The organism is Blautia sp. HCP3S3_H10_2 (genome assembly GCF_052122375.1).
Lineage (GTDB): Bacteria > Bacillota > Clostridia > Lachnospirales > Lachnospiraceae > Blautia_A.
In genome coordinates this window covers 230,685-272,844 of sequence record NZ_JBQKCL010000006.1, presented here as the reverse complement: position 1 = coordinate 272,844, position 42,160 = coordinate 230,685, and the positions used below count along the sequence as shown (strand labels likewise).

The 42,160-nt window shown below is 43.3% G+C and carries 36 protein-coding genes (1 of these 36 running past the window's edge); 25 read left to right on the top strand and 11 right to left on the bottom strand.

Features of this window, described 5'->3' with window-relative positions; translation table 11 throughout:
• The first annotated feature begins 450 nt into the window (after window positions 1–450).
• From ACTQWB_RS09040 to ACTQWB_RS09020, 5 genes are all read left to right on the top strand, one after another.
• On the top strand, window positions 451–1,995 hold the full coding sequence (locus ACTQWB_RS09040) for an ATP-binding cassette domain-containing protein (protein ID WP_346793722.1): 1,545 nt from the start codon (window positions 451–453) through the stop codon (window positions 1,993–1,995).
• A 132-nt stretch (window positions 1,996–2,127) separates the two neighbouring features.
• Window positions 2,128–2,376 (top strand): hypothetical protein, encoded by a 249-nt coding sequence (locus ACTQWB_RS09035; RefSeq protein WP_441501351.1) that lies wholly within the window; start codon window positions 2,128–2,130, stop codon window positions 2,374–2,376.
• Between the two features lie 167 nt (window positions 2,377–2,543).
• The gene (locus tag ACTQWB_RS09030; RefSeq protein ID WP_441501352.1) at window positions 2,544–3,257 is read left to right on the top strand and encodes a virulence protein; all 714 of its coding nucleotides are present in this window, start codon (window positions 2,544–2,546) and stop codon (window positions 3,255–3,257) included.
• Window positions 3,257–3,481, top strand: a complete 225-nt coding sequence (locus ACTQWB_RS09025) for a DUF4314 domain-containing protein (RefSeq protein WP_441501353.1) — start codon at window positions 3,257–3,259, stop codon at window positions 3,479–3,481. The genes ACTQWB_RS09030 and ACTQWB_RS09025 overlap by 1 nt, the downstream gene beginning before the upstream one ends.
• Before the next feature lie 225 nt (window positions 3,482–3,706).
• Window positions 3,707–4,420 (top strand): HNH endonuclease, encoded by a 714-nt coding sequence (locus ACTQWB_RS09020; RefSeq protein ID WP_441501354.1) that lies wholly within the window; start codon window positions 3,707–3,709, stop codon window positions 4,418–4,420.
• Between the two features lie 53 nt (window positions 4,421–4,473).
• On the opposite strand, the gene ACTQWB_RS09015 is transcribed toward ACTQWB_RS09020, so the two are convergent.
• From ACTQWB_RS09015 to ACTQWB_RS08985, 7 genes are read right to left on the bottom strand one after another with little or no spacing between them, the layout of a single operon-like run.
• A complete protein-coding gene (locus ACTQWB_RS09015) occupies window positions 4,474–9,705 on the bottom strand; it encodes a DEAD/DEAH box helicase (RefSeq protein ID WP_441501355.1) in 5,232 nt (1,743 codons plus the stop codon).
• Between the two features lie 2 nt (window positions 9,706–9,707).
• Window positions 9,708–10,718, bottom strand: coding sequence for a hypothetical protein (locus ACTQWB_RS09010; protein ID WP_441501356.1), 1,011 nt, complete (start codon window positions 10,716–10,718; stop codon window positions 9,708–9,710).
• A 10-nt stretch (window positions 10,719–10,728) separates the two neighbouring features.
• Entirely contained in the window at window positions 10,729–13,494 is a 2,766-nt protein-coding gene (locus ACTQWB_RS09005) for a hypothetical protein (RefSeq protein WP_441501357.1), read from the bottom strand.
• A gap of 42 nt (window positions 13,495–13,536) precedes the next feature.
• Entirely contained in the window at window positions 13,537–15,129 is a 1,593-nt protein-coding gene (locus tag ACTQWB_RS09000) for a hypothetical protein (RefSeq protein ID WP_441501358.1), read from the bottom strand.
• Window positions 15,130–15,158: 29 nt separating this feature from the next.
• Window positions 15,159–15,899 carry a PmeII family type II restriction endonuclease gene (locus ACTQWB_RS08995; protein WP_441501359.1) on the bottom strand — a complete coding sequence of 247 codons (741 nt, stop codon included), beginning with the start codon at window positions 15,897–15,899 and terminating at the stop codon, window positions 15,159–15,161.
• Window positions 15,886–17,091, bottom strand: coding sequence for a DNA cytosine methyltransferase (locus ACTQWB_RS08990; protein WP_441501360.1), 1,206 nt, complete (start codon window positions 17,089–17,091; stop codon window positions 15,886–15,888). Before ACTQWB_RS08990 ends, ACTQWB_RS08995 begins: the two co-directional genes overlap by 14 nt.
• The gene (locus tag ACTQWB_RS08985) at window positions 17,092–17,301 is read right to left on the bottom strand and encodes a helix-turn-helix domain-containing protein (RefSeq protein ID WP_441514607.1); all 210 of its coding nucleotides are present in this window, start codon (window positions 17,299–17,301) and stop codon (window positions 17,092–17,094) included.
• Between the two features lie 404 nt (window positions 17,302–17,705).
• Between ACTQWB_RS08985 and ACTQWB_RS08980 the strand changes: the two genes are divergently transcribed.
• From ACTQWB_RS08980 to ACTQWB_RS08920, 13 genes are all read left to right on the top strand, one after another.
• Window positions 17,706–18,320: a DUF6664 family protein gene (locus tag ACTQWB_RS08980; RefSeq protein ID WP_441501362.1), complete on the top strand. Its 615-nt coding sequence runs from the start codon at window positions 17,706–17,708 to the stop codon at window positions 18,318–18,320.
• Between the two features lie 161 nt (window positions 18,321–18,481).
• A complete protein-coding gene (locus ACTQWB_RS08975; RefSeq protein WP_441501363.1) occupies window positions 18,482–19,267 on the top strand; it encodes a virulence protein in 786 nt (261 codons plus the stop codon).
• Between the two features lie 950 nt (window positions 19,268–20,217).
• Window positions 20,218–22,122, top strand: a complete 1,905-nt coding sequence (locus ACTQWB_RS08970) for a phage/plasmid primase, P4 family (protein ID WP_441501364.1) — start codon at window positions 20,218–20,220, stop codon at window positions 22,120–22,122.
• A gap of 456 nt (window positions 22,123–22,578) precedes the next feature.
• Complete coding sequence (locus ACTQWB_RS08965) at window positions 22,579–23,136, top strand: P27 family phage terminase small subunit (RefSeq protein WP_441501365.1); 558 nt, start codon at window positions 22,579–22,581, stop codon at window positions 23,134–23,136.
• A gap of 21 nt (window positions 23,137–23,157) precedes the next feature.
• Window positions 23,158–24,177: a phage major capsid protein gene (locus tag ACTQWB_RS08960; RefSeq protein WP_441501366.1), complete on the top strand. Its 1,020-nt coding sequence runs from the start codon at window positions 23,158–23,160 to the stop codon at window positions 24,175–24,177.
• 88 nt (window positions 24,178–24,265) lie between these two features.
• Window positions 24,266–24,484 (top strand): excisionase, encoded by a 219-nt coding sequence (locus ACTQWB_RS08955; protein WP_427806620.1) that lies wholly within the window; start codon window positions 24,266–24,268, stop codon window positions 24,482–24,484.
• 95 nt (window positions 24,485–24,579) lie between these two features.
• A complete protein-coding gene (locus ACTQWB_RS08950) occupies window positions 24,580–24,843 on the top strand; it encodes an excisionase (RefSeq protein ID WP_441501367.1) in 264 nt (87 codons plus the stop codon).
• On the top strand, window positions 24,825–25,070 hold the full coding sequence (locus ACTQWB_RS08945) for a helix-turn-helix domain-containing protein (protein ID WP_441087892.1): 246 nt from the start codon (window positions 24,825–24,827) through the stop codon (window positions 25,068–25,070). The genes ACTQWB_RS08950 and ACTQWB_RS08945 overlap by 19 nt, the downstream gene beginning before the upstream one ends.
• Complete coding sequence (locus ACTQWB_RS08940; protein ID WP_441501368.1) at window positions 25,036–26,316, top strand: tyrosine-type recombinase/integrase; 1,281 nt, start codon at window positions 25,036–25,038, stop codon at window positions 26,314–26,316. Before ACTQWB_RS08945 ends, ACTQWB_RS08940 begins: the two co-directional genes overlap by 35 nt.
• A gap of 113 nt (window positions 26,317–26,429) precedes the next feature.
• Window positions 26,430–26,894: a hypothetical protein gene (locus ACTQWB_RS08935; RefSeq protein ID WP_441501369.1), complete on the top strand. Its 465-nt coding sequence runs from the start codon at window positions 26,430–26,432 to the stop codon at window positions 26,892–26,894.
• Between the two features lie 302 nt (window positions 26,895–27,196).
• Window positions 27,197–27,661: a low molecular weight protein-tyrosine-phosphatase gene (locus tag ACTQWB_RS08930; protein WP_441501370.1), complete on the top strand. Its 465-nt coding sequence runs from the start codon at window positions 27,197–27,199 to the stop codon at window positions 27,659–27,661.
• 242 nt (window positions 27,662–27,903) lie between these two features.
• Window positions 27,904–29,508, top strand: a complete 1,605-nt coding sequence (pckA, locus tag ACTQWB_RS08925; RefSeq protein ID WP_441501371.1) for a phosphoenolpyruvate carboxykinase (ATP) — start codon at window positions 27,904–27,906, stop codon at window positions 29,506–29,508.
• 358 nt (window positions 29,509–29,866) lie between these two features.
• The gene (locus ACTQWB_RS08920; RefSeq protein WP_441501372.1) at window positions 29,867–30,850 is read left to right on the top strand and encodes a DUF5688 family protein; all 984 of its coding nucleotides are present in this window, start codon (window positions 29,867–29,869) and stop codon (window positions 30,848–30,850) included.
• Window positions 30,851–31,003: 153 nt separating this feature from the next.
• Here the strand turns inward: ACTQWB_RS08920 and ACTQWB_RS08915 are convergent, their stop codons facing one another.
• The 3 genes from ACTQWB_RS08915 to ACTQWB_RS08905 form a co-directional block, all read right to left on the bottom strand.
• Entirely contained in the window at window positions 31,004–31,798 is a 795-nt protein-coding gene (locus tag ACTQWB_RS08915; protein ID WP_441501373.1) for an ABC transporter ATP-binding protein, read from the bottom strand.
• Window positions 31,791–32,717 (bottom strand): ABC transporter permease, encoded by a 927-nt coding sequence (locus tag ACTQWB_RS08910; protein ID WP_441501374.1) that lies wholly within the window; start codon window positions 32,715–32,717, stop codon window positions 31,791–31,793. Before ACTQWB_RS08910 ends, ACTQWB_RS08915 begins: the two co-directional genes overlap by 8 nt.
• A gap of 211 nt (window positions 32,718–32,928) precedes the next feature.
• The gene (locus ACTQWB_RS08905) at window positions 32,929–33,906 is read right to left on the bottom strand and encodes an ABC transporter substrate-binding protein (protein ID WP_441501375.1); all 978 of its coding nucleotides are present in this window, start codon (window positions 33,904–33,906) and stop codon (window positions 32,929–32,931) included.
• Window positions 33,907–34,053: 147 nt separating this feature from the next.
• Here ACTQWB_RS08905 and ACTQWB_RS08900 point away from each other — a divergent pair, with 147 nt between their 5' ends.
• Together ACTQWB_RS08900 and ACTQWB_RS08895 are read left to right on the top strand one after the other, a co-directional pair.
• On the top strand, window positions 34,054–34,818 hold the full coding sequence (locus ACTQWB_RS08900) for an N-acetylmuramoyl-L-alanine amidase (RefSeq protein WP_441501376.1): 765 nt from the start codon (window positions 34,054–34,056) through the stop codon (window positions 34,816–34,818).
• A 335-nt stretch (window positions 34,819–35,153) separates the two neighbouring features.
• Complete coding sequence (locus tag ACTQWB_RS08895) at window positions 35,154–35,765, top strand: YdcF family protein (protein ID WP_441501377.1); 612 nt, start codon at window positions 35,154–35,156, stop codon at window positions 35,763–35,765.
• Window positions 35,766–35,842: 77 nt separating this feature from the next.
• On the opposite strand, the gene ACTQWB_RS08890 is transcribed toward ACTQWB_RS08895, so the two are convergent.
• Window positions 35,843–37,135: an HlyC/CorC family transporter gene (locus ACTQWB_RS08890; RefSeq protein ID WP_441501378.1), complete on the bottom strand. Its 1,293-nt coding sequence runs from the start codon at window positions 37,133–37,135 to the stop codon at window positions 35,843–35,845.
• Window positions 37,136–37,512: 377 nt separating this feature from the next.
• On the opposite strand from ACTQWB_RS08890, the gene ACTQWB_RS08885 reads away from it, so the two are divergent.
• The 5 genes from ACTQWB_RS08885 to secD all read left to right on the top strand — a co-directional run.
• Entirely contained in the window at window positions 37,513–39,576 is a 2,064-nt protein-coding gene (locus tag ACTQWB_RS08885) for a hypothetical protein (RefSeq protein WP_441501379.1), read from the top strand.
• 57 nt (window positions 39,577–39,633) lie between these two features.
• On the top strand, window positions 39,634–39,984 hold the full coding sequence (locus tag ACTQWB_RS08880) for a TIGR04086 family membrane protein (protein ID WP_441501380.1): 351 nt from the start codon (window positions 39,634–39,636) through the stop codon (window positions 39,982–39,984).
• Window positions 39,985–40,072: 88 nt separating this feature from the next.
• Window positions 40,073–40,213, top strand: coding sequence for a six-cysteine ranthipeptide SCIFF (gene scfA, locus ACTQWB_RS08875; protein WP_021926839.1), 141 nt, complete (start codon window positions 40,073–40,075; stop codon window positions 40,211–40,213).
• Between the two features lie 99 nt (window positions 40,214–40,312).
• Window positions 40,313–41,680: a thioether cross-link-forming SCIFF peptide maturase gene (gene scfB / locus ACTQWB_RS08870; protein WP_441501381.1), complete on the top strand. Its 1,368-nt coding sequence runs from the start codon at window positions 40,313–40,315 to the stop codon at window positions 41,678–41,680.
• A 72-nt stretch (window positions 41,681–41,752) separates the two neighbouring features.
• On the top strand, window positions 41,753–42,160 hold the 5' portion of the coding sequence (gene secD, locus ACTQWB_RS08865) for a protein translocase subunit SecD (RefSeq protein ID WP_441501382.1). 2,013 nt of this gene lie beyond the right edge of the window; only the first 408 of its 2,421 coding nucleotides appear in the window; it begins with the start codon at window positions 41,753–41,755; its stop codon lies beyond the right edge, outside the window.

Genomic DNA, 42,160 nt, shown 5'->3' with positions numbered 1-42,160 from the left:
TGGTAACTTAACAATAAATACATTTTAAAGAAGAATCAACTGCCTTTTTAATAAAAAAACAGTAAAACTGCGCCACAGCCTTGGCAGGCCATCGCGCAGCGATTTTGTTCACTTTGAATTTGCGCTTCTATAAGGTGGAATGTGTTGACACAAAAAATACAGTATGATAGTATTATCATTAGAAAAAAGGATGGCACATTTCGTGTAAGGTGAGGAAATGATTAATAGATAATTTAATTTAAGTAAGACACATATAGTTATTGAGCCTGTAGAAAATAGGTTTATTTTTGTGTACGCTTAAGTTGGATTATCGCAAGAGGCATTTCCTTTGCTTTTCTTTAGGGAAAGTAATAAAGGTCTATTTAGCGAGTCTATTTTTGCGTATGCAAAAAAGGCTCGTTTTTGTGTGTACAAAAATAATTGACTCGTGTTTCGAAAAGGAGGAACTTTATGTTACAGATAAAGAAATTAAATTTAACACATAAAAAAGACCTGAGAGTAATTCTTGATGATTTCAACCTTGTGCTAAATGATGGAGATAAAGCAGTTATCATTGGAGAAGAAGGGAACGGAAAATCAACATTAATGAAGTGGATATATGATCCATCGCTTATAGAAAACTATATAGAAGCGGATGGGGAAAGAGTAATGGGAAACGAACGTTTTGGTTACCTTCCGCAAGAGATGCCCGATGAAGATAAGAAAAAAACCGTATACGAGTATTTTTCTGAGGAAGAAATATTCTGGGAGAAAACGCCAAAAGAACTGTCTGTTACTGCAGGGAAATTTGGAATAAAAAATGATTTTTTCTACAGTAGTCAGATGATGGGGAGCCTTTCAGGAGGAGAAAAAGTCAAGGTACAACTCATGCGGCTTTTTATTCGCGATGTTTCTGTGCTATTGTTAGACGAACCTTCAAATGATATTGACATTGCGACGCTTACATTACTGGAAAAAACCATAAATGAATGGAAACATATTGTGCTTTTTATTTCACACGATGAAACATTGATAGAGCGTACCGCCAACATGGTAATACATATCGAGCAGATTAAGCGAAAAACAGAAGCGAGATATACCGTGGCCAAGCTTCCCTATAGAAACTATGTGGAGGAACGGCTTCATAAATTTGAACTTCAAGAACAGAGGGCACTATGTGACCGTAGGGAAAAAAAGATTCGAGATGAGAAATATCAAAGAGTGTCTCAGAGTGTGCAAAGCGCATTAGCAAATTGTTCCAGACAAGCGCCGTCGGTGGCAAAGAATTTGAAGGACAAAATGCACACAGTTAAGGCTATGGGGCGAAGATTTGAAAGAGAAGACGAAAATATGACGCAAATGCCGGAGCAGGAAGAAGCAATCTTTTTTAAATTAGGAGATAAAAACGCATACATTCCAACAGGGAAAACGGTCATAGAATATGAACTTTCAAAGCTAATGACTCCAGAAGGCGAAAGAATTTTGGCAGAAGGAATTTATTTGAAAATAAAAGGATCAGAGAAAATCTGTATTATAGGAGCCAACGGGGCAGGAAAAACGACTCTTCTAAAAAAGATAGCGGAAGAACTTATGAATCGGAATGATATTAAAGCAGAATATATGCCCCAAAATTATGAAGATTTGTTGGAGCTATCTGTTACACCGGTTGATTACCTTGATAAAACAGGAGATAAAGAAGAGCGTACAAGAATTAGAACATACCTAGGTTCACTTAAATACACGCCAGATGAAATGGAGCATCCTATTCGGGAGTTGTCTGGTGGACAAAAGGCGAAAGTGCTTCTTTTGAGGATGAGTTTAAGTGGTGCGAATGTTCTTATTCTGGATGAGCCTACAAGAAATTTTTCACCATTATCCGGCCCGGTAATAAGAAAAATGCTCCGAGAATTTCCAGGGGCTGTCATTAGCATTTCTCACGATAGAAAGTACATTGAAGAGGTGTGTGATAAAATATATCAGCTAAATCCTAATGGATTACAGTTAATTAGTGAGTGATAAAAAAGATGAAAGACTGACAACTTCCAGTTTGACGATTTCATATTTGTTGATTATATAGTGTGAATTATCGTTGCTATTTTCTTAATATAGAGCGTATATAGACATACCAAAACGAGGAGGTATTTCAATATGCTTTATGTGAGAATAGCAAACGAGGACGGAACTATTTCATTTCATCCGCTTAGAGAAAACAACATCTATGTTCACTGCGAGACTTGTGGCAGCATGGTCCCAGTCGATGATCCCATCAACTTCATAGCGGACATGGCCGACATGGGAATTATCATGGATGATGCTTTCAATCGATGTGAAAAATGTTCAGAAGAACATTTTGCCTGGGAAGAGGAATACTGCGAAAGCTTGACAAGTGAATTATAATAAGAAGAAAGAGATATTGACCCTGGCGCGTTGATATCTCTTTTTTCGTGAAAGAAAAGACTATGCTGCAACCCTCCATAAAACGAAGAGTAGCCTAATCCAATGCCCGGATGGAGGGGGTGCATTTCTCGTATTCAGGGGGTGCAAAAGGGGGTGCAACCGTTGGATTGTATCAAAATGGTAGCCGCCATGAACAGCGGAAACAGATGGCACAGGTCATTTCGGAAATCATCCAGGAGAAGGTCATTTACAAGAGGGTTCCCACCTGTGCTTATCAGATTGGCTACTTTACCATCAGCAAAGACGGTGTCCTAAGTTGGACGGAGGACACCGATGCAGAAACGGTCAAGGGCGTGGTTGCCGGATTGCAGATGATGGGCTTCACCGCCAAGACGGAACTTCGCATTGCAGAGCAGACCGATTCAGTAGAAAAGGCAACACCGAATGAAGCCCCGGAGGAAGAAAATGTGGATTCCAGTAAGCTGACGGTGGAGATACCGCTGAGACTGGTGGACGAAGCCACACTCGCCAACCTCGACAGAATTATTGAGGGCAAGGGAAATTTGATACGGAAAGCAATCGAAGCAGAAAACCTTACCTACGAGGTCACGGATAGTAAGGTGCTGTTCCCTTGGTTCTCCCTTTCCGGGGATGCAGATGAAGCGTTGGCCTATACGCAGCTAATCAGCAAGCTGGTGGAACAGGCACGGACAGCCAAGCGTGTGACCATGAAAGAGAAGAAGGTGGAGAATGAGAAATACGCATTCCGGTGCTTTCTGCTCCGACTAGGGTTTATCGGTGATGAGTACAAGGCAGCCCGGAGCGTGCTGCTGAAAAATCTGACCGGGAATGGGGCGTGGAAGAAGGTCGGTGACCGCTGATGTGGGGAATCTCAAAGGCAAGGCTTGAATGCCTCCGCAGCCAATATGCTCCGGGGACAAGGGTGGAATTAGAAGAGATGAACGACCGACAAGCACCGCCGCCCGGAACAAAGGGCACGGTTGTGTACGTAGATGATATCGGGACCATCCATGTGCACTGGGATAACGGCAGCTCCCTGGGCGTGGCTTACGGTGAGGATAGATGCCGGGTGATTGAAGAATAGGATGGGGTAACGCTTCGTGACCCCATAAACTGAATAACGAATCGTTAGCAAGAAGGAGCCGATTCCCACAGCAGGGATATCGACTCCTTTGATGTTTCAATATGTTCATTCTAATGTTCAATTTGGTCATTTGGCGGAGAAATGACTAAATTGAGATAGTTGCGAGATTGCTTTCACTTGACACACCTGGTATTATTTATGTAGGTAGAAAGGTGGTGAGACGTTATGCAGAATCCTGTTTTAAAAGAATACTATGTTAGATATCTGACTGATGTGCGTAACCTCTCCCAATCCTCGGTCAAGCATTATATTGATGCTCTGAATAATATCTCCCGTTATCTGGTTTCCAAAAATCTTGTCACAGAGAACATATACGAAATCATGGATTTTGAGCAGTTAGGCACTGTGCGTGACATTCTCTATGCAGATCCAGAGTTTATTGCTCAAGATAAGCGTGGGCATCAGATGTATAGCGCAGGATTAAACAACTACTGTAGATTCGCAAAGGGTGAGGATTTCGCTCTGGCAAAAGAAAAGGTAGTGCTTCTTGATGTGCCGATTGAGATCGCTCCTCAGGCGAAAAGAGAAACCACAGTTTGGCGGCGTTCCGGTATTATCCGAGAGCAGTCACTGGAAATCGCTCAGTTCCGCTGTGAAATCGATAACCGCCATGATAGCTTTATTGCTGCAAGAACGAATCATATGTATATGGAAGGACATCACGCAATTCCGATGCATATGCAGCCGCACTTCTCAAATAGCCTGGATGTCTATGCCAATATCATCTGTCTATGCCCTGTGTGCCATCGGAGGATTCATTATGGTTTGAAAGATGATAAAGTACAGATGATGCAGAAGATTTACACCACTCATGCAGATAGACTGGCACAGAGCGGTATTCAAATCAGCAAATCTGATTTTGTTTCAATAGCCATATAAAAACTGCCCCTGCTCGATTTTGAACTACGAGCAGGGGCTTGTTGCTTGATAAATTACAGTGAAGCACGAATTATTGCATCCACTTTTGGCATTGCATATTTTAGAAGCTGATCAGAAATGCAGATTGCTCTAGATGGCAGTAAACTAATGTGTTCGTTCCACATTGCAGGATAAGCAACAATTTCTTGCCTATTACCATTGTTCTCGATGAAATGTCTAGTACCATCTCCTGTGATTCGGAATTCAGCGCTTAATTCATTGAGGGGCATCAGCAATTCTTCCTGCTTTTCGTATGTAAGAGGAGATGCCAATATAGAATTTTCACACCAATTCAGCAAATCGAGAGCGGCATATCGGTCGAGCAACCCATGTACACGTTGATTCCAGTAATGCATCAAGCATTCGTGGCAGGCAGAATCACAGCCGGAAGGACAGGTGTTTAGTACTTCTCTAGTTTCCTTCATTAATTCAGAAGTGCGTTCAGCTAACGCTGAGCAATAGCCAGCACCGCTTGATAAACTATCAAATAAGAAAACATCTACATAAGCGATGTGTTTATCGGGCGAATAACGAAGACGATATCCGCTCTTTATTTCATTGAATTCGATGTCCAATAAACGCCCACCAGCTAATGTCATTGCTTCTGCTAAGGTTTGACCAGCTCTGCGAATCCAAAGGCCACCTGCCTCAACATTGATTTTCTCTGAATCAAGAGCAATCTCATATACAACCATATCAGTTCGGAACTGGTTGCCTAAATACGTGTTTACAATCTGAGACGGATTGTGAGAACATTCATAGTATTTATGAGGGTGGCGATATGGCTTTCTCAATTTTCCAAGAAGAGACGAGTCATCGCCAGGAACAGCTGCACCACAGTCCTTACATACCATAAAGCCAGTTGACTTAGGACCCTTGTTCAAAATAATCAGAGGGTCGTTTGAACGTTTTGAGTACCTAAGATTGTCAAATCCTTCTTCTTCATGCATTTCTTCTTCTCGTGGAGTTATGGAATAGCAAGGGTCTTCTGCGTATGTCATTTCCGAATCAGCCCCAGCTTCTTTTGTGCTTACTCCTGCGATAGGAGCAAAGCCCCAAGGTTTTAGCAAATGCTGTTGCTCAATGCTATTTTGACCGCAGAAAGGACATCTGCTTTGTGATTCAAGCCCCATCCAATTACAAGCAGGGTCATTGCAGTAATACAATGGCTTGAAATACTCTGCACTTTCGAAAAATGGTCTTGCAGGATGTTCTTGCATATCAGGTCTAAATTTGGAGTGAAAACTGTAAACACCGCCAGATTTATAGGTCGTCTTATTGATTACCACAATTCTGCCAGGAGCATATTCGCTAATTGCTGTTTCTAACGCACGCTCGGGTTTCTGGACAATTGCGGAACCTTTAGAGTTCTCTACATAAAAACCGACAACGTCTTTCGGGAAAGAATATGTAGGGAAAATGCCAGTTTCCAAAAAGGTATCAAGCACGCTTTTCTCATTATTGTCATCATCCCGGTATTCATCTGGGAATTCTTCAACCTGCTTTTTTAAGTCAACGATTTGAGATAGGAAATCAGCTTTGTATTTATCAAAATCAAAGGTGACTTCCGCCGGAATGAGTGCTGACATATCAAAATCCACAGCGGTTTTTTTGACTATAAAAGCAATAAATTTGTCAAAGTGTTTCTCGAAGAATTCACAGACACCCATTTTATCGGCACCTAAACCTAGTGTGTCGAAAAATTCAGTAACACAAATTACATTAAAATGACGATTCGTTAGTTTGTCATTTTTGACATCGATCCACGGTGTACGAGGTTCTCCAGAAATAATTTTTTCGGGATTATGGAAATAATAGCTATCATGCGGGCGGTTATCTGTGTATGTTACAATTGTTGAAATAGCAGCACTTCTTCGCCCAGCACGACCAGCACGCTGTTGATAGTTTTCGCGCATAGGTGGGATATTGCGTAGTCCGACAGCAGTCAGAGAACCAATATCAATACCGACTTCCATTGTCGTGGTACAACTGAGAACATCAACAGGTCTATCATTATCAACGTGAACATTCTGAAAACGCATCTCAAAATCTTCTGTTGTTGACCATGTTTTTTGGCGTTGGTCTTTATGAGAGAGCTGCGCTGTGTGCTCTTCGGTATTAATTCGTGTCATCAAAGCCTGTGGATCGCCATCAACAGCCCTAAGAACAGGTTCACGCCAGAAATTGATACCGCCAAAATCCGGTTCTGACATTTTAACAGGGGTGCCTTTTCCGCAATGGGCGCACTTTCCCCATAAAGAAAACGGGAAAACTCCACTACACCTAGGACACTTATACCATTCGTGGTCAGCACCGAATCGTAGCGTTACAAGATCGGTATTTAAGTACATGGAGGAGGAGTTAACTCCTTGTGCCAAAAACAGAGATAACTGCTTAGCGATGACGGAAATCTGTGGTTTTGATAATCCATGTTCTTCGAGCATTTTTCGGATACGAGGAGGTAGCTCTGTTTCGTTCTCCACACCCAGTCTCTGATGATACGCAGTTATATTCTTTCTTACTCCATCATCAATATCCGAGCCTACAGCATATTCCGAGGTCATAATTTCCATTGCCCAAGCAGCGAAAAGAACCTTGAATTCATCAATAGACATGGTGATATTAGCATTTTCAAAGGCTTCTATTATCTCATCAAATGTTTCCTCATCAATGTCACACGGTTCTATCCAACACAGTGCAACATCAGTCAAAGAGCGGAAATTACTGCACAGCTGCCGGAGAAGATGTTCGCTATACTGATCTGGTTTATGAATGAAGTATTTTTTTGCTACTATGTCGTATTTTAATTTACCCTTTTTCTTTTCATATTTTTCTCCCATAGTGGACAGTGCTTCGAGAAGCTCATGTTCATTGTTTCCATAGAAGAATCGGAGGTTGTTTTTGTATGCAACTTTCAAAAAGAATACGTAAAGAAGGCTGAGCGTAGGAACCTTGTCATTATCATCGGCCCATTGTTGTAATTCATATGCTGCAACAGTCAAAGCCTTTTTCATTGCATCTTCGTCTGCGGCACGGGTTAGATCTCTTGCCAGGACAGCTGCACGTTGACGGCTATCAGAAAACAGCAATACTTTTCTGCCTTCGTTAACTAAGGACTTATATTTTGGTACCGGGGGCTGTACATAGAACTGCTCTGATACCAAGTTGAAAAACGGTTCATTTCCCTTAGTCGAAAAGTCCGTTGCAGCAAAATGAAGCTTTTCACACTTTGGACAAGTCTTGAAGCTCCAGATATTAGGACGGCCTGGAATATCAACGGGGCAATATGCAACTTGAATATAATTTGCTTCCCCGGTATGGTCATTAAACTCATCTAAACGACCGGAGATACTGTTCATCCAAGCAACCTTCACATCTTTAGTGCGTTTGAAGCTACCATCAGAAGGAATAGGATAAAACAATACTTCTCTAAGATTTCCTGTAAACTGTACTCCAGACTCGTTCCATACAAAACGATTCGTGATTTCGGTCGAATCCACATAGCCTTTAAGGAACAATGCTCCGCAAGAACGTTCATTCAAGAGTTCGTAAATCATTCCCCCGCATTTACATCTCGTTCCAGGCTTATTTAAATAAATATGGCCAAGTGCCAGGCTTCCATCGTGATTGGAGCAGGTGCAATTGGGATTGGAACAAGCAAAGAGACCTTGGAGACCACGGAACATCATGTGTAAGCGTGCGGGATATAGAACATTCCCTGAAGAACTTTTAGCTAAAGGTGCAATTGCTAATAAAGCACTTGTTGCCTTCTCAGCGATTTCTTCCGTTGTATTTGGGAATGTGATTTTCGCTAGTTCCTTGAAACTTGTTGCATGACCGCGTGTTTGATCCATGATTCGTAACATAGGGTCACATTTCTGCAGATTATCATATAACCACATTTCGACTTGATGCTCGTTGGTGAAATCGCAGTCTAGTGGGAAACCTGCTAATCTTCCAAACTCCTGTATTGCTTGGCTTTTTTCTGGCCAGCCAACTTGGAGCGCATCTATGTCATAATCAATAAGTGCAGCAGGGTCAAGTTCATGCTGAGTATAGACGATTACCTCGTCCGTTCCCTTTATTAAGCGGAATGTATTTTTTTCGATATCCTGAGCGCTTAAGTCACAGGCAAATTTGTATACTTTATTATCTTCAGGCGGAACGCTGGCACTGGTTAAAATGAATTGAACACGGTCTCTATTAATACCAAGTTTATGTAAAACTCTTCGTACCAAAAGTGCAACTTCGCCGCCAGAAGAGCCACGGTACATGTGTGCCTCATCAATGATGAACAAAAGTTTATTGGAAGGGTTACTATCGAGCCAAAGTTTGGTGCTATCCCAGAATCCGCGCTCTATTGGTCTCATCAACATATATTCAAGCATAGAATAGTTTGTGATGAGAATATCCGGACAGTACTGATGCATTTCCTGACGCATAATCAGTTCTGCATCTTCCGCATCGGTAAGGAAGCTTTCGTTATTTCTGAGTTTCTCAACAAAAGAGGCCAAATCTTTCTTTGAAGGATATTTTCCTAATTCTCTTAGTTTTTCTTTAACTTCCTGTGGCTGGTTTAGGATATCCTTTGCCATTGTATCGGCGAGTCCAGCGTTTTGCTTCTCGTCTGGTAAGCCTGGATAAGGAGTACGGCCTGTGTACATGCCGAATTGAGGGACTCGGCAACCAGGCACTAATTCATGAATCAGATTATGAAAGCCATCCTTACGGTTTCCAACCATTTTACGAAGTCTACCGAGCTGATCTGAAACAAGAGCGTTCATCGGATAAAGCATGATAGCACGAACACCTCTGACGCTCCAAGTTTCGGGGGAGTTCATTTGTTCAAGAACAAGCTTGCTGACCATAGGCCACATAAAACACTCAGTTTTACCGGAACCAGTACCTGTGGATACAAACAAATCATTGCCTTGATAAAATGCCTCTAGAGATTCTAGCTGATGTTTGTACGGACTTGCAAATACACCGAGATCTCGCTCGGCCATTGCCATTAGTATTCTTTTCGCATCATCCGGAATGCTAGAAGTAGCTAAACCATTTGGAACGGCCAGGTAGGCATGATTAGCTTCAATATATGGTTCTTGATAAATCATACCGCGGGATTGCAATTCACTCTCGCAAGCGATGCGGAGTGCATCGTTTTTGCCGAGGTAGACAGTATTAATATAATCTAAAAGTTTTCCTTTGATGGCATCATGTGTACTTTTTACGCCATATTTATCCATAATTAGGCCTCCATTATTTTGAACCCAAGGGCTTCGAAGAATGGTCGTGTTATAGACCAGACACTGAGTTCCATATCCCATTCGAGCACATCAGAAATGCTATTATGCGGCCATGCATAGCTTTCCAACAGGGTTAATTCCTTTTGTGGCAGACGCACCCACATTTTAAGTGAAATGTGGTCAGAATGAACCGTAATTTGACAGGGTATTTTATTCTCTGACAGCGAACGTAATGCAAACATAAATCTGCGATGTTCTCCGATTTCCTGAAGAAAGGGATCAATTCTGTGAATATAATAATTGCCGTATTTTAATCTTATCAAGAAGTATTCATACCCTGCATTATTCACGGTTCTTCGAGCGAATACAATGTCTTTGGCAGAGGCTGGTATAATGGACTGCCAACACGAGTAATTGTTTCGTGACGTACATGAAGCATTATAGAATTGTGTGCTTTCGTCAAACCCATTAACTTTTTCCCACCAGGCACTATTTATGTATTCATTAAACCAAGACACAGCGTCAATAATTTGGGAGGAAGATGTGTATGCAGATACCAGATTTCCCAAAGTGGCTATTCCAGAATAGTATGTCTGTGGGTTTAGTAAAACACCCTTATATGCTGCAACAGACTCATTAAGCGGAACGATTGCCTGGTTTGCAAGAATAAGATTTGTATTAAAGCCTACGTTCAATAAATCTCCGTGCCTAATCAGCCGTGTTCTGATTAGTGAAACGGGATTCTCTGCATCAGCTTCGGGCATAAACCATTGTTTCGAAAGAGGGTGGCGAAGTAGCAGTTCATTAAGTATTGGTACGCAACGATCAATAATATGACGTCTGCTCACACCAGAATTCTCATCACTTCCCAATACTTTATCTGTTGCTGCCGTCTTTATCCAACACGCAACAGCAGAGTATAAGATTCTGGTGCAGTACTGAGATTCAGATTCAGTCTTGTATTTAGTTATGTTCATATCTGAAGCCATTGCTGCCAGAATCTTATCGTCCACTTTTGTTACCTCACAGATACTTAATAATTAGTTTTTGAATTTCTTCGGTTACCCCGGCAGAGGCAAACGAAGCCACTAATTCATCGAGTGAATTATTGTTTAGGCCAGCCATTATTAATTGCAATTGCAGAAGAAGACTGGACGCAATATGCTCATCATATGTTGCCATGAACATAGCGTAATTCAACTGAGCGGTATTGCAAACATAGTCCTTAAAAGGCTTTAATTCTTTTCGTTTTGCTTTGATTGTTGCACTATCATATGTTGGAACGAAAGCTACCTCAGAGGAAAAACTAGTTAATGGCTCAGTCATTACGGATGTCAGATGCAGATCACCGTCAATAAAGAATGCGTGGTTCCAAACAGCAGCAGGAATCATGCTCATAGAAAGGCCTCGCGTAGAAAGAATGAGCAAAGTTTTTTGATTCAACTCAGTATAGTTCTGAAGAAGTTCGTTATACGCATTCAGGCTGAGACCATCGAAAACACCGTTAATAATGAACACATTATACTTTGCCGTAGCATTTTCTTGGATAGTATGACACAGCGATGTACAACTTGATTCCGCAAGAGGAAGAGTCAGTTCCATGGCACCATCTGCTCCAAACATGGAAGCAATACAGTCCGCAATGATACCTGCGTTTTCGTTAATCACCAAAGGAATCTTATTGCATATGCAGAAACTGATAACTTGAGACATTTCATAAGCATAGCTTTCAGTGTAACCAGTTTTCTCTAAATTCTCAGCTAATTCCTCCTCAAACGTATCACAGTCCTCGATAGTATCACCTTGTGTAGTTGTACAGGTTCTATGTGTGACCTTCATTTCATTAGGAAAAGAGGCACCTCTAGAGGATACTTGCTTAGAACCATAACTTGTAGCAAAAGCCATTTCGCAGATAAAATCAGCAACATTACTCTTTGCAGCGGCAATACGTTCAGTAACCTTTTTCTCAACACTAGAGGCAAGCTGTTCCTTGGATTGAATCTCCGCAGTGATAGCATTCAATTGTTCCTGGAGAGTCTGTTGATCAGCTTTCAAACCTTTCACTTTTGATTCCCCAGAGGTGATGCGTGATTCTATATCTGCAAGTTTCTTCTCGGCTTCTGTCAGTAAAATTTCATTTTCTTGACGCCATTCATCAAAAAGCATGTTTTTACATATTGCAACGAGACCGGAATTTCTTTCAAGAGCAGCAGAAATTACAGAAACATCTAAGTCTTCGCTGCAGAGATATGAATCGGCATGTTCGATAAATGCATCAATATAAGACTGAGCATCTTCTTCAGAGCATGCATACAGTTCTGATAATTCCTGGGCCACCGTGCCTATAGGCAGTTCGGTTAAAAAAGAACGACAATGCTGGGCTTCTTTTTTGGACAAGCCGGATTCGCGGAGCACAGCGGAAGTTGCTCTAGATATAATAATGTCCTTAGCAACATACATAGGGTCTCGAACTTGTACAAGGGTTTGAGGAAGACCTAATCGTGTGAAACGATATAACTGCATTCCGGAGAAAGATATAACATCTGATTTCTTTATGGTGAACTGTGGCAATATGTAAACTGAACTATTCAGTTTGAATTTGTCACCGACTTTCACGAAATTTGTTTCGTCACACAGTATGCCTTTGATTTCGTTATTTTCTGCAGGTAAAGCAAATAGGATTTTTCTTCCGCTGAAAAGAGAAATCTGCGAAGACGAAATATACTGTGTTAACTCTGAAATAGTGTGGCATGTAGGTACTTCAACAATTTCAATGAAGCGTATACTTCCATTGAATGCTGTAGTTACATAGTCGGTAGAGGGGTCATTCTTGTTAGGCTGAGCATTCCACTTCCACACACCAATGTATCCATTTTCGTCTGGACCGTTCCGCCAGAAAAGGCGGTCTCGGTTTCCAAAATAGCGAGGAATATCTTCAGCTTGTTCAAAAACGGATATTGCTCCATTAGCTACATCCGCTAAACGTATGAGCCAAGCTTGATCAGAATAACTGTGGACAACTCGACAAATGGAGGTGTATTCGAATTCAGTTTCTACTATTTCAGTACCATCGGTATCTGCATACCGGGACAGCAGACGCAGTTCCTCAAGCTCAGCTTTTATATGTGTTGTTTCGGAAATATGTTCTCGAGCGATATTCAATGAAGCCTGCAACTCTGTTATCTCAGATGTTGCTCGGGCTAATTCCTCTTCACGTTGTTTGCGAAGTGACTGTTCGGTAGAAATCAGTTTTTCCAAATCTTCCACCTTGGCAAGCGTTTCAGCTAATTTTGCTTCAATGGTAGCGATGTTAGCAGTTTGTTCTGAATCCGCCGGATCCTCCTTTTTATCAGTGTCATCTGCGGGTATCTGGGGCGCCGGGATAAGATGGATAATATTTTTTACGAGGGAGATGTATTCTGTCGTATACGATTCGTCAGATAGCAAAAAATATAGATCAATATCATCACAGAAAACACTTCCAGGAAGTGCTCGAAGCAATGATTCGTCAGCGGTTGCACCTTCGTTTTCTAATGTTTGACGGAATTCCTTAATTTCGGAAAACCAAAGACCTACACATTTTTCAACGAAAGAGGTTATAAAAAGATTTTTTATATTGGTGACTAAGAGCCGGACAATCTGATCTCGCTTCAGACTTTGGGTGCGGCCTTTCCATATTTTATTGTATTCTTTTGAATGGCTATTAAAATAATCAACAACGATTTTGTGAGGAATGCGTTCACACAAATACTGGAGTTGTTCAGTTGTTAACTCTGTCAATGCAGTCATGGCTTCAACCTTGCTTTCTATATTCTGTGATGATATCGCTTACTATCGCGACAGAATATCTTTTTGATGTGTTTGTACATATTGGAGGGCACCAATTGCAATTTTACCATTAGTTATCAAGCGGAGAACTGCTGCGGCAACTGCAAAATAACCCATTTTTCGACAACGGTCGGAAAAATAAATAACCCATCGTGGGGCTTGTACCATTGTTCCTTTAGCATAAGCGTAAAGACCAGAAATAAAGCGGATTTCATCAAATTCGGAACGATTTTCTGTTCGCTCAATCTGGTATTGCTCATACACAGAATCTTCAATTACAAGAATTATACTACAAGAATCATTTCTTGATGGTATCAGAGTATTTGCTGAGCGCACGGATACATGTTGATAAGTATTATTTTCGCTTCCGATGTATAATTCCAGTTTTGCATTTGTAATAATCGAAAAATCAGATGCGAGGTCATCCTTGCCTAAATTTGAAACATCAATGGAAGATGTATCGTTTCTTCTAAAATCAAACTGATACTGGTAGTCCGGTAGCTTGAATGGACGTCTGGAAATAGTAATTTCTCTTCCGGCATATTTTCTGTCTACCGACAATGTTGTTAACGAACGGTACGATGGTATTTCTATGGTAGCTCGCTCGTTTTGCTGTGTGACTTGCACAGAGGACACAAAGGAGTCGGTATATGAGTATACATGCGGCATGGCATTACCGCTGTTTACAGAACAATGGATTTTACCTTCGGTTACCGGAACTAGAACATCCTGTAGTATGCAGGGCGGCCAAAGCGGGATTATTTCTGGCGCAGTATCGAGAAGCCATACGTTGAATACGCTCTTAAAGTAATTACTGATTAGCGTGAATCGAAACTCATCTTTTGATGACACTTCGATTGTCACACTGTAAATGCTGTAAACGGAATTGCTCAGTTGTATAGATCCAATTTTTCGGTGCTTTATCTCAGGATAACTTGGTGAGAAATTGTTTGAGACAATGTAGTACTGCTTACCTGGAGAAACGCTGTCACCGCGCCTTATTTTTTTACTGTTTACTTCATCATAAGAAAAAATAGCACCACCGTAATCGAAACCATCGGCATAATCAGACCACCGACGTATAATTTCGTATGCACTATATGGTGGACTAAGTGTAATAGAGTAATTTGAGGCATACGAAGGTATAAAATTTATCGGTACCAACGTTGTGGTGCTATCAAAAAACATATTGGAGTTTAATGGGGCTGAGCGCTCATATGAACCGCCTTTTATAATAACCTTTATGTTCTTTTGAGCGGCTTGCTGTAATAATCTGGCTCCGAGTGCCGGGAAGCCAATAGAAAGTTGAAATGAACCACCAACATTTGAAAGAAAGAGCGGTAAACCAACTCGTTCATAAAGGTTTAGACCAGCTCTGCCATCCACACGCTTATCGCACTCCGGCGATCGAGCTGTCTTCACCTTGTGATAAAAATGGCTGTAATGAGAACCACCGCCAGCACGCCAATAGACCTGTTCTCCGCATTCGGGGCAGAAGAAGCGACTTGTTCTACGAGGAATATATGAATTGTCGAAATCTCCGGCAGATACTTCTATCTCTGTACCAACCGAATACCGATCAATAGCATATTCCATATTCCCCACGCTCCTTTCTGATTTAGTTATTAGTCCCCAGAATTAAACTCGACTAATTTCTCCCAATCAATACTGCCGTCTTCAGAACAAAACTCGTTTGAGAATTCTCTAACCAGTCGATTTGCTGCTTTATTATAGCTTTCTTTATAGGAAGCAACATACTGCTCTGGAAGAGTACCCATGAAAGAAATAATTTTGATATAGAACTCTTCGTCTCCAGTCAGTTCTGCCCAGAATTGTTTTCCGGCTAATTCCTGGTAGAACTTTGGCATACCTTTGCCTGAGGTTTTCTTTTTTCCATAGCAGTATCCAATGTATGCTTCATAACGTGCCTTGGCTTGCTGAGCAAGCTTGGAGGCAGCCATAAAGTTTTGTTCCTGTCTTTTCTTGCTATCTGCATTAAATACTGATGGTCCGCTTTTTACGGCAACAGCATAGATAGTGTTGGTATCATTGTCCTGAATCATAATATCGATACCCTCAGCGAGAGCTTTGTTGCCTCCGCTTGCTGCGATAGCAATAGGCTCAAAGAAACAATTGCCGAAGATGGTCTCCTCGCTTGAAGTGACAAATGCGTTCAGAACAGATTCAACAATTTCTGATGCACTCTGCATTGCTTTTGCACGGTATAAATACGGATTTTTTCTTTTCATGACCTTTTTAATATCGAGGCCATCAATTTTATCAATAAGGGTGCTGTAGAAAATATCCAGAGCATTTGCGATAGCCTGGACAACAGCTTGTTCATCATAAGAATTACTGATTGCCATTTTCGGTTCCTCCAATCTCAAGGGCATCCTTAATACGGTTGTGAACACCTGTTCCACGGAATCGTTTTGTCTTGATTTCTGCAGAATTATCTGCTGTTGAAAGAATGGCTTGTCCGATTGCTTCAGCCAACCCAATAGGAACTGCGTTACCAATCTGTTTGTATTTTGCAGCTGTGGTTCCGGTAAAAATCCAATCTTCCGGGAACTGCTGAATTCTCGCATATTCCTTTACACTTAGCGGACGGTCTTTCTTCGGATGACACAGCATTGTTGCTTTCTGTGCCGGAGATGTAGTAATAGTAGGAGCAGGCTGAGAATAACTCAATCTACGATAAAAACCGACTTTACCACCGCCAGATTTATATGCACCACCCATTGCTGCTGGAATTAGTTCCGCAGGCAGATCTTTCCAGTTTCCACCTTCAGGGACGAGATGAAGGTATCCTTTGCGTTCATCTCCAAGCTTTGCGCATTCGGTATCGTTATCTTCTAAATCCCTGATAACCTGACCAACAGTGACCCAGCGATAATTCGGATTCTGGTGTTTCGGGAAGTGGGTAGGGATAGGAAGGAAAATTTCCTCGTTATCTCGGCTACCTATTAATACAAAACGCTCTCTGAACTGTGGAACACCATAGTTTACAGCATCAAGAACACCATAGACTGTTTTATAGCCTAATTTATTGAACTCAGACAGAATAACATCTAACACAGTGCCAAGTTTCTGATCTGGATCAGTATCGTCTCTTTCTGCAGTAGGAACATGTTTAAGCGGTGCGGACATTATACCCTTGACATTCTCCATGACAAAGAAGCGAGGTTTTATGTAGTCAATCATTCGAATAAAATCCATGAACAAACTGCCACGAGGGTCATTGATTCCAAGTCGTTTTCCGGCTGTTGAGAACGGCTGACAAGGAGGACCACCACAAATCAAAAATGGTTCACCGACCTTTAACCCAGTCATATCAAGAAGTACTTGAGGATCAATTTCTCGAATGTCTCCTCCAAGGACATTATGTCCGTTGGCTTTCATGGTTTCCACACATGCTGGCTCGAAGTCCTGACCGATTACAACATTGAGGCCAGCTTTTCCTAAACCAATATCGAGCCCCATGGCACCAGAAAAAAGAGAAATAACATCACGATTATCATTGTAGTTCGTATAAGCATTAATAGTATTCTGTGTCATTTATATAGATTCTCCATTCGAAAGAACAAATTTCCGCTCAAAAGAGCATCCGGTTACAGATGCAATTTGCTCCAAGTCGGATATGGTAAATGTTTCGCGTTTAAGCTTGGCATTAAAATTTTGTGGAGAAGTTCCAATTCTGCGTGCCAGTTCAGAAACGCTTATATTGTTTCGAACACAAAGCACTTTAATTTGCTCTGATATAGTCATCATGGTACCTCTTTCAAGTCTAAATAATATCAATTCAATTATAAAACGGAAAGTTTAAAATGTCAATTCAGTAAGTGTGGCATTTGAACTGAGGGTATACTATCTATTCCGTTTTAGAGAGTAGACACATGGAAGATATTATTTCTGTCCTTTTTGAAATGATTTCTGAATTTGGGATTATGCCTCTTTCAAATACATAGCTTCCAAAAGGAAAAGGGATACCGACCGAAAGCAATTTTCCTCAAATATCTTATAATATGTCATTGCACAGGGGTATATTGTGGCATAAAAGTACCAGTTTCTTGCGCTCTCTTTCAGTACATCTGATGAATTGCTATTTCCCTCAAAAGTGATATAGTTCTATAACTAACAAAGGCTATCAGGCAGAAAAGGGGATTAGTATTATGGTAAATAAACAGGGTTCATATTGGATGGAATTCACACTGGACGAAAAGGTAGACCAGAAGGTATGTGAATATTTAAGGGGACATAACGTAGAATACCGGAACACGAAACAGAAAATGAAAGAACTGATGGAGCAGAATCCGAATGTGCTGGCTCTGTTTGAGACAGAAGATGCGGTTACGCTGACAGCGGAAGAACATAAGATATTACACACATATTTCCAACTGGAAAGCAGCGCAGAATTGATTGAAAGAGAGTACCATTTTTACATGGGACAGTCCATGATTTTTTCTTACGGAAGTATGCTTGCAAAATTGAAGAAAGAAATCATGAATCCAGAAGAGGGAGAAACAGGCCGTCTTCTGGATTTTTTCATGGAAACAAGAACGGATGAGTTGGAAAAGGAATTGAGGACACAGAATCAGCAGTACCGGGAAGCGCTGGAAGAAATCAAGAAATATGAAGAAGAAATACAGAAGTTGAATCTGTCCAAAGCGGTGAGGGTTCAAATAGACCGCTATGTGAGTGCGGTAAACTGGCGGTGGGTACTATGCTGGGATTTTCTGTACAGATCGGGCATGAAGGATATACTGCTTCTCTTCGAGAACCGGTAAAATTATGCACAGTCTGTGATACACATTTTTGTGGCAATTATGTGTTGAAATCAATTTGCTATTCTGTGTAATCAGAGCGAATATACACCTACCAAAACGAAATGGAGGATTTGCAGATGAGCAGAGATTAGACGAAAGAAGAACTGAACACAGCAAGCGAGATGATGAAACAGAATGGTCACATGGGATTCGAGGAATTCTGCCAAGCCATAGAGCAGAAACAGCCGATTAGCTTCGACCTTCGGGGGAGAGACCGGAAAGAACTGGTGAAAGACATTAGTGAAATTCTGGGCGAAAAAGCAAAATACATGAGGATGCCGACCTGTACCTACCGGGTTGGTGGTTACATCATCGCCAAGGACGGCACACTCACTTGGGGAGCGGATGTAACGGATGCAGAGAGTTTTTTACAGACACTGACTGCCAGAGGATGGAATTATGCCATTGTGATTGATACCTCTGCGGCCGAAGAGCCACAGCTGGGATGCTGCTCAACGGATGCGGAGATGCCGGAGCCGGAAACAAAGGTCGAACCGGACACCAACACCTACAATTTTTGCATTGAGCTACCGGAGGAAACACTTCCAGATGCTGCCCGTGTGAACCTCGACCGAATCATCGAGAGTAAAGGAAATCTGCTGCGAAAGGCACTGGGTACGGATACGCTTTCCTACGAAGTAACCGATGGCAAGGTTCGATTCCCTTGGTTCCACATTTCCGGTAGCCCAGAGGAGGTCACCGCCTACACACAACTGATTACCGCCCTTGCGGAGATGGCGAAGAACAGCAAGCGAATCACCGCAAAGGAGCGGCCAGTAGACAACGAGAAGTATGCTTTTCGGTGTTTCCTGCTCCGGCTGGGATTCATCGGGGATGCGTACAAGGCATCCAGAAAAATCCTTTTGAAGAACCTGGATGGCAACAGTGCTTTCCGTGACAAAAAGTAAATAGCGAACACAGCACACCCCTTCACCTGGGATTTCCGGGTTGAGGGGATTTTTTTGCTCTTTTTACAAAAACTTGTGCGAAATTCGGAAGATCAGCGTTTTTGACTACATAGCTGACAGAAGAGAGACAAACCTACGAATTCTCCCGTGATTCTGGGCTGCAGTTGTCCAAAGAGATATGAGGGGAGCAGGATTTTGGCTTCTCCTGTGGCTATCAAGCGGAGAAAAATTATCTCTGGAAGTACCGAAAAAATGTCCGTTTTTCCCATTTCCAATACATAGCTACCAGAAGGGAATGGACTCCGACCGAAAGCAATTGTCCTAGAAAAAATATTTTCACCTTTTTTCTCCGAAATTCGGAATTTGGAGATTTAGGGCTGCATAGCAGGTGGAAGGACAAGACAATCGGAATCTCTTCATCTCTCGGTTACATAGCTGCTGGAAAAAACGGAAAAACACGATTCCGGCTGTCCGTAAAGAGATGAAGGGAAGATAACAAGGTCCTTCAGAAAGGAGTGATGAAAAATGAATACCACAGGAGGTGCGCCACCATGAAAACCCTGGAAAACGAAAAAATCTGGGTATGTTGGTACTACAGTACCCGTAAAGGCAAACGCACCAAGATTCCAATCGCTGCAAGCGGATGCACTACAGGCACGGACGAATCTTATAGGTGTACATGGGTGACAAAAGCGGAGGCTGAGAAAGCCGCCAAAGAAAAACACTATGACGGCATCGGTTTTGTTTTGCCCCCTGGATACTTCTTCTTGGATATCGATAACCGGGCGAGGGATGACCCGTTTGTGCAGATGATGCTTGAGCGGTTCTCGTCCTATGCGGAATACTCCGTGAGTGGAAATGGTATCCATATCTACGGCAAATGCGACACATCCAGGATACCGACCTATATCGATAGCAAGGGAAAGACACGGCTCAGTCGGGAGTTCTATATGAAGGCCCCCAACGATGTGGAACTCTACTACGGCGGCATTACAAACCGCTTTGCGGTATTCACAGGCAATGCCATCCGGGAAGTACCTCTCTGTGATTGCACGGAGGCTCTCCTCACCACCCTGGATAAGGATATGCGGAGGAAGAAGCCAACCCAGAAATCAAAGAAAAGAACATCTGCCCCGGTCACACACGAGGCGGATGCGGATTTCGATATCATCGCAGATCTCCGCAAAGCCAAGAACGGTGAAAAGTTCATTGCCCTATATGACAAGGGTGACATGAGCGAATATCTCCATACAGACGGCACAGTAGACCAATCTCGTGCGGACTGTGCCCTGTGTGCTTTGATTGCCTTTCGTGTCGGATCCGACCCGGTTACCATCGACAGGCTGTTCCGTGGTTCTGCTCTCTACCGTGACAAGTGGGAGCGGGAGGATTATCGGACAAGCACGATCGAGAAGGGTATCGAAGCCTGTAACGGTGTGTTCCACCGCAGCGTGATGCCAGCCCCGGAGTTTATCGTCTTTGACGGAAAAGGCGTACCGCATATCAGCATTCCGCTTCTTGCCAAGTACACCAAAGAGCATTTGCACTACATCCTCGTCCGTAATGACGGCAAAGAATCGGTTCGGCTCTATGTCTATGAGAACGGAGTCTACCGCCTTTATGCATCGGATATGCTTCATGCCGTTATCAAGGGGTACATCGAGGAATATGACTTCTCTCTGCTTCAGATGAGTGCTGTGTATGGTGCGGCGGGCATTATTACCACCGACCTCAACTACGTCAAGCAGGATGAACTAAATGCTGATGAGGGAATCATCAACTTCCAGAACGGATTACTCCGGCTGAAAGACATGGCGCTTCTGCCACATAGCCCGGAGGTGTATTCCACTACTCAGCTGCCATGTGAATGGCACGGAGAACCGATGCCGACACCCGTTTTTGACCGGTACCTCGCAAGGCTCATGGATAATGACCCGGAGATGATAAACCTTTGCATCGAGATCGTCGGAGCAGTCATTTCCAATGTCAAGTGTTTCCGCATGAAGAAATCCGCATTCTTTGTGGGTGACGGCAACACAGGCAAATCCCAGCTAAAGAGCCTGGTAGAGTACATACTTGGTGCCAAAAACTATATCGGTATCGACCTTCGGGAAATTGAAGCCCGGTTCGGAACAGGTGCAGTCTACGGAACAAGGCTTGCCGGAAGTGCGGACATGAGTTTCATGTCTGTGGGCGAACTGAAAACATTCAAGAGCCTGACAGGCGGTGATCATGTTATGGCTGAGTTCAAAGGGATGCCGCTCTTCACCTACCGTTATGACGGATTTCTGTGGTTCTGCATGAATCGCTTACCGAAATTCGGTGGGGATGACGGCAGATGGGTGTTCGACCGCATCATGGTTCTGAACTGCCCCAACGTAATACCGCTTGAGGAGCAGGATTCACAGCTTCTCGAAAAGATGATTGCCGAGCGGGACGGCATCGTATTTAAGGCTGTTATGGCTTTGAAAAATGTCATCGCAAACGGATACCGCTTTACCGAGCCGGAGAAGGTCATCGCAGCAAGAAAGGCATACCTGGAAGAAACGAATACCGCCCTGGCATTCTGGAACGAGTGCGTGGTGGAGCGTGAGAATCGGAAGATTACCGATAATTGCACGACCGGGAAAATCTACGATGTCTATAAGGCTTGGTGCCAGGATAACAACAACGGCTATGCCAAAACAGCCAGGGAGTTCCGAAACGCTATAGCCGACCACCTTGGTAAGGAGCATACCGATCTGGTTACTCATACGAGAAACGGAAGCTTCTATCAGGATTACACCCTGTCCCACGATGCTCGTGAGCATTACAGCAAGGCATACGGCTATGATTCTTCGGATTTTCTTGCCTGATGTGACAGCTGTGATAGTCACGGTGACGATGCTCATCAAGTACTGTCACACGAAAAACCTCGATATTTCAAGGCTTTTCGAGATTTTGTGACAGTGTGACAGTACTTTTCACTTTTGGAACAGGAAAACAAAAAAGTATGTATGCGATGCACGGCGGTGTGATGAGCATCCCTCTGTGGGGATGGATTTCAGAGTACTATCACATCACGCAATCACAGAGAGGAGATGGTGCCGTTGATTGTATGAACTCTTTTGGCATCAAACATTCGGGAAACAAATCATATTGCAGTGAAGAAGCAATATCAATTCTCCACTTACAACAATGTGAGCGACCGTAGAGGCGGTCTAAATCTCTACGGATGCCTTCCTGCATAACGGTGCCGCAATCGCACAGGAATTCAAAGCGTATTCAAAGGTAAAAAACCAAGAAATCAAACAGAAATGGAGGACAACAGGATGTCTAAAGACGGAACAAACCGTGGCGGTTCTCGCCCCGGTGCAGGCAGAAAGCCGAAAGCATTAACTGAAAAACTGGCCAACGGGAATCCCGGCGGCAGAAAGCTGACCACGGTGGACTTTGGAAATGATGCCGCAGACTTGCAGGGTGCCGAAATGCCCCCTGTCAAGGATTATCTGAAAGCAAAGCAGAAGGACGGAAGTGTCACCTGTGCCGAGGATATTTTCAAGGAGACCTGGGAGTGGCTTCATGAGCGTAAATGCGACCAGCTGATTCCTACCCAGCAGATTGAGCAGTATGCCATGTCTGTGGCTCGTTGGATTCAGTGTGAGGAGGCTGTGTCCGAGTATGGCTTCCTTGCCAAGAAACCTACGGGAACCGTGATCTCCTCACCCTATGTGACGATGGGGCGGGAGTATATGAAACAGGCCAACACTGCCTGGTATCAGATCTACCAGGTGGTGAAAGAGAACTGCACTGTGGAGTTCAATGGCCCGACTCCGCAGGATGATGTGATGGAGCGTCTGCTCCGTGTTCGAATGGGCAACAGAATTTAAGGATTATGGAGGAAAAATACAATGAAAGAAATCAAGACGGTGAATGAGCTGATGGCGCATCTGGAAGAACTGAAACACAACCTCACCGGGGTGAAGCCCGCTGTGGATGCCACTGAGGAGCAGAAGAAGGTAAAAGCTGCCTATAACCGTGCCTTTTGGGAACATATGTATTCCGGCATCCCTGAGAATACACTCCGTGATGGCGGTGACACAGCAAAGGGCTTCCTCGTGCCGGATACTTATGAAGATAAGCTGGTGGAAACCCTGAGAGATGCGAATTTTCTGCGCAGCATCGGTACGGTGCTGAATACTACACAGGACTTGCATATTCCGGTTGTGATGAAAAACGGAGATGCCCAGTGGATTGGTGAAACAGAACGCTATTGCAATGCAGATATTGAATTTGGAGAGATCGTTCTCGGAGCGCACAAATTGGGAACAATGACGCTTTTGTCCGAAGAACTGCTGGCAGATTCCGGCATTGATTTGGAGGCATATATTGCCCAGGAATACAAAGAACGTATTGCCGTCTCGGAGGAAGAAGCCTTCCTTGTAGGTGATGGTATCGGCAAGCCTCTTGGCCTGGTACATCAGGCCGAAGTCGGTGCTACCACAGAACAGAGCGGAAAAATCAGCATGGACGATATAATCGACCTGGTGTATTCCGTAAAGCAGGCATACCGCTGCCCGAATTCGGCTGTCTTTGTAATGTCGGAGGATGCCTATCATGAACTTCGTAAAACCAGATACTTTGATGGCAGATATATCTGGAATCGTAAGTTCAAGGACGATGGATACGATACGCTGTTCGGACATCGTGTATATTTGTCCAACTATATGCCTGAAATCGTTCCTGGAAGGAAACCTGTTCTGTTTGGCGATTTCAGCTACTTCTGGATCGGTGATCGTGGCAAGCGCAACATCAAACGTCTGAACGAAGCCTATGCCAAGTTCGGACAGGTAGGATTCCTGCTCTCGGAGCGTGTGGATTCCAAACTGGTACTGAAGGATGCGGTTAAGGCTCTGAAGGTCGCAGAGTAATTTGAAGATGGGGGTGGGCGTTTTTGCCCACCCTCTGTAGAAAACAATTACATGGAGGGACAACCGATTCCCTCAGACAGGAGGCATTATGAATAATATTGAAACCGAAGCGGAAGTCAGATTGCCTGTCAGCGAGAAATATCTGCTGTCCATCCGTGAATCCGCAGCATATTTCAACATCGGCATCAAGAAGATGCGTAGACTGGCAGAGGATAACCTGGGCGGATTTGCTGTGTTCAGCGGAAACCGCTATCTCATAAATCGCACAAAATTCGAGCGTTTTATCGAGCAATCTTCTGAGATATAATTCTGTTTTATCTGCCAATAGTAGTTGACTTCTTGGGAATAGTACGGGAATATACGATGACCCAAGAAGTCACGCTACGAAAGGAGGATTGGCAGATGGAAGAAAAGAAAAATGCATGGGGCAGAACCAGCAACATCCCCATCAATGAGAAGTATATGCTTTCTATCAGGGAGGCATCCGATTACTTCGGTATCGGCATCAAAAACATGAGAAGGCTGGCAGAAAACAATACCAACAAGTTCGCACTCTACTTCGGCAACCGATACCTTATCGTTCGGCATTTGTTTGAGGCATACATCATGGAGTGCCTGAACAACGGAGGCATGGAGGAGGTGTGTGAATGCGAAGACCGAGAATAGAAGAAAAGGAAACATTGACGGTCGAGGAGGCTATCAGCCTCTTCGGACTCAGCCGGAGAAAGTTCTGGAAACTGATGAATGGAATGGACACGATTCCGTTCCTTGCGATGTATGGGAGCAGACGGCTCATCATCCGGTCGGAACTGGAACTGTGGCTTAAAAATCATCCACATGAAAAGGAGGCGTTGAAGAATGGCACGTACAGGAAGACCGCCCAGGAGGCGTGATACAAAGAACCGTGTCCTCCGCAGGGGAGAATCCCTCCGGGCAGACGGCAAATACCAGTTCAAATATTATGTAAATGGAAAACCAAAGTTTGTATACAGTTGGAGGCTTGAACCGACCGACAAGCTGCCCCGGGGCAAAAAGCCCTGCCTTTCCCTCCGGGAACTGGAGAAGCAGATTGGATACGACCTCGACAACCAGCTTGACCCCACAGGCAAGAATTTGACGGTCATTGAATTGGTAGACCGATACCTTGCCACCAAGACTGGCGTGAAGCCGAGTACGAAGATGAACTACAATTTCGTTCGGAACATTCTGCTGAACGAGCCTTTCGGAGAGAAAAAGATCGGTATGGTCAAGACCTCCGATGCAAAGCTATTTCTCATCAAACTGCAGGAGGATGGCAGAAGGTACAGTACCGTCAAAACCGTGCGAGGTGTCCTCCGTCCGGCATTCCAGATGGCGGTGGACGATGATGTCCTCATCAAGAACCCTTTCGGCTTTGAACTTGCCGGGGTGGTGGTGAATGACACCGTTACGAGGGAAGCCATCACGAAAGACCAGATGCGGAAGTTCCTCAAGTTCGTCCGGGACGATAATGTGTACTGCAAGTATTACGAGGCATTTTATATCCTTTTCCACACGGGAATGAGAATCTCCGAATTCTGTGGACTTACCATCAAGGACATTGACCTGGAGAACAACATCGTTACCATCGACCATCAGCTTTTGCGGACATCGAAGATGGAATACATCATTCAGTCCACAAAGACCAATGCCGGAACACGGAAACTTCCGATTACAGAGGATGTGGCATACTGCTTCCGGGCAATCATTGAGGACAGACCTATACCGAAGGTGGAGAAGTTCGTGGACGGTTACAGTGGCTTTCTGTACTTGGACAAGGACGGGATGCCGGAGGTGGCCATGCACTGGCAGCACCGTTTCAACCACGCTGTGCAGAGGTACAACGATATCTACCGGGTGCAGATGCCAAACATCACGCCCCATGTGTGCCGCCACACCTATTGCTCCAATATGGCGAAAGCCGGGATGAATCCGAAAACGCTCCAGTACCTCATGGGACATTCGGATATCGGTGTGACTATGAACACCTACACCCACCTTGGCTTGGAGGATGCCAAAGACGAGATGATTCGCATGGAAGAACTGAATGCTGCCAAGAAAGAACTGGAAAAGACTACAGGCGAAAAGCCTGTGACCCAAAAGATGTTCCGAGTGGTGTGACAATAAAGAATGGGAAAGGCGCTCTGCGGAAGCAGGGCGTTTTTCAGTGGAGAATTGTTGGCACGTATGCTATAATGATATTTGGATAATTGTACTTTAGAGGAGGCAGTACAGTGATTGTAGATGATATCAAACACCAAATGAAATACATTGAGGAAATTACAATGACGCTTGGAGATAAGCTGGAGCCGGAGGATTATTATATAGAAAATCTTGGATGTCCACATACGCAGCCAAAGAGATTGCCAAAAGGCTATGCGGCTATCTATATTTTTGCTTACGGAACAGAAACCGAGTACGAATATTTGAAGATTGGAAAAGCGAACGAGAAGAGCAATGCCAGATTTACCAGCCAACATTATGGATTTCATGCTCCAAGTACGCTTGCCAAATCCATCTGTTCCGATGAGGAATTTCAGAAAATAGGTGTGACCCCAGAGAATGTAAAGCCTTGGATGCTTCAGAATCTGCACCGTATCAACGTACTTATCAAAGCGGACTGTGGCAAAGCAATGACAGAACTTGTGGAGGCTATCTTTCATTACGGTTTTAGACCCCGATATGAGGGGAATATTTAGGGGAATATCATGATTTGGTGGTAGTAACACAGCCTTGGTTTTACTACCATTTTACTACTACAGCCTGCCGTAACTTGCTCCATTTTGCCCTGTTTCGGGAAATCTGTGACAGAGTAAACGCTGCTACACCCCGAAAACAGGCGGGATAAATCGGAGCAAATCGGGGCAGGACAGTGCATTTTAGGAGGATTAACATTTTGATAAAAGTATTATTTGTTTGCCACGGCACTCTTTGAACTATTGTAAACAAATAACAGAGAGAAAGGTATATTTAAAAATTGCTTGATGATAGGAGAAAACCAATGATAAGAGTAGCTTTTTGTTGTCATGGAAATATTTGTCGGTCCACTTTAGCTGAGAGCGTATTTACCTACAAGGTAAACGCCCTAGGCATATCGGATCAGTTTATTATAGATAGTTTTGCAACCAGTAGAGAAGAAATCGGAAACCCACCACACTGGGGAACGGTGAACAAATTGAGGGAGGAAGGAATCCCTTTGGTACCTCATAGAGCAAAGCAGATCACATTATCCGATTATGATAAGTTTGATTATATTATAGGCATGGATGCTGCAAATATACGGAATTTAAACCGGATGTTAAAGGGAGATCCTGAAGGGAAAGTGTACAAGTTTCTTTCGTTTGCAGGTTCAGACAGGGATATTGCCGATCCCTGGTATACTGGGAATTTTGATGCCACTTATGAAGATGTATTGGAAGGATGCGATGGATTTTTGAAATTTTTACAAAGCGTGTTCCCTATATGATAAAACTTTAACAAAAATGCAGAAAATCGGAAAAATTGTGTTGATTTTATTCCCCAGTTATGTATAATATAGGATAAGGAAAAAAGGAATTAAACCAGTTCCATTCCTTAGGTTTTGTACCATAGAGGTTACTGCCGCAGGTAATATTCTTCGATACGTATTACGGTGAACTGATGGGCAGTAGCTATAGAATCTGCATTCGCAGATGAATTCCATTTTAGAGAAAAGAGGTTAAGTGTAAGATGGCAAAAATCGATTTAAGCAAGTATGGTATTACCGGAACTACAGAAATTGTTTACAACCCCTCTTATGAAATGTTATTTGAAGAGGAGACCAAACCGGGTCTTGAGGGCTTTGAAAAAGGACAGGTCAGCGAGCTTGGCGCTGTTAACGTTATGACAGGTATTTATACCGGACGTTCTCCTAAAGACAAATATATCGTAATGGATGAGAATTCCAAGGACACCGTATGGTGGACATCTGACGAATATAAAAATGATAACCATCCTGCAACACAGGAAGCATGGGCAGCAGTTAAAGAGATCGCTAAGAAAGAGCTTTCTAATAAGAGACTTTTCGTAGTTGATGCATTCTGCGGTGCTAACAAAGATACCCGTATGGCAATCCGTTTCATCGTTGAGGTTGCTTGGCAGGCACACTTTGTAACAAACATGTTCATCCAGCCTACAGAGGAAGAGCTGAAAGACTTCGAGCCAGATTTCGTTGTTTACAATGCTTCCAAGGCTAAAGTTGAGAACTACAAAGAATTAGGTCTTAACTCTGAGACAGCTGTAATGTTCAATATTACAAGCCGTGAGCAGGTTATCGTTAATACATGGTATGGCGGAGAGATGAAGAAAGGTATGTTCTCCATGATGAACTACTATCTGCCGCTTAAGGGCATCGCTTCCATGCACTGCTCTGCAAACACAGATATGAACGGTGAGAACACCGCTATCTTCTTCGGTCTTTCCGGAACAGGTAAGACTACACTTTCCACAGATCCTAAGAGACTTCTCATCGGTGATGACGAGCACGGCTGGGACGACAACGGAGTATTTAACTTCGAGGGTGGCTGCTATGCTAAGGTTATCAACCTTGATAAAGATTCTGAGCCAGACATCTACAATGCAATCAAGAGAAACGCTCTTCTTGAGAACGTTACACTTGATGCTGAAGGCAAGATTGATTTCGCTGATAAGAGCGTTACAGAGAATACCCGTGTATCTTATCCGATCAATCACATTGAGAAGATCGTTCGCCCGATCTCTTCTGCACCTGCTGCTAAGAATGTTATCTTCCTTTCCGCAGATGCATTCGGAGTACTTCCTCCAGTATCTATCCTGACACCAGAGCAGACTCAGTACTACTTCCTGTCTGGATTCACAGCTAAGCTTGCTGGTACAGAGCGTGGAATCACAGAGCCTACACCTACATTCTCAGCTTGCTTCGGACAGGCATTCCTTGAACTGCATCCGACAAAATATGCTGAAGAACTTGTTAAGAAAATGGAGAAGAGCGGAGCAAAAGCATACCTGGTTAACACAGGATGGAACGGAACTGGAAAACGTATCTCCATCAAAGATACCCGTGGTATCATCGATGCAATCCTCAGCGGTGCTATCTTAACAGCTCCGACTAAGAAGATTCCATTCTTCAACTTCGAGGTTCCTACAGAGCTTACAGGCGTTGATACAGGTATCCTTGATCCTCGTGATACTTATGCAGACGCTTCTGAGTGGGAAGTAAAAGCAAAAGATCTTGCAGATCGTTTTGTTAAGAACTTCAAGAAATATGAGGGAAATGCAGCTGGTAAAGCACTTGTTGCAGCTGGTCCTCAGGCATAATCATTTAAGAGTATTCAGGCCTGCCGTATTTATTTGCGGCAGGCCCTTTTTGCGTCTCTATTCACAGGTAGCATTCCGCATAGGATTTTGTGACCAAAGGTCACAGAAAAAAACGAGAACTGTAACTTCCGGTAACAAATTGTCTTTAAAAAGTCCTTTACAAACCTGGTTTTATTTTATATACTAGTCATACAGCAACTCAAAGGAAGCACGATCAATTCTAAATATCTGCTTCCATCTTTTATTTCAGACACAGATCACTGCAGTGCACAGCAGAGACGGTGTTCATTTGGCATTTCGCCTATTTTATTTCAGCAGTTTTCTATTTTGGAAAGTCATTTGAAGAAAGGAAATTCATATGAACAGAGACTATGACGAATTTGTGGAAGAGTTACGTCAGACATTATTGGAACGACTTGGGCTTACAGAGAAACAGATTTACTTTGAAGAGCAGGATGAAGAGGGCATGACACCAAATGGCGACCGGCTTTTTGTGGAATGTAATGCTTCAGTCACAGGAAAAGAGGTTTGCGGAATTCATACAGAAGAATTGTTCGAGGACTATGAGGATGGCGTATCTCTGGAACAGATTGCAAATACAGTGGAAAGTGAGATACGTAAGCTGAAAGATGCTGGCTTTTTTGAGAAAACTAAAAATCTGAATAACTATGAGAAAATAAAAAAAGATCTGTTTATCCGGCTTCTCAATGTGAAGCGTCATAAAAGAGAGCTTTCAAGAGCTGTATACCGTAGAATCGGGGATATAGCCCTTGTATTGTACATGCAGGTGGGGAGTATGAACGGCTGTATCAGTAGTATGAAGATACGCAGGGAAAATCTGAACGAGTGGGAAGTTGATGAAAATGCAGTTTTTGAAGCAGCACTTGTGAATACTTATTTTATTTCACCTCCCCGTATTTTTTTCTGGGAAAAAATGATCTACAATCCGGAATATGACGGTGAGTGTTTTATGGATCTGAACCATGAATTCTATTTGAAAAGAGATAGCATCGGAAACTGTCTGAGTACGGCCAGAAGGACAAATGGGGCGGTTGCAGTATTTCTGCCAGGAGTGGCCCAGAGACTGGCAAATTTGATGAATGCGGACTTTTATATGGTATTTACCAGTATTCACGAGGTGATGATCCATAATGCGGACCGCTCCTATCCTGAGGATCTGGAAGTGGTTTTAAGAGATACGATAAGAGAGGCTACTCCGGACGAGGATTTCCTCACAGACAGGGTATACAGATATTGCAGGGATACCGGGACGTTTTTGATGTATAAAGGAACTGTATTTATAGATCTGGGAACTCCTAAGCCATGCAAGGAGGAAGATTAGGAAATATTGCACAAAATCTGATTGCATTTATAAAAATAGCATACAGAGAAAGATGCCGGAAGAGAATAAAGAAGCAAAAAAACTGCAGCAGATTACTTTGTAATCTGACTGCAGCTAAAGTAGGCAATGTATTTTGATGATGTAAGATTATCATTACCCCAGGATAGCGGAATCGTTAGAAAATTCCTCGCCGCTGGCTTCTTCGAATTTATCCAGAAGCTGTTTTACTGTGAGCTTCTTCTTTTCTTCGCCCTGAATATCCAGAACGATTTTTCCATTCATCATCATGATCAAGCGATTGCCATGGGCAATGGCATCTCTCATATTGTGAGTGATCATCAGAGTTGTAAGATGATCCCGGTTGACGATACGGTCAGTAATATCAAGAACCTTGGCTGCCGTTTTTGGATCAAGGGCAGCGGTGTGCTCATCCAGGAGAAGGAGCTTTGGCTTCTGCAGGGTGGCCATCAGAAGGGTAAGAGCCTGTCTTTGACCTCCGGAGAGAAGTCCCACTTTGGAAGTAAGACGATCCTCAAGTCCCAGATCCAGGATTTTCAGAAGTTCTTTATATTCTGCGCGCTCAGCTTTTGTGATCCCAGAACGTAAAAGTCTTGATTTCCCGCGGCGTTTGGCGAGGGCCAGATTCTCTTCAATTCCCATAGTAGCAGCAGTTCCGGTCATAGGATCCTGGAATACACGGCCAAGGTAAGCAGCTCTTTTGTACTCAGAGAGCTTGGTGACATCGGTTCCATCAATGATGATCTGGCCTTCGTCTACTGGCCATACACCTGCAACTGCGTTCAGCATTGTAGATTTTCCGGCTCCGTTTCCACCGATGACAGTAACAAAATCGCCCTCATTTAATTTCAGAGAAAGTCCGTTCAAAGCAACCTTTTCGTTGATAGTTCCCGGATTAAAGGTTTTATATATGTTTTTAATCTCAAGCATTGTTCTTACCTCCACGTTTGGCTGGTTTTGCAAAATATTTTCCCTTCCAGTAAGGTACTGCCAGGAATACAGCAACTACAAGTGCAGACAGCATCTTCAGAAGGTCTGTGTCAATACCCATCCAGATAACGGTCTGAAGAACCAGGTAATAGAGGATGGAGCCGAATGCTACAGCCAGAAGGCGAAGTGCGAAATTGCGGAAAATACGACCGAAAATCGCTTCACCGATAATAACAGCAGCAAGTCCGATTACGATAGCACCACGTCCCATGTTAACATCTGCAAAGCCCTGATACTGTGCAAGAAGTGCACTGGACAGAGCAACCAGTCCGTTGGAAATCATAAGTCCGAGTACTTTGCAAAAATCAGTGTTGATACCCTGTGCGCGGGACATATTTGGGTTACATCCTGTGGCACGCAGAGAACATCCAAGTTCTGTTCCGAAGAACCAGTACAAAATAGCAATGATTACTACGATAAATAAAGCTACGATAAGGATTGTATTCTGTGTAATAGGCACGTTTTTGATACGGCGCAGGGAAATCAGAATCGGGTATTTGTCAACGTTGATGGCCTGGTTGGCTTTTCCCATGATCTTCAGGTTGATAGAGTACAGGGAAAGCTGTGTCAGGATTCCGGCAAGGATGGCCGGGATACCCATAAAAGTATGGAAAATACCAGTGACAAGTCCGGCTATCATACCAGCCAGAGTTGCGACCAGAAGAGATACCCATACATTGTGTCCGCTGATCATCATCATAACGCAGACAGCGCCTCCGGTACACATGGTACCATCTACAGTCAGGTCGGCGATATCAAGAACACGGAAAGTAAGATAAACGCCGATGGCCATAATACCCCAGATAAGACCCTGGGCAGCGGCACCTGGAAGTGCCATTATTAAGTTTGCGATTTGCATGTCTTTATCCTCCTGCATGCGAAAATTCTTTATTACATATGTTTAGAAACAAGCTAAAATGCATATTTATGCAGAAAATATGCTAAAAAATACATTCTGTTAAAAACGACACAAACAGCGAGAGAGGCTTCCCTTCCCGCTGTCTGTAATTTATGCTGCCAGAAAGCAGCCAAATGTCCAAATTATCTGTCAGAATCAATATGAGAATTTATTATTCTGCGTCTGCACCGATTGCAACGTAATCATCCGGAACTTCGATTCCAAGTTCTTCGCAGATATCTGCATTATATTCTTTGGTGAAGTTTGGTGCATATTCGATCGGCATTGTGGAGATATCCTCGCCGTCTTTCAGAATCTTAACTGCCATTTCACCAGTTGCTTTTCCAAGGTCATAGTAGCTGATGGAAAGTGTAGCAACACCACATCCGGAGCAGATTCCCTCTTCACCTGCGATTACCGGAACTTTTGCCGGAAGGCAGATGTTGTTGATCAGCTCGGTGTTGGAAGCTGCTGTATTATCTGTAGGAACATAGATAACATCGCTGTCTGCAACTGCATTTGTAACTACAGAAGAGATATCGTTGGAATCAGAGAATGCATAATATTCACAGGTATATCCAAGATCCTCAAGAGCAGCTTTTACAGTATCAACCTGATACTGGGAGTTTGGCTCAGCGGAGCAGTAGAGAAGACCTACATTCTTTGCATCTGGGAAGAGCTCATTGAGCATTGCAGCCTGCTGGTCAAGTGGAGCCAGGTCAGAAGTACCGGAAATATTTCCGCCTACAGTACCATCGAAGTCAGTAAGGTCGAGAGCTACGCCATACTCTGTGACTGCAGTACCAAGAATCGGAATCTCACTAGTTCCTGCTGCAGCTGCCTGAAGAGAAGCAGTAGCATTTGCAAGGATAAGATCTACATTGCTGGATACAAAGTTGTTAACGATTGTACTACATGTTGCGGAATCACCCTGTGCATTCTGCTCATCAAAGGTAACATTCTCTTCGCCAAGACCTTCTTTAACAGCGTCCTTGAATCCCTCTGTGGCAGCGTCAAGAGCTTCATGCTGAACCAGCTGGCAGATACCGATGTTGTATGTCTTCTGCTCTTCTGCGTGTACGGTTACTGTACCTGCAAGGCCTGCTACCATAGCTCCGGTCAGAATTACGGATAAAACTTTTCTTTTCATATATTACTTCCTCCTTAAAAGTATTTTCATGGTTTAAAGTATTGCCTGCACAAAATAATACCGCTTTAAAGCGTAAAAGTCAAGTTGCTTTTGGTATTTTTTTACATATTCTAATAGAGAAATAGTATTTTGAAAGGAATTTTTGACATGTCATATTCCATTATGATTGATGCCGGGCATGGTGGAAACGATCCTGGCGCGGTATATAAAGGCCGCAGGGAAAAAGATGATAACCTTGCGCTGGCCATGGATGTAGGAAGAATCTTATCTGAAAATGGGATTGATGTTTTATATACCAGGACTACAGATGAATATCTTTCCCCATTTGAGAGGGCAAAACTGGCGAATGAAGCAAATGTGGATTATTTTATTTCTTTTCATAGAAACAGCAGTCCGGAAGTGAACCAGTATAATGGGGCGGAGGTTCTGGTTTACGACAAAAGCGGCATCAAATACGAAATGGCGCAGAATATTCTTGGAGCGCTGGGCGAGCTTGGCTTTCGCGAAATAGGGGTACAGGCAAGGCCAGGGCTTGTTGTGCTGCGAAAAACCAAAATGCCAGCACTTCTGATCGAAACTGGATTTATAAATTCTGATGAGGATAATAAGCTTTACGATGAAAAGACAGAAGAAATTGCCCAGGCGATTTCAGGAGCAATTCTCGGAACCCTGGATCAGCAGAAAGGAGAAGAGCCACTTTATTACCGGGTACAGACGGGCGTTTTCAGAAAACGGGAAAATGCGGATCGGATGCTGTATATGCTTCAGGAGAAAGGATACCCGGCATATATTTTGCAGGACGGGGAGTTTTATAAAGTCCAGGTGGGGGCTTTTTTACAGCTGGATAATGCGATCCGTATGGAGCAGACCTTGCGGGATGAAGGTTATAGTACTTTGATCGTAACAAAGTAAGCTGGCTCCAGCATTTAAAGATAGTGTAAGATTTGAGCATTTTTGCGTATCGCGTACCGTGTTGCTGCAAACAAAGTGACAACAACCTGTTGCAGGGAGATTACAGAATGAGTGTATGAAAAATATGGAAAAGTATAGAAAAAACATACAATAAAATATAGAAAAAACACTATAATAAAATTTAGAAAAACGCTATAATGAAAACTTGGAAGAGCACTGTAGTGAGAGAATGAAAACGCTATAATATCGAGAAAACCAGCCTAAATAGGCGTTGGCATTGTACGTGAAAAATGTGCTATTCAGAATAGTCTTTGCAAAAGAAAGGAAACAAAAGAGTGAATTACCCGGAATTTCTAAAACAGACAGAAGATTTTGTTTTTGTTGAAAATAAACCAGAAAAAGCTGATGTAATCTTTGTGCCAGGAAATGGATATCCCCAGATGGCAGAGAACGCTGCTTTATTGTATAAAGAGGGTTATGCACCCTATATTCTGCCAAGCGGGAGATATAGTATCACACTGGGAAAGTTTGCAGGAGTACAGTCCAAAAAAGAAGTTTACGATGGAATATATGAAACAGAATGGGAATTTCTTAAAACAGTACTTATGAAAAACCAGGTGCCAAAGAGTGCAATCCTGGAGGAAGACCAGGCGACGTTTACTTATGAAAATGCTATTTTTTCCAGGCAGGTGACGGATCTTCATAAAATTCAGGTGAAAAAAGCCCTGCTCTGCTGTAAGACCTATCATGCGAGAAGATCTCTTATGTATTATCAGCTTCTGTATCCGGAAGCTGAAATCCTGGTATGTCCGTCCTGCCCGGATGGAATTACAAGAGAGAACTGGCGCGAAACGGAAGAGGGAGTAGAGGCGGTTACCGGAGAAATGCAGCGTATTATAAAACAGTTTTGTCTGATGTTGGGAGATAAGGGGACAACAAAAAGATGAAGGACTGATAAAAGAGTCGATGAAAATTAAAAAATCCGAATGTTCCTGTAAATGGAGAAACATTCGGATTTTTATTTTTATGCTTTACTATCGGAATCTTCTGGCATTTCCCGATGTTCTGGAAGCCAGATGTGCACCAGTTCAATACGGTTTTTGTCAAGTTCATCTACAACCAGATGCATGCCGTCTTCCAGAGTGACAGATTCGCCTTCCCGTGGAAGACAGTCAAGCTGTTCAATAATGTAGCCGCCGACAGAATCATAGTCTTCAGATTCAAGCTTGGTACCAAGGGCTTCGTTGATATCGCTTAATTTGGCAGAACCAAGTACCTCGTATTCCCTTCTTGGCTGGATTTCGCGGATCGGCTCTTCTTCGTCTTCATCATATTCATCACGAATCTCACCAACGATCTCTTCAAGAAGATCCTCCAGTGTAACAAGTCCGGCGGTAGAACCATATTCATCCAGAACAATAGCAAGGTTGACAGACGCCTTTCTCATTTCCATCATAAGATCTGTGGTGCGCTTATATTCATAAGTGAAATAAGGCTCGCGGAGAATCTTGCGGATGGAAAACTGCTCCTTCTCAGGATAGAGAAGAAGATCCTTAATATTGATGATTCCAATGACGTTATCAGTATTGTCCTCATAAACCGGGAAACGGGTATGCATATCTTCTTTGAAAATATCCATAAGCTCCTGGTAGGTGGAGTCTACATCTATGAACGTCATATCAATTCTGGGAATCATTACATCCTTGGCAGCGGAATCACCGAAATCAAACACATTGTAGATCATCTGCTTTTCTTCACGCTCGATCACACCATTTTCCTGTCCCACATTTACCATGGAACGAAGCTCATGTTCTGTGATCGTATCCTTCTTTGCATTAGGATCAACACGAAGGAGAAAAAGAATGCCATTTGCCAGTTTCCCCACAATGTAAATGACAGGAGTCAGTACTGTCATAAGTGCATAAATCGGTCTGGCGTAAGAAAGAGCGAGGTCGTCCGCTTTCAATGTGGCAATGGTCTTCGGGGTGATTTCGCCAAATAGAAGAACAAGAAGCGTCATAACACCGGTAGCAATACCGATATACATACTTCCAAATACCTTCATGGTAAAGGTAGTCGCAAGGGAAGATGCGGCAATGTTTACGATATTATTTCCAATTAATATGGTACTGAGCATTTTCCCGGAATTGGAAATTACCTTCTCCAGGGTAATGGCTCGCTTATTTCCCTGTTCTGCCAGGGAATGGATGCGAATGCGGTTGGCGGCTGTCATGGACGTCTCCGCTGAGGAAAAGAAGGCGGATAATAGCACCAGAATTAATATGGTGACCGCCTGTATAGGGACACTTGAATCCAAATTATGTTCACTCCTTTTGGTGTATGATATTAGATAAGAATATACATGATTTAGATGGAAAATGCAAGGAAAACCAGAAGCTGCCGCTAAAATCATTTTGGTGAGCTGTATGCTTGAATTTTGGGAATGCTTTACAGATATTTTTTGTATCTCACGGAAAAGCCTTTTTATGTGTTTCGGAGCTTCAATATATAAGTCCACAAAAAAATAGAATTGGGGGGTGTCGAAAAAGTTAGAATTGTGTTATAATTCGATGTGGTAAAAAATAAAATAAATTGTTACAAAACATTTACAAAAGAATAAAGATTTGATATAGTGTACGTTAAGAACGAATAATTGCATATAAATTTAATTTACATACATACAGAGGTGCCAGGATGAAGAAGAAAAAGAACGTTATGTACAGAAAAAGTGTATCATTACTTGCGGCAGCCGCAATGACAGCAGTTCTGATGACCGGACAGGCTTATCCGGTAATTGCATGGGGACAGAATACGGAGACCAGACTTGAGACATCCAGTCTTATTCCTGATAATATAACGATTGAACAGCCAGTGGCTCTTTCAGAAGTAACATTGCCGAAAAGTGATTATGGAATTCTTTCCTGGGTAGATACATCATTTGTGCCAGACAAAAGAGTGCAGTCCTGTGAGGTTGTGTTTAAGCCTGCAGCAGATGTGGATCTCTCCTATTTGCCGGGCTGGGACGCAGAGCAGAAAGTTGTGAAAGGGAAAATTACGGTTGTTGTCAATAGCATTGAGGCAGATCGTGAGACGGATTCATCCCAGCTGGAAAGTGCAGAATCTTCTGGTACAGGAGCAAAGAAGCAGGATGACGCATTACAAGGTGAATCTGCAGATACAGGAAAGCTGGAGAATACACCTGATGCTGGTGAGGCAAAAGATGATATAGAGTCAGAAAATAAAGCTGGAGAGAATACATCTGCAGCTGGCAATTCTGCGGAAAATAGCAGTGAAGCACCTTCTGGAGCAAATGAAACTTCCAAGGATGGGGCTACAGGAAGTGCAGAAGAGGTTTCTGGTGAAAATACAGGAGCTTCTGAGAGTACAGGAAGTGATGGCACCCAGGATTCCCAGTTGGAAAATGGAAGCGCTTTGGCAGAACCAGATGGGAAAACAGATGATGGAAAGGCCGCAGAATCTGTTGGCGCTGAAATAACGGACAGCAGTGAAAATACAGACAGTAATGGAGATGTAAACAGCAGCGAAGCTGTAGACAACGGCGAAGCTACAGATGGTACAAATAACGCAGATAATGGTGGGAATGCATCCGACAGTGAAGCGGTAATAGAAGAAACTGGGAAATTAAATCAGACTCTGGGCATTGCGATGCCGGGAGCAACCGTTCTGGATGGCACAGATAAACCTGATGAGAAAGAAAATATTTTCGACAATCCTCTGGATTTCACTGTGGCAGATACAAGACCTGATGTGGCAGAAGACAATCTGACAGAGGAAGAACAGGCGGCAAGAGCTGCCCAGAACCATAGTTGTGACGGTATCCAGGTTTCAGGTATTGATCTTCCCTGGTATGTGCAGTTCCAGGTGACCAGCGGAGAGAATTACGAATTTAGGAATGAGAGTAAGGCGACAATTTTCCAGTCTTATGAATTTAAATTATGGGATCTGAAGAATAATATAGAGTATGAAATTCCAGATGGACAGTATGTAAGTGTGACCATTCCGGTAAAAGAAGGATATGAGTACTCTGTTGAGCATCTTCTTGACAATGGTGCTACAGAGACGATCATTCCAAGTGTAAATGGAAGTACTTTGGTATTCAGTACACATTCCTTTAGTCCTTTTGGAATTGCGGGCTTTCATCCTGTGATCGGTGACGAGATCGCCAACGGTGCTTATGGAGACGGAAGTACGCCGACTCCGACACCTACTGTAACAATCAGTGGTACTCCGACCCCGTCTCCGTTTGTAACAGGAGCAGGCACCAATGGAACAAGTGGAACTGGTACTGCTGATAAGAGTAACGGAACAGGAAATACAGATAATTCAAATGGTACAGGCAGTGGAAATAATGCAGGTACATCTTCCGGAGGAAACACAGCTGGCAGCACAGCTTCAGGTAACGGCAGCTCTGGCGGTGCTGGAACTTCTGGAAATGAAGCAGAAAATAGCAATGGTACTACTGGAACCGGTACTTCATCAGGCACATCTGATAATGGAACAGGAAATTCCGGAACAGTCACCGGAACCGATGGAAATGGAGCTGGAAACAGTTCTTCCGGTACTGCCGGCGGACAGACCACAGCAGCAGATACCTCTGCCAATAACGGCGCAGGTCAGACTTCAAACGCAGTAAAAACTGGTGACAACACGATGATCCTTCCATTTGTGATCCTTGTAGTTGCAGCAGCTGCTGTAATCATTATAGTACTTGTGGTACGCAGGAAAAAAGATAAGTAAGAAAAAGGAATAACAAGATCAGCCCTTCCATATATTGCATATGGGAGGGCTGTTTTTATGAAAATGAAAGCAATTTTAAAATCCTTACTATTTTCTTATGCAGTTACCGGAGTATTTCTATTATTTCTGGCGTTCCTTCTGTTTCAGTTTGATCTTGGGGAAAAGCCAGTGTCAGTGGGAATCGTAGCTGTATATATTTTATCCTGCCTTCTCGGGGGATTTATGGCTGGGAAAATTGTACGTAAAGACAAGTATCTGTGGGGGATTCTGTTAGGAGTTTTTTATTATCTGCTGCTGGTTACCGTCTCTTTTATCGTAAAAGGAAAATGGGATATGAGCCTGATGCATGCCATAACGACCTTTCTGATGTGCCTTGGAGGCGGTGCCCTTGGAGGTATGTTGTCTTGATAGAAATTGCCGCTAAAAAAAGTACTTTAAAAATAAAAAAAAATATGATATACTAGGCAAAGATTATATACATAAGGAGGCTAATACTATGCAGCATATCAAAACATTAAATACAAAGAATCTGCAGAACACTGTAAAGAAAGGCGGATGCGGCGAGTGCCAGACATCATGTCAGTCCGCATGCAAGACATCCTGTACAGTAGGAAACCAGAGCTGCGAGAATAAATAATCCAGGCGATTATACGAAGCAGCCGGGAACGTATGTAAGCAGCGGTGTAAAAGCCGCTGCTTATTCATGCAATAGGAAAGAATGAAAGGATATAATAACATGAGTCTGATTCACCGTTATCAGAACAATGGCTATAACATCGTGCTGGATATTAACAGCGGATGTATCCATGTTGTGGACGAGGTGACCTACGAAGTACTTCCTTATATGGAAGAAGGTCTGGACGCAGCAGCCATTGTGGGAAAACTGGGAGATCAGTTTTCAGAAGATGATATTAAGACATCAGTGGCAGAATGTGAGAAGCTGAAAGCCGATGGCATGCTTTTTACCAAGGATGTATATGAGAATGCCATTGATGCATTTACCAAGAATCGTCAGACAGTGGTGAAAGCCCTTTGTCTGCACATCGCCCATGATTGTAATCTGGCCTGTCGTTATTGCTTCGCTGAAGAAGGAGAGTATCATGGAAGAAGAGCTCTCATGTCTTTTGAAGTGGGCAAGAAGGCACTGGATTTTCTGATCGCCAATTCAGGATCCAGACATAATCTTGAGGTGGATTTCTTCGGCGGCGAGCCGCTTATGAACTGGCAGGTTGTAAAAGACCTGGTGGCATACGGCCGTGAGCAGGAGAAGATTCATAATAAGAAATTCCGTTTTACCCTTACCACAAATGGTGTTCTTCTGAATGATGAGGTAATGGAATTTTGTAACAAAGAGATGGGAAATGTGGTTCTCAGTATTGATGGCCGTAAGGAGGTTCATGATTTCATGCGTCCGTTCCGCAAAGGAGCAGGAAGCTACGATCTGATCCTGCCGAAGTTCCAGAAATTTGCAGAATCACGTAATCAGGACAAGTATTATGTAAGAGGAACCTTTACTCATCATAATCTTGACTTTTCCCAGGATGTACTTCATCTGGCAGACCTTGGGTTTAAGCAGATCTCCGTGGAGCCGGTAGTAGCGGATCCTTCAGAAGAGTATGCACTTCGTGAGGAAGACCTGCCGAAGATCATGGAAGAATATGATCTTCTCGCAAAAGAGATGATCAAAAGGGAGAAAGAGGGCAAAGGCTTTAATTTCTTCCACTTTATGATCGACCTTACTGGTGGTCCCTGCGTATACAAGAGACTTTCAGGATGCGGAAGCGGTACGGAATATCTTGCCGTAACTCCATGGGGTGATTTTTACCCATGTCACCAGTTTGTTGGGGAAGAAGAATATCTGATGGGAAATGTGGATGAAGGAATCACAAGAACTGACATCCAGAAAGAATTTGGCTGTTGTAACGTTTACACCAAACCAGCTTGTAAAGATTGCTTTGCAAGATTCTACTGCAGCGGTGGATGTGCAGCAAACGGATATCATGCCCATAAGGATATCAGAAGTAATTATGAAATCGGATGCGAGCTCCAGAGGAAGCGTGTGGAGTGCGCCATCATGATAAAGGCCGCACTGGCAGAAGACTGATAGCTCTTCGCCAGCTGCGAAGATTTCTGTCAGCCCTGCTTTTGCGAAAAACAAAAAAGAAGGGACAGAACAATGAAAAAATCAAGAGGAATCTTAGTCCTGATCCTGACTGCCATCGTTACCGTATTCTTCTGCTATACGGCTGCTGTAGGTATTGGCCCTACAGGAACCGGTTCCATGAAGAATATTAAGACCGGACTTGATCTGGCAGGTGGTGTCAGCATTACATATCAGGCAAAAGACAGCAACCCAAGCAGTGAGGACATGAGTGATACTGTGTATAAGCTGCAGAAACGTGTTGAGCAGTACAGCACAGAGGCACAGGTATATCAGGAAGGATCTGACCGTATCAATGTAGAAATTCCTGGTGTAACAGATGCCAATGCGATTCTGGAAGAACTTGGCCAGCCAGGTTCCCTCTGCTTTATCACACAGCAGGATGATGATGGAAACGTAAACTTCCAGGCAGACTCCAGCAGT

What these genes read in the sequence shown, in the direction of transcription:
- ACTQWB_RS09020 (WP_441501354.1), top strand. Translation starts at nt 3,707, where the DNA reads ATGCAGAATCCTGTTTTAAAAGAATACTATGTTAGATATCTGACTGAT.
- ACTQWB_RS08965 (WP_441501365.1), top strand. Translation starts at nt 22,579, where the DNA reads ATGTCTAAAGACGGAACAAACCGTGGCGGTTCTCGCCCCGGTGCAGGC.
- ACTQWB_RS08900 (WP_441501376.1), top strand. Translation starts at nt 34,054, where the DNA reads ATGTCATATTCCATTATGATTGATGCCGGGCATGGTGGAAACGATCCT.
- ACTQWB_RS08915 (WP_441501373.1), bottom strand. Translation starts at nt 31,798, where the DNA reads ATGCTTGAGATTAAAAACATATATAAAACCTTTAATCCGGGAACTATC.
- ACTQWB_RS08960 (WP_441501366.1), top strand. Translation starts at nt 23,158, where the DNA reads ATGAAAGAAATCAAGACGGTGAATGAGCTGATGGCGCATCTGGAAGAA.
- ACTQWB_RS08985 (WP_441514607.1), bottom strand. Translation starts at nt 17,301, where the DNA reads ATGACTATATCAGAGCAAATTAAAGTGCTTTGTGTTCGAAACAATATA.
- ACTQWB_RS08940 (WP_441501368.1), top strand. Translation starts at nt 25,036, where the DNA reads ATGGCACGTACAGGAAGACCGCCCAGGAGGCGTGATACAAAGAACCGT.
- ACTQWB_RS08975 (WP_441501363.1), top strand. Translation starts at nt 18,482, where the DNA reads ATGATGAAACAGAATGGTCACATGGGATTCGAGGAATTCTGCCAAGCC.
- ACTQWB_RS09015 (WP_441501355.1), bottom strand. Translation starts at nt 9,705, where the DNA reads ATGGATAAATATGGCGTAAAAAGTACACATGATGCCATCAAAGGAAAA.
- ACTQWB_RS08955 (WP_427806620.1), top strand. Translation starts at nt 24,266, where the DNA reads ATGAATAATATTGAAACCGAAGCGGAAGTCAGATTGCCTGTCAGCGAG.
- ACTQWB_RS08910 (WP_441501374.1), bottom strand. Translation starts at nt 32,717, where the DNA reads ATGCAAATCGCAAACTTAATAATGGCACTTCCAGGTGCCGCTGCCCAG.
- ACTQWB_RS09025 (WP_441501353.1), top strand. Translation starts at nt 3,257, where the DNA reads ATGTGGGGAATCTCAAAGGCAAGGCTTGAATGCCTCCGCAGCCAATAT.
- scfB (WP_441501381.1), top strand. Translation starts at nt 40,313, where the DNA reads ATGAGTCTGATTCACCGTTATCAGAACAATGGCTATAACATCGTGCTG.
- ACTQWB_RS08945 (WP_441087892.1), top strand. Translation starts at nt 24,825, where the DNA reads ATGCGAAGACCGAGAATAGAAGAAAAGGAAACATTGACGGTCGAGGAG.
- ACTQWB_RS08905 (WP_441501375.1), bottom strand. Translation starts at nt 33,906, where the DNA reads ATGAAAAGAAAAGTTTTATCCGTAATTCTGACCGGAGCTATGGTAGCA.
- scfA (WP_021926839.1), top strand. Translation starts at nt 40,073, where the DNA reads ATGCAGCATATCAAAACATTAAATACAAAGAATCTGCAGAACACTGTA.
- ACTQWB_RS08950 (WP_441501367.1), top strand. Translation starts at nt 24,580, where the DNA reads ATGGAAGAAAAGAAAAATGCATGGGGCAGAACCAGCAACATCCCCATC.
- ACTQWB_RS08995 (WP_441501359.1), bottom strand. Translation starts at nt 15,899, where the DNA reads ATGGCAATCAGTAATTCTTATGATGAACAAGCTGTTGTCCAGGCTATC.
- ACTQWB_RS08920 (WP_441501372.1), top strand. Translation starts at nt 29,867, where the DNA reads ATGAACAGAGACTATGACGAATTTGTGGAAGAGTTACGTCAGACATTA.
- ACTQWB_RS08980 (WP_441501362.1), top strand. Translation starts at nt 17,706, where the DNA reads ATGGTAAATAAACAGGGTTCATATTGGATGGAATTCACACTGGACGAA.
- ACTQWB_RS09000 (WP_441501358.1), bottom strand. Translation starts at nt 15,129, where the DNA reads ATGGAATATGCTATTGATCGGTATTCGGTTGGTACAGAGATAGAAGTA.
- ACTQWB_RS08970 (WP_441501364.1), top strand. Translation starts at nt 20,218, where the DNA reads ATGAAGGCCCCCAACGATGTGGAACTCTACTACGGCGGCATTACAAAC.
- pckA (WP_441501371.1), top strand. Translation starts at nt 27,904, where the DNA reads ATGGCAAAAATCGATTTAAGCAAGTATGGTATTACCGGAACTACAGAA.
- ACTQWB_RS08930 (WP_441501370.1), top strand. Translation starts at nt 27,197, where the DNA reads ATGATAAGAGTAGCTTTTTGTTGTCATGGAAATATTTGTCGGTCCACT.
- ACTQWB_RS08880 (WP_441501380.1), top strand. Translation starts at nt 39,634, where the DNA reads ATGAAAATGAAAGCAATTTTAAAATCCTTACTATTTTCTTATGCAGTT.
- ACTQWB_RS08885 (WP_441501379.1), top strand. Translation starts at nt 37,513, where the DNA reads ATGAAGAAGAAAAAGAACGTTATGTACAGAAAAAGTGTATCATTACTT.
- ACTQWB_RS09005 (WP_441501357.1), bottom strand. Translation starts at nt 13,494, where the DNA reads ATGACTGCATTGACAGAGTTAACAACTGAACAACTCCAGTATTTGTGT.
- ACTQWB_RS09035 (WP_441501351.1), top strand. Translation starts at nt 2,128, where the DNA reads ATGCTTTATGTGAGAATAGCAAACGAGGACGGAACTATTTCATTTCAT.
- ACTQWB_RS08990 (WP_441501360.1), bottom strand. Translation starts at nt 17,091, where the DNA reads ATGACACAGAATACTATTAATGCTTATACGAACTACAATGATAATCGT.
- ACTQWB_RS09040 (WP_346793722.1), top strand. Translation starts at nt 451, where the DNA reads ATGTTACAGATAAAGAAATTAAATTTAACACATAAAAAAGACCTGAGA.